This is a genomic window from Wolbachia endosymbiont of Kerria lacca (assembly GCF_051602725.1).
Classification (GTDB): Bacteria; Pseudomonadota; Alphaproteobacteria; order Rickettsiales; family Anaplasmataceae; genus Wolbachia.
Window position 1 is genome coordinate 346,029 of sequence record NZ_CP192272.1, and the last position, 57,671, is coordinate 403,699.

At 33.6% G+C, this 57,671-nt stretch carries 39 protein-coding genes and 14 pseudogenes (2 of these 53 cut by a window edge); 30 read left to right on the plus strand and 23 right to left on the minus strand.

Features of this window, described 5'->3' with window-relative positions; genetic code table 11:
* Nucleotides 1-339: pseudogene (locus ACQ4M0_RS01585) on the plus strand (phage terminase large subunit family protein); its annotated part reaches 201 nt to the left of the window's first position; the annotation flags it as partial.
* A gap of 58 nt (nucleotides 340-397) precedes the next feature.
* Here the strand turns inward: ACQ4M0_RS01585 and ACQ4M0_RS01590 are convergent.
* Nucleotides 398-1,098, minus strand: a pseudogene (locus ACQ4M0_RS01590) (IS6 family transposase).
* Between the two features lie 280 nt (nucleotides 1,099-1,378).
* On the opposite strand from ACQ4M0_RS01590, the gene ACQ4M0_RS01595 reads away from it, so the two are divergent.
* Nucleotides 1,379-1,645, plus strand: a complete 267-nt coding sequence (locus ACQ4M0_RS01595; RefSeq protein ID WP_007302779.1) for a hypothetical protein — start codon at nucleotides 1,379-1,381, stop codon at nucleotides 1,643-1,645.
* 29 nt (nucleotides 1,646-1,674) lie between these two features.
* Here the strand turns inward: ACQ4M0_RS01595 and ACQ4M0_RS01600 are convergent, their stop codons facing one another.
* Nucleotides 1,675-2,052 (minus strand): ferredoxin family protein, encoded by a 378-nt coding sequence (locus tag ACQ4M0_RS01600; protein WP_438456518.1) that lies wholly within the window; start codon nucleotides 2,050-2,052, stop codon nucleotides 1,675-1,677.
* Nucleotides 2,053-2,113: 61 nt separating this feature from the next.
* Here ACQ4M0_RS01600 and dprA point away from each other — a divergent pair, with 61 nt between their 5' ends.
* The 6 genes and pseudogenes from dprA (at nucleotide 2,114) to ACQ4M0_RS01630 (ending at nucleotide 6,405) form a co-directional block, all read left to right on the plus strand.
* A complete protein-coding gene (gene dprA, locus ACQ4M0_RS01605) occupies nucleotides 2,114-3,199 on the plus strand; it encodes a DNA-processing protein DprA (RefSeq protein ID WP_007302781.1) in 1,086 nt (361 codons plus the stop codon).
* 265 nt (nucleotides 3,200-3,464) lie between these two features.
* Entirely contained in the window at nucleotides 3,465-3,605 is a 141-nt protein-coding gene (locus tag ACQ4M0_RS01610; protein WP_341815321.1) for a hypothetical protein, read from the plus strand.
* 346 nt (nucleotides 3,606-3,951) lie between these two features.
* Nucleotides 3,952-4,161: a hypothetical protein gene (locus ACQ4M0_RS01615; protein WP_438456520.1), complete on the plus strand. Its 210-nt coding sequence runs from the start codon at nucleotides 3,952-3,954 to the stop codon at nucleotides 4,159-4,161.
* Between the two features lie 106 nt (nucleotides 4,162-4,267).
* Entirely contained in the window at nucleotides 4,268-4,489 is a 222-nt protein-coding gene (locus ACQ4M0_RS01620) for a transposase (RefSeq protein WP_341815322.1), read from the plus strand.
* A gap of 68 nt (nucleotides 4,490-4,557) precedes the next feature.
* Nucleotides 4,558-5,234, plus strand: a pseudogene (locus ACQ4M0_RS01625) (IS6 family transposase).
* A gap of 49 nt (nucleotides 5,235-5,283) precedes the next feature.
* Complete coding sequence (locus tag ACQ4M0_RS01630) at nucleotides 5,284-6,405, plus strand: IS481 family transposase (RefSeq protein ID WP_438456521.1); 1,122 nt, start codon at nucleotides 5,284-5,286, stop codon at nucleotides 6,403-6,405.
* On the opposite strand, the gene ACQ4M0_RS01635 is transcribed toward ACQ4M0_RS01630, so the two are convergent.
* The 6 genes and pseudogenes from ACQ4M0_RS01635 to ACQ4M0_RS01660 all read right to left on the minus strand — a co-directional run bounded on the left by ACQ4M0_RS01635 (nucleotide 6,380) and on the right by ACQ4M0_RS01660 (nucleotide 9,640).
* A complete protein-coding gene (locus ACQ4M0_RS01635) occupies nucleotides 6,380-7,066 on the minus strand; it encodes an IS5 family transposase (protein ID WP_438456522.1) in 687 nt (228 codons plus the stop codon). The genes ACQ4M0_RS01630 and ACQ4M0_RS01635 overlap by 26 nt on opposite strands.
* A 101-nt stretch (nucleotides 7,067-7,167) precedes the next feature.
* A pseudogene (locus ACQ4M0_RS01640) lies at nucleotides 7,168-7,527 on the minus strand (phage portal protein); the annotation flags it as partial.
* 128 nt (nucleotides 7,528-7,655) lie between these two features.
* Nucleotides 7,656-7,853 carry a type II toxin-antitoxin system RelE family toxin gene (locus tag ACQ4M0_RS01645; RefSeq protein ID WP_019078751.1) on the minus strand — a complete coding sequence of 66 codons (198 nt, stop codon included), beginning with the start codon at nucleotides 7,851-7,853 and terminating at the stop codon, nucleotides 7,656-7,658.
* A 93-nt stretch (nucleotides 7,854-7,946) separates the two neighbouring features.
* Nucleotides 7,947-8,234 (minus strand): hypothetical protein, encoded by a 288-nt coding sequence (locus ACQ4M0_RS01650; RefSeq protein ID WP_007302904.1) that lies wholly within the window; start codon nucleotides 8,232-8,234, stop codon nucleotides 7,947-7,949.
* Nucleotides 8,235-8,273: 39 nt separating this feature from the next.
* Nucleotides 8,274-8,507 carry a gpW family head-tail joining protein gene (locus tag ACQ4M0_RS01655; protein ID WP_213863749.1) on the minus strand — a complete coding sequence of 78 codons (234 nt, stop codon included), beginning with the start codon at nucleotides 8,505-8,507 and terminating at the stop codon, nucleotides 8,274-8,276.
* A gap of 8 nt (nucleotides 8,508-8,515) precedes the next feature.
* Nucleotides 8,516-9,640: an IS481 family transposase gene (locus ACQ4M0_RS01660; RefSeq protein WP_438456523.1), complete on the minus strand. Its 1,125-nt coding sequence runs from the start codon at nucleotides 9,638-9,640 to the stop codon at nucleotides 8,516-8,518.
* 75 nt (nucleotides 9,641-9,715) lie between these two features.
* On the opposite strand from ACQ4M0_RS01660, the pseudogene ACQ4M0_RS01665 reads away from it, so the two are divergent.
* Nucleotides 9,716-10,054: pseudogene (locus ACQ4M0_RS01665) on the plus strand (transposase); the annotation flags it as partial.
* A pseudogene (locus ACQ4M0_RS01670) lies at nucleotides 10,033-10,176 on the plus strand (IS256 family transposase); the annotation flags it as partial. The pseudogenes ACQ4M0_RS01665 and ACQ4M0_RS01670, both read left to right, overlap by 22 nt.
* Nucleotides 10,177-10,368: 192 nt before the next feature.
* Here the strand turns inward: ACQ4M0_RS01670 and ACQ4M0_RS01675 are convergent.
* Nucleotides 10,369-12,603, minus strand: coding sequence for a coiled-coil domain-containing protein (locus ACQ4M0_RS01675; protein ID WP_438456524.1), 2,235 nt, complete (start codon nucleotides 12,601-12,603; stop codon nucleotides 10,369-10,371).
* A 984-nt stretch (nucleotides 12,604-13,587) separates the two neighbouring features.
* On the opposite strand from ACQ4M0_RS01675, the gene ACQ4M0_RS01680 reads away from it, so the two are divergent.
* The 3 genes from ACQ4M0_RS01680 (at nucleotide 13,588) to ACQ4M0_RS01690 (ending at nucleotide 23,453) form a co-directional block, all read left to right on the plus strand.
* Nucleotides 13,588-14,016, plus strand: a complete 429-nt coding sequence (locus ACQ4M0_RS01680) for a reverse transcriptase N-terminal domain-containing protein (RefSeq protein ID WP_438456525.1) — start codon at nucleotides 13,588-13,590, stop codon at nucleotides 14,014-14,016.
* Nucleotides 14,007-15,365: a reverse transcriptase domain-containing protein gene (locus ACQ4M0_RS01685; protein WP_438456526.1), complete on the plus strand. Its 1,359-nt coding sequence runs from the start codon at nucleotides 14,007-14,009 to the stop codon at nucleotides 15,363-15,365. The genes ACQ4M0_RS01680 and ACQ4M0_RS01685 overlap by 10 nt, the downstream gene beginning before the upstream one ends.
* A gap of 528 nt (nucleotides 15,366-15,893) precedes the next feature.
* The gene (locus ACQ4M0_RS01690; RefSeq protein WP_438456527.1) at nucleotides 15,894-23,453 is read left to right on the plus strand and encodes a tetratricopeptide repeat protein; all 7,560 of its coding nucleotides are present in this window, start codon (nucleotides 15,894-15,896) and stop codon (nucleotides 23,451-23,453) included.
* Here ACQ4M0_RS01690 and ACQ4M0_RS01695 read toward each other — a convergent pair.
* Nucleotides 23,447-24,256 (minus strand): annotated as a pseudogene (locus tag ACQ4M0_RS01695) (IS982 family transposase). The gene ACQ4M0_RS01690 and the pseudogene ACQ4M0_RS01695 sit on opposite strands and share 7 nt — an antisense overlap.
* A 97-nt stretch (nucleotides 24,257-24,353) precedes the next feature.
* Here ACQ4M0_RS01695 and ACQ4M0_RS01700 point away from each other — a divergent pair.
* Nucleotides 24,354-24,527: pseudogene (locus ACQ4M0_RS01700) on the plus strand (transposase); the annotation flags it as partial.
* A 510-nt stretch (nucleotides 24,528-25,037) separates the two neighbouring features.
* Here ACQ4M0_RS01700 and ACQ4M0_RS01705 read toward each other — a convergent pair.
* Both ACQ4M0_RS01705 and ACQ4M0_RS01710 read right to left on the minus strand, forming a co-directional pair.
* The gene (locus tag ACQ4M0_RS01705) at nucleotides 25,038-25,307 is read right to left on the minus strand and encodes a hypothetical protein (protein WP_019236515.1); all 270 of its coding nucleotides are present in this window, start codon (nucleotides 25,305-25,307) and stop codon (nucleotides 25,038-25,040) included.
* Between the two features lie 241 nt (nucleotides 25,308-25,548).
* Nucleotides 25,549-26,457, minus strand: a pseudogene (locus tag ACQ4M0_RS01710) (IS5 family transposase).
* A 192-nt stretch (nucleotides 26,458-26,649) separates the two neighbouring features.
* Here ACQ4M0_RS01710 and ACQ4M0_RS01715 point away from each other — a divergent pair.
* From ACQ4M0_RS01715 to ACQ4M0_RS01735, 5 genes and pseudogenes are all read left to right on the plus strand, one after another.
* A pseudogene (locus ACQ4M0_RS01715) lies at nucleotides 26,650-27,144 on the plus strand (ankyrin repeat domain-containing protein).
* 90 nt (nucleotides 27,145-27,234) lie between these two features.
* Nucleotides 27,235-29,796, plus strand: coding sequence for an ATP-dependent chaperone ClpB (gene clpB / locus ACQ4M0_RS01720; protein WP_438456528.1), 2,562 nt, complete (start codon nucleotides 27,235-27,237; stop codon nucleotides 29,794-29,796).
* Nucleotides 29,797-29,823: 27 nt separating this feature from the next.
* Nucleotides 29,824-34,494 carry an NAD-glutamate dehydrogenase gene (locus ACQ4M0_RS01725; protein ID WP_438456529.1) on the plus strand — a complete coding sequence of 1,557 codons (4,671 nt, stop codon included), beginning with the start codon at nucleotides 29,824-29,826 and terminating at the stop codon, nucleotides 34,492-34,494.
* A gap of 5 nt (nucleotides 34,495-34,499) precedes the next feature.
* Nucleotides 34,500-34,790 (plus strand): Sec-independent protein translocase subunit TatB, encoded by a 291-nt coding sequence (gene tatB, locus ACQ4M0_RS01730; protein WP_007302915.1) that lies wholly within the window; start codon nucleotides 34,500-34,502, stop codon nucleotides 34,788-34,790.
* A complete protein-coding gene (locus ACQ4M0_RS01735) occupies nucleotides 34,762-36,138 on the plus strand; it encodes a PleD family two-component system response regulator (RefSeq protein ID WP_007302914.1) in 1,377 nt (458 codons plus the stop codon). Before tatB ends, ACQ4M0_RS01735 begins: the two co-directional genes overlap by 29 nt.
* 22 nt (nucleotides 36,139-36,160) lie before the next feature.
* Here the strand turns inward: ACQ4M0_RS01735 and recO are convergent, their stop codons facing one another.
* Nucleotides 36,161-36,889, minus strand: a complete 729-nt coding sequence (gene recO / locus ACQ4M0_RS01740; protein WP_438456530.1) for a DNA repair protein RecO — start codon at nucleotides 36,887-36,889, stop codon at nucleotides 36,161-36,163.
* A gap of 196 nt (nucleotides 36,890-37,085) precedes the next feature.
* On the opposite strand from recO, the gene ACQ4M0_RS01745 reads away from it, so the two are divergent.
* Together ACQ4M0_RS01745 and ACQ4M0_RS01750 are read left to right on the plus strand one after the other, a co-directional pair.
* Nucleotides 37,086-37,634 carry a hypothetical protein gene (locus tag ACQ4M0_RS01745; RefSeq protein ID WP_438456531.1) on the plus strand — a complete coding sequence of 183 codons (549 nt, stop codon included), beginning with the start codon at nucleotides 37,086-37,088 and terminating at the stop codon, nucleotides 37,632-37,634.
* Nucleotides 37,635-37,683: 49 nt separating this feature from the next.
* Nucleotides 37,684-37,777: pseudogene (locus ACQ4M0_RS01750) on the plus strand (IS200/IS605-like element ISW1 family transposase); the annotation flags it as partial.
* A gap of 103 nt (nucleotides 37,778-37,880) precedes the next feature.
* On the opposite strand, the pseudogene ACQ4M0_RS01755 reads toward ACQ4M0_RS01750, so the two are convergent.
* Nucleotides 37,881-38,940, minus strand: a pseudogene (locus ACQ4M0_RS01755) (IS256 family transposase); the annotation flags it as partial.
* A gap of 87 nt (nucleotides 38,941-39,027) precedes the next feature.
* On the opposite strand from ACQ4M0_RS01755, the pseudogene ACQ4M0_RS01760 reads away from it, so the two are divergent.
* The 3 genes and pseudogenes from ACQ4M0_RS01760 (at nucleotide 39,028) to ACQ4M0_RS01770 (ending at nucleotide 41,699) form a co-directional block, all read left to right on the plus strand.
* A pseudogene (locus ACQ4M0_RS01760) lies at nucleotides 39,028-39,728 on the plus strand (IS6 family transposase).
* A 278-nt stretch (nucleotides 39,729-40,006) separates the two neighbouring features.
* Nucleotides 40,007-40,960 carry a D-alanine--D-alanine ligase gene (locus ACQ4M0_RS01765; RefSeq protein WP_012481821.1) on the plus strand — a complete coding sequence of 318 codons (954 nt, stop codon included), beginning with the start codon at nucleotides 40,007-40,009 and terminating at the stop codon, nucleotides 40,958-40,960.
* A complete protein-coding gene (locus tag ACQ4M0_RS01770; RefSeq protein WP_438456532.1) occupies nucleotides 40,941-41,699 on the plus strand; it encodes a cell division protein FtsQ/DivIB in 759 nt (252 codons plus the stop codon). Before ACQ4M0_RS01765 ends, ACQ4M0_RS01770 begins: the two co-directional genes overlap by 20 nt.
* A gap of 118 nt (nucleotides 41,700-41,817) precedes the next feature.
* Here the strand turns inward: ACQ4M0_RS01770 and ACQ4M0_RS01775 are convergent, their stop codons facing one another.
* From ACQ4M0_RS01775 to ACQ4M0_RS01815, 9 genes and pseudogenes are all read right to left on the minus strand, one after another.
* Nucleotides 41,818-42,774, minus strand: a complete 957-nt coding sequence (locus ACQ4M0_RS01775) for an IS5 family transposase (RefSeq protein ID WP_213863789.1) — start codon at nucleotides 42,772-42,774, stop codon at nucleotides 41,818-41,820.
* Between the two features lie 16 nt (nucleotides 42,775-42,790).
* The gene (locus tag ACQ4M0_RS01780) at nucleotides 42,791-42,925 is read right to left on the minus strand and encodes a hypothetical protein (RefSeq protein ID WP_438456533.1); all 135 of its coding nucleotides are present in this window, start codon (nucleotides 42,923-42,925) and stop codon (nucleotides 42,791-42,793) included.
* The gene (locus tag ACQ4M0_RS01785) at nucleotides 42,926-44,050 is read right to left on the minus strand and encodes an IS481 family transposase (RefSeq protein ID WP_438456534.1); all 1,125 of its coding nucleotides are present in this window, start codon (nucleotides 44,048-44,050) and stop codon (nucleotides 42,926-42,928) included. It abuts the gene before it with no gap.
* 73 nt (nucleotides 44,051-44,123) lie between these two features.
* Nucleotides 44,124-44,677: pseudogene (locus tag ACQ4M0_RS01790) on the minus strand (IS6 family transposase); the annotation flags it as partial.
* A gap of 146 nt (nucleotides 44,678-44,823) precedes the next feature.
* Nucleotides 44,824-46,326, minus strand: coding sequence for a TomO hydrophobic C-terminal domain-containing protein (locus ACQ4M0_RS01795; RefSeq protein ID WP_438456535.1), 1,503 nt, complete (start codon nucleotides 46,324-46,326; stop codon nucleotides 44,824-44,826).
* Entirely contained in the window at nucleotides 46,314-47,063 is a 750-nt protein-coding gene (locus ACQ4M0_RS01800) for an IS5 family transposase (RefSeq protein WP_438456254.1), read from the minus strand. Before ACQ4M0_RS01800 ends, ACQ4M0_RS01795 begins: the two co-directional genes overlap by 13 nt.
* Nucleotides 47,064-47,092: 29 nt before the next feature.
* Nucleotides 47,093-48,304, minus strand: coding sequence for a hypothetical protein (locus ACQ4M0_RS01805; RefSeq protein WP_438456536.1), 1,212 nt, complete (start codon nucleotides 48,302-48,304; stop codon nucleotides 47,093-47,095).
* 549 nt (nucleotides 48,305-48,853) lie between these two features.
* Nucleotides 48,854-50,707, minus strand: coding sequence for an ankyrin repeat domain-containing protein (locus ACQ4M0_RS01810; RefSeq protein ID WP_438456537.1), 1,854 nt, complete (start codon nucleotides 50,705-50,707; stop codon nucleotides 48,854-48,856).
* 505 nt (nucleotides 50,708-51,212) lie between these two features.
* Nucleotides 51,213-52,085 (minus strand): Rpn family recombination-promoting nuclease/putative transposase, encoded by an 873-nt coding sequence (locus ACQ4M0_RS01815; RefSeq protein ID WP_438456538.1) that lies wholly within the window; start codon nucleotides 52,083-52,085, stop codon nucleotides 51,213-51,215.
* Between the two features lie 129 nt (nucleotides 52,086-52,214).
* On the opposite strand from ACQ4M0_RS01815, the gene wmk (ACQ4M0_RS01820) reads away from it, so the two are divergent.
* The 6 genes from wmk (ACQ4M0_RS01820) to ACQ4M0_RS01845 all read left to right on the plus strand — a co-directional run.
* The gene (gene wmk / locus ACQ4M0_RS01820; RefSeq protein WP_438456539.1) at nucleotides 52,215-53,126 is read left to right on the plus strand and encodes a WO male-killing family protein Wmk; all 912 of its coding nucleotides are present in this window, start codon (nucleotides 52,215-52,217) and stop codon (nucleotides 53,124-53,126) included.
* Nucleotides 53,127-53,296: 170 nt separating this feature from the next.
* The gene (locus ACQ4M0_RS01825; protein ID WP_438456540.1) at nucleotides 53,297-53,953 is read left to right on the plus strand and encodes a JAB domain-containing protein; all 657 of its coding nucleotides are present in this window, start codon (nucleotides 53,297-53,299) and stop codon (nucleotides 53,951-53,953) included.
* Between the two features lie 99 nt (nucleotides 53,954-54,052).
* On the plus strand, nucleotides 54,053-55,246 hold the full coding sequence (locus tag ACQ4M0_RS01830; RefSeq protein WP_438456541.1) for a hypothetical protein: 1,194 nt from the start codon (nucleotides 54,053-54,055) through the stop codon (nucleotides 55,244-55,246).
* A 96-nt stretch (nucleotides 55,247-55,342) separates the two neighbouring features.
* Nucleotides 55,343-56,245, plus strand: a complete 903-nt coding sequence (gene wmk / locus ACQ4M0_RS01835) for a WO male-killing family protein Wmk (protein WP_438456542.1) — start codon at nucleotides 55,343-55,345, stop codon at nucleotides 56,243-56,245.
* A gap of 25 nt (nucleotides 56,246-56,270) precedes the next feature.
* Entirely contained in the window at nucleotides 56,271-57,173 is a 903-nt protein-coding gene (gene wmk / locus ACQ4M0_RS01840; RefSeq protein WP_438456543.1) for a WO male-killing family protein Wmk, read from the plus strand.
* A gap of 154 nt (nucleotides 57,174-57,327) precedes the next feature.
* Nucleotides 57,328-57,671: the 5' portion of an IS481 family transposase gene (locus ACQ4M0_RS01845; RefSeq protein ID WP_438456544.1), read on the plus strand. The gene runs 787 nt beyond the window's last position; only the first 344 of its 1,131 coding nucleotides appear in the window; its start codon is at nucleotides 57,328-57,330; its stop codon lies beyond the right edge, outside the window.

The following is a 57,671-nucleotide window of genomic DNA, read 5'->3' on the forward strand; positions in this document are numbered from 1 at the left end:
AAAGGAGCGCAGATTGGAGGAACAGAAGCTGGTAACAATTGGATAGGCTATATCATAGATCAGACACCAGGTCCAATGCTGGTAGTACAGCCAACAGTTGAAATGGGAAAGCGTTGGTCAAAAGGAAGATTTGCGCCGTTAATAGAGAGTACACCATGTTTAAAAAGTAAAGTAAAAGACCCAAGGTCAAGAGATTCAGGCAATACTGTGCAAAGTAAGGAATTTCCAGGTGGAATAGTAGTAATAACTGGAGCAAACAGCAGTGTAGGCCTCCGATCTATGCCAGTAAAATACCTCTTTCTTGATGAGATAGATGCCTATCCAGGAGATTCGGGAGGGGTTCTGTCGCATCTATAAATTGTGGTACAAGAAGATCGTTAAACTGGGATTATGGGAGTTATAGAGCAATTAGCATAGCAAAATTCTCAAAAGTAGAAACATTATCATTAGCCCCGATAATTTGTCTTTTTTGAATCATACGAATATTTTCTATGCCGGTAATGGTAATCTTTGCGGAGTGGAAGCTCTTAAAACCAAGCATTGGCTTTATTCGTTTTTTGATAAATCTATGATCTTGTTCGACAATATTATTTAGATATTTTATTTGAAAAACCATGATTCTACAATCTTCAGAAATTTCTGTATTCAAATCATCAAGAGCAGCAGTATTACTGCCGCTTTTATCAATTACTACTTTCTCAGGAAGGTTATTCTCTCTAAAGGCTTTACGAAAGAACGCAAGTGCCGCAGACTTGTCTCTACGAGCACACAACAGAAAGTCTACAGTATTACCAATAGTGCTCTGTATAGATAAACCCATTTGCCGTTTAATTTAACGTAGATCTCGTCCATTCTCCAGCTACTGCCAAGCTGCTTCTTCCTTTTCCTTACCGCTTCATCTATCAGTGGCACAAATCTGATAACCCACCTTTGTAACGTAGCATGATCAATTTTTGCTCCCCTTATACTCAGCATTTCTTCCAAATCTCGATAGCTCAAAGAGAATCTACATTTCATATATACAGATAACATTATTATCTCTGCTGAAAAGCTAAATCCTTTGAAATATGGCAATAATTTTGAACTAATACGAAACATCTTTGCTTTTTTTTTAGATGATCATATCACTTCTTTTCTACTTTCCTACAAATGTTACATACCAGGATTTATAGATGCGACAGAACCGGTTTTTTTACTGAAAGATACATTAGCGTTTGCCGTAAGTTTTACCAAAGTTCATGAGTAATTGTACAATATTTTCCTGAAATTTTCAATAAAGTAAACTTATCTGGAAAGTAATTATGCTGATATAAATATTACAATTTTATTAACACATAAATGCTACCGTGGCGTTAGTTTTTTAATTTAGGAGTATATTATGGTTATACCTACACAAAACTCGAATTCATTAACGTTTCAGGCACGTAACCTATCTCATATTTGCCACAAAAACTGTGAAGAGGCGTTCAATGAAACAGACAAACCTCTATGCAAGGCTAGATGTGACGTTTTCTTTCCAGTGCCTGAACCTCGTTCACAAATTAGTGAGAAATTAATAGATATTGCAAACAATCTCCGTTTTGAGAGTGCACAATTATCGTCTATGGCAGATGAAATAGACGCTTACAATTCAATGTCTATTTAATCAAAAAAATGTAAGTCTATTTTTGTACTCTATGACCCTAAATTTTCATCAAAATAAGCTGTCTTATCCTTTTTTTCTTTATACTCTTCTGCTGTATCTAGGGATTGCTTTTTAGCTGTAATGTTTGGCCATTTTTGCGAATATTCTACGTTTATATTGTAAAATGATTTAAAGATTTTTTGTTCATTATTCAGTAAGCCTTCATCTAGCTCTAGAGTATCTTTTATGGAATCATCAGTTACAATTGCATCTACTGGACATTCAGGTATACACACTCCACAATCAATACACTCATCTGGGTTAATCACGAGCATATTTTTACCTTCATAAAAGCAGTCAACTGGACATACTTCCACACAGTCTGTATATTTACATTTTATGCATTTATCTGTAACAAAATGCGTCATAAAACACTGTATATTTACATTATCTTGGGTACACTAAATTGATAAGAAATTCAAGCCTTTTATGAAGATAAATAAATTAAATAACGAAGAATTAGAAATATGGCTAAGCTTGGCTAGAACTGTGGGACCAGTAAAGTTCTTTAGTATACTTAGAGCATGTGGGTCGCTATATGAAGTGCTTAAATATCTTAATAAGTTGACTAACAAGGATTATGGAATTCAAAATGCACGAGAAGAAATTAAGAATGCAGAAAAAATTGGAGCTAAAATAACACCAGCATGTGATCCAGATTACCCTGACATTTTAAGGAATATCTCTGGTTTTCCTCCTGTAATAACTACACTTGGTGATGTATCATTATTAAGTCGTGAGATAATTGCAATAATCGGTGGACGTAATTCTTCAATGAATGGAAGAAATTTTGCCAATAAGTTGGCACTCGATTTAAGCCAAGCTGGTTTCATCATAATTTCTGGGCTTGCAAGAGGGATTGATACTGCAGCAAACAGTGTAATATACAAAAATTACCCCACTATTGCTGTTACAGCAAGCGGAATTGACGTAGTATACCCAAGAGAAAATTTTGATCTATACAAAAAAATTACTGAAAATGGCGGATTAGTAATGACTGAGCTTCCATTTGCTACTAAACCAAAACCTCAGTATTTTCCTCAAAGGAATCGAATTATATCTGGTCTATCGCTGGGTGTTGTAGTGATTGAAGCATCGAAACGTTCTGGCTCTCTAATAACAGCAGATTTTGCTTTAAATCAAGGGAGAGAGGTATTTGCAGTTTCTGGTTTCCCTCTAGATTCACGCTGTAGTGGTAGTAATTATTTAATTAAAAACGGTGCTAAGCTTATCGAATCCGCTGATGACATAATAGAGAGTATTAGGTTTAGTTTACCTCCGCAGCAAAAAAACCTATTTAATGTTGAGCACTATGCTGTTAACCAAAAACAAGAAAAATTGCAACAGGCAAAATATGTTATAGTTGATCATATTAACTCTGTACCTGTTGATATAGATGAACTTATATTAGCAAGCGGACTTTCTGCCAACATAGCTCTAATGGCTCTTTTAGAACTAGAGTTGGAAAACAAAATAGAGCGTTCTCCGGGGAATAAAATATCATTAATTTTCTAGATTGCTTTAGTTATAAGTCCACAACCGTACAAACATTATGGTTTGAGTCCACCAAGAAAGATGTCATTCCAGCGTGTGACGCTGGCTTTCCGTAATCTCACTAAAAACGTTGTATTTTTACATAACTTTTATACTTACTAACTTAATATATAATCAGAATTCCTAGATTCCAGACTCATGCATCAATAGACCTGCTGCAAAAGGTAATGATAAAATGATGGGAGAGAGGTAGAAGAGGAATAAGCAGATAGAGTAAGGTAAAAAAATGAGCTTTAGTTACTACAATATAAAGAAACACCCAAGAAATTTTCGTAATATAACAGACTTAACTGTAGAAGAATTTGAAAAGTTGATAGAAAAAGTGGGGAACGTTCAAAAAAGTGTGTCAAGCCGAAAAGAAAAGTAATAAATTGATATAAAAAATGAAGGTTTGAAATGAGTCAAGCAAATAGAACTACCGGATTAGTAGACTATAAAGAACTAGAATCAAATATTTTATCATCTATAGCTAACCCAAGAAAGGTTTAGCTATATGGCAAAATTGGTTATAATGGTATAATAAGTAATGAGAAAGAAGAAGATGCCAAGTCCATATAGTGAGGATCTGAAAGAACGTGTTTTCAAAGTAGTCGATAAAAAAACAATGACGATAAAAAAATCAGTCAAATATTCAAAGTGAGCATAAAAACAATATATTTGTGGAGGAAAAGGAAAGAAGAAACAGAAACCATCTTCAGGCTATCACAAAGGATATGGCCATAAGATTAAAGATATGGATAGATTTATCAAATTTCTGGATGGATATTAGAATTGAAAAGATAATTGAAGAATTTTGTAATATGTGTAGAAGCACAGTATATAACTACCTTAGCAAAGTAAACTATACATATAAAAAAACTTTTCTTTATCGAGAAAGAGAAACGCAAAGAGTTCATAAAAAAAGTAGAAGAAAGAAAACTTGATATACATAGATGAGTCTGGAATAGAGGACAATGAATTTTATGAATATGGGTAGTCTCAAAGAGTCAAGAGGTTATTTGCCCAGGGTTTAAAAGAAAGAGGGTAAGCATGATTGGAGCACTGAATGAAGGAAAAGTTAAAGCACCATGGATAATTGATGGCTACTGCAACAGCGAGATTTTTGATGCTTATGTAGAAAATGTACTTGTTCCTGTATTTAAACCTGGACAGACTATTGTTCTCGACAATGCGAGCTTTTATAAATCTGCAAGGACGAAAAATTTGATAGAAAAAGGGAATGTTCAAAAAAGGGTTCTGTCGCATCTATAAATCCTGGTATGTAACATTTGTAGGAAAGTAGAAAAGAAGTGATATGATCATCTAAAAAAAAAGCAAAGATGTTTCGTATTAGTTCAAAATTATTGCCATATTTCAAAGGATTTAGCTTTTCAGCAGAGATAATAATGTTATCTGTATATATGAAATGTAGATTCTCTTTGAGCTATCGAGATTTGGAAGAAATGCTGAGTATAAGGGGAGCAAAAATTGATCATGCTACGTTACAAAGGTGGGTTATCAGATTTGTGCCACTGATAGATGAAGCGGTAAGGAAAAGGAAGAAGCAGCTTGGCAGTAGCTGGAGAATGGACGAGATCTACGTTAAATTAAACGGCAAATGGGTTTATCTATACAGAGCACTATTGGTAATACTGTAGACTTTCTGTTGTGTGCTCGTAGAGACAAGTCTGCGGCACTTGCGTTCTTTCGTAAAGCCTTTAGAGAGAATAACCTTCCTGAGAAAGTAGTAATTGATAAAAGCGGCAGTAATACTGCTGCTCTTGATGATTTGAATACAGAAATTTCTGAAGATTGTAGAATCATGGTTTTTCAAATAAAATATCTAAATAATATTGTCGAACAAGATCATAGATTTATCAAAAAACGAATAAAGCCAATGCTTGGTTTTAAGAGCTTCCACTCCGCAAAGATTACCATTACCGGCATAGAAAATATTCGTATGATTCAAAAAAGACAAATTATCGGGGCTATGTGTATTAAACAAGACTTGATCTGACACTTTAAAAAAGTAAGTTATAAAATAATAAAAGAAAGGAGTGTTAGATATGAGTACGATACAAACAAAAATACTAAAACCAAAGTTAGGGTTATTAGAACTAGCAAAGCAATTAGGTAACGTATCACAAGCGTGTAAGGTGATGGGTTATTCGCGTGATACATTTTATCGATTTAAGGAGTTATATGAAAGTGGGGGAGAAGGAGCATTACATGAAATAAGTAAGAAAAAACCCCTATTAGCAAACAGAGTTTCCGAAGATATAGAAAGGGCAATAATTGGCATAGCTACAGAATTTCCAGCATATGGACAACAAAGAGCTGCAAATGAGCTGAGAAAAAGGGGTGTAATAATTTCCGAAGGTGGCGTAAGATCTGTATGGCTAAGAAATGACATTGAAACGTTCAAAAAAAGACTTAAAGCCCTTGAAGCAAAGGTTGCACAAGACGGCATAATTTTAACTGAAGAGCAACTTGCAGCATTGGAAAAAGTTAAAGAGCAAAGAGAAGCTCACGGTGAAATTGAAACAGAACATTCAGGTTATTTAGGGTCTCAAGATACTTATTACGTAGGCAATATCAAGGGCGTTGGGCGCATTTACCAGCAGACTTTTATTGATACATATTCGAGAGTGGCTTTTGCTAAGCTTTATACAGATAAAACTGCTATTACCGCTGCCGACTTGCTGAATGATAGAGTAATACCATTTTTTGATGTACAAAACGTGCCATTATTGCGCATTTTGACTGATAGAGGTACAGAATATTGTGGTAAACCAGAAAATCACGCTTATCAGCTTTATTTGGGAATTGAAAATATTGATCATTCAAGAACTAAAGCCAATTCACCACAAACTAATGGCATATGCGAAAGGTTTCATAAAACTATGCAAGATGAGTGTTACAATATTATCTTTAGAAAGAAAATCTACAGTTCTTTAGAAGATTTGCAGATAGATGTTGATCATTGGTTACGCTCTTACAATGAGACCAGGCCTCACTCAGGTAAATATTGCTATGGTAAAACGCCTATGCAGACTTTTCTTGATAGCAAACACATTGCTTTTCAGAAAAATATTAGTAACGTTAAACAAGAGACTGATATTAGTTTTCAATTCTTCTGTCAGTTAATTCGTTGCTGTCAGATTAAGTTGTGTCTAGTACACTCCTAAAATGCTTTATTTTACCAAAGAAACACTCAATCAGATGGCGCTCTTTATAGACATGTTTGTCATACTCTCTCTGCATTTTTCGGTTTCGTTTTGGTGGAATCACAACTTTGCAACCTTTACTTTTAAGATTGGTAATAAAAGTATTACTGTCATAGCCTTTATCTGCCACTATAGTCGAGTTTGAGATATTTTCTGTTAAAGCTTCAGCTTGTGTAATGTCGTTTCTTTGTCCAGGAGTAAGCATAAATTTCAAAGGATTTCCCAGCGCATCGACAAGTGCATGAATTTTTGTAGAAAAGCCACCTCTACTGCGTCCTAAAGCCTCTTGACCTCCGGAGTTTTTCTTATATCCAGCCGAACAAGCGTGAGCACGAATAATCGTTCCATCTATCATGTGCACTTCTAAATCTGGATCTTGTGTATATTTGTACAGCCTTTTCCAAATTCCCTTTTCACACCACTTTTTAAACCTTCTATGTATGCTCCTGTAATTGCCGTAAATCTCTGCCAAAAGTCTCCACTGACAACCACTGCGAACTATGTACCAAACTGCTTCCACAAATATTCTCAACCTTTTTTCATTTTTGCTGTGTATTCCTTTGATTCCTTTTAAGAATTCAAAAATTTGTTTCCATTTTGTTTCTTGTATGTAATATACCATTGGTAGTTTCTCTGTTATTCACAGTTAAACTACCTCTTTTTCCTCTTCTCTCCTACTTCTTCTCTACTTTTTTCTCGCAGAAAAATTTTGTTCACAGAGCCTAGAGCTTGTAATCCATAAAAATCACTTATTCCACAGCTATCTGCTTCATCTGTCCATTTCAGCCACAATCCTTGTACTTTCTTTCGAAATTCTCCATCTCTTGCTTTTGATTGTGGTTTTATTCCTGTTCCAATAGAGTTACTTACTATCGTATCAATTATATTTGCAGCGTAAGGATTTTTTCTCACCATATCACGTGATCTACTACGTAAAGTTTCAAGGCTTTGAGACAGCAAATTGTTTATACTTCCTAACTCTGGTTGAAAGTGAAAAAATCTTCTTCCTGAGTCTGCTGCATCCCACGCTGAGCCTTTTATCTTTGGCTTACTAAATAGTTGTTTGAACGATTTTAATAGCATTTTGCCTCTTTGATTATGCAGCAGTTTGTTGCGCAATTTGACATTAAAAAATTACAGCAAGCTGCTGGAGAGTCTGGCTGTTAACACTTTATAAATTATGCATGAGGCTCTTGCACAAATACCAACGCTTATTCTGGGCTGCGTTCATAAATGTCCTTCCGATGTCCCATTGCAGTAATAGTTACTGTGTGTTTTAAGTAGTTTATCCTATAAATTACACGATAATCACTTACTCGTATCCTAAAATACCCTTTGAATTCATGCGATAATGCTTTACCTATTGCTTTAGGGTTGGTTGCAAGACGACTATCTACAGCTCTTCTCACTCTAGATCTTATCGTTTGTGGTAATGCAAGAAAGTCCTCCTCAAGAACTCTTTTTGAATAGATAATATCGTATCCCAGCTTGTATCTCCACCTTTAGACTGTTTTTGCAGATAATATTCTATTCCAATCTACATCCTCACTTCTAATTTCTTCATCACCTCTAGCATCACGCTCAAGAGAAAGCTTAGCCAACTTTATATCTACTTCATCTATTTCATCATCTTCTTCAGATAATTTGCTTGCTTCAATTTCTTCTTCCACTAGGTCCTTTACAACTTCTCCTATAGTTCTATTTTGAACTTTTGCCATTTCTATAAGGTAGTGAGCAAATTCCCCCTCAAAATTTACATTAACATTAAGCCTTTCTTGACTTTGATCCATATTTTAACTAGAAAATACCAATTTTAAACTATAACATTTTTACACAATTTTGTCAATCCCCTTACTTGTCGCAATCACAATTCTTCTCTTCGGTCTCACACCTGCAACTTTCAGTTCAGCTTTAATACGTTGTCTTAAGCTTAGCAGGTCATTTATCTGAACTTCAGCATATCTCACAACATGGTCACCATATGCAATTGATACTACTCGCTCTCCGTTTTGCAGCTTCTTTATCGCTTCTTCGACTTGACTTAAATATTCTTGATTGTACATTTTACTTCTCATTCAACCTGTACTAGACACAACTTAATCTGACAGCAACGAATTAACTGACAGAAGAATTGAAAACTAATATCAGTCTCTTGTTTAACGTTACTAATATTTTTCTGAAAAGCAATGTGTTTGCTATCAAGAAAAGTCTGCATAGGCGTTTTACCATAGCAATATTTACCTGAGTGAGGCCTGGTCTCATTGTAAGAGCGTAACCAATGATCAACATCTATCTGCAAATCTTCTAAAGAACTGTAGATTTTCTTTCTAAAGATAATATTGTAACACTCATCTTGCATAGTTTTATGAAACCTTTCGCATATGCCATTAGTTTGTGGTGAATTGGCTTTAGTTCTTGAATGATCAATATTTTCAATTCCCAAATAAAGCTGATAAGCGTGATTTTCTGGTTTACCACAATATTCTGTACCTCTATCAGTCAAAATGCGCAATAATGGCACGTTTTGTACATCAAAAAATGGTATTACTCTATCATTCAGCAAGTCGGCAGCGGTAATAGCAGTTTTATCTGTATAAAGCTTAGCAAAAGCCACTCTCGAATATGTATCAATAAAAGTCTGCTGGTAAATGCGCCCAACGCCCTTGATATTGCCTACGTAATAAGTATCTTGAGACCCTAAATAACCTGAATGTTCTGTTTCAATTTCACCGTGAGCTTCTCTTTGCTCTTTAACTTTTTCCAATGCTGCAAGTTGCTCTTCAGTTAAAATTATGCCGTCTTGTGCAACCTTTGCTTCAAGGGCTTTAAGTCTTTTTTTGAACGTTTCAATGTCATTTCTTAGCCATACAGATCTTACGCCACCTTCGGAAATTATTACACCCCTTTTTCTCAGCTCATTTGCAGCTCTTTGTTGTCCATATGCTGGAAATTCTGTAGCTATGCCAATTATTGCCCTTTCTATATCTTCGGAAACTCTGTTTGCTAATAGGGGTTTTTTCTTACTTATTTCATGTAATGCTCCTTCTCCCCCACTTTCATATAACTCCTTAAATCGATAAAATGTATCACGCGAATAACCCATCACCTTACACGCTTGTGATACGTTACCTAATTGCTTTGCTAGTTCTAATAACCCTAACTTTGGTTTTAGTATTTTTGTTTGTATCGTACTCATATCTAACACTCCTTTCTTTTATTATTTTATAACTTACTTTTTTAAAGTGTCAGATCAAGTCTTGTTTAATACACTTTAAATAAGGGAAAAATCGTTGCACCTATGACGTTTGAAGGCTATTGTGATACAGAGGTTTTTAATGGCTGGTTCGAGCAATTTCTGGCACCAACTTTATAGCCTGGACAAACAGTGATTTTAGATAATGCAACTTTTCATAAGTCTAAAAAGATTGTCGAATTTGCCAAAAGGGTTGGTGCAGACATTCTGTATCTGCCTCCATATTCTCCAGATTTCAATAAAATTTAGCATCATTGGTTTGCTATAAAAAACAGAGCCAGGAAAAACATTCCTCTTTTTAAATCTTTTCGTCAAGCTGTCGATTCTGCTTTTCTTCATTTGTTTCCACTATTATGAGAACAGCTATAATTTATGCCTTTCAGGTTAAGTATAAACTATTACATCTCCCTAATTGGGCTTTAACTATGTCTCAACTTGACATCTTCTTTCCCAGTAGATTGAAAATTGAGTTAAACTAAAAATGCGGCTTGACACACTTTTTTGAACGTTTCCGATTAAGTCTAAACTATTACAGATAAATTAATCTTTTCTTCATCATTTATTTTAACAGTTACAAGCTTATTTTTACCATCACAAAAAGCACCTCCCGGCTCTAAATTAAAACGCATCTTCATCCCCCTTATTTTTATATCTACAATGTACAGCAACTATCATAATCCCCGACCATAAGCTCTTGCATTTACTCTGAGTAATTGATTTTTATTCACCCCCTCTAGAAAGCTAGATGGATTTTCCATTGTACACTCTGACTGTTTAATAGTCTTACCTGACTCTTTAAAAACACTACTATTTCTTTCGAAATATCCATTTTCTATAGCTGTCAAAACACTTTTTCCCCCTAACAGACAACTCTGCCCTAAACTTGATTTATTCTCTAACTTGTTAAATCTTACTTCATCGACAAGCCTCACCTCTATTTTATTACTATCTTTCTCATTAGGACATAGATGAATACTGATCTCTCCTACTTCAGTGGTAAAAGACATTTCAATGATATCTCCTGAGATGTCTGTATAATTTCTCCTTCCTTCTATGTTTTCAACTCTAATTATACTTTTTCCAACTTGAACTATACCAATATTTAGATTGAAATCTTTAGCTTTTTGATTATTGAATATCTTTGCAACTTCAATAGTACTATTTTGTGGGTAATCTATACAAAAATATCCATTATCTATTTCTAGTTCAAAGTCATGTTTATCAATTTGCTCACTTTTACTTATAATACTTTCAAGTGCTAACTCCTTCAGCTTTGAAAGGTTTGCTTTTCGCTGACCTAAGGTATCTTTATCTGAACAAATTACGTTTACTACATCTCCATGCTCTTCATCGCTAAATCTGTTTAAAGATGCACCTTCTGATATTATCTGAAATATTTTTTTCTTGTGTAAAAACTCATAAATTCGAATAGTGTCAGCAGATAAATATAGCTTTGGGAATGTGTCAGCTATACGATCTATCAAGGACATATCAGATTTATATGGAAAAGTGAACATTATTCCTTGTTTCAGTGCTTCGTTTATAACTTTATCAAGTTCTTTTTCGCACTCCTCATAATCTTCTTCGCTACCAGAGTAACCTAAAATGTCCAGATAATCATGGATCTTATTTATTTTTTGCCAAATACTTTCATACTTTTCTTCTTCTCTTGTATTCAGTTTTACTTTCGCTAAAGAAAAAGAATCTTTTTGACGAATTAAAACAAAAGTATCTTTTTCTTTATGAATTATGGCTTCATCATAGAATAGTTGACTGTAACGCCTACCAAAACTTTCATCATAATCAGGGCAAGGGCTAACATTGTCACTTTCACTATCCGTTTCGTTCCATACTTCAATTGGGAAATCATTATTTTCAAGGTTTTCATCTTCACTTGTTCGACAATTTTCTGTTTTTCCATATAGCCAGGTTGATTTCTGGTCATCGCTACTTTCATCGTCAGCTTCATTCCATACTCCAATCTCGAAATCATTATTTTCAAGGTTTTCATCTTCACTTGTTCGACAATTTTCTGTTTTTCCATATAGCCAGGTTGATTTCTGGTCATTATTATCAATAATATGTTTAATTTTCACTTCAGGTACAAACTGAAGCTTTGCTATTTCTTCTCTTACGTTTTCTTTGTTTATTTCATCTGCAAGAGACACTTCATTACTAATATAGAAATTTTTCTGTTTTAAACTTTCGTTTTCCTTCTGCAGTCCATTGAATTCTGCAAATAGTTCTTTATACTCTGATAAATAAATACACAATTGATCTCTTATATCATTAAGTTCCTTCTTTTTTTCTAGTATCTGATTTTCATAATTACCTTTCAAATCCTCTATACTGTTTATCACCACTGTACTTTCTTTTCTTACTCTGTTTAACTCAGCTTCAGTCAAATCCAGTTTTTGCTGTAACTCTTCATTTATTTTGTCTGTTAACTGAATTTCATTCTTTGCCTCTTTTAATTGGTTATTTAAGTTCTTAATTACATCACTTTTGTTCTGAGTTTCTAATAATAATATTTCTACTTTCTGTTTTAGCTGTTCGATGTCTTGATCATTTTCAGTTAAACTTCTCGTCCTTTTTTGTAATTTAACTTCAAGCTTTTTAATTTTCCCTTCTAGGGTTTGCATTTCTCTGGTAAGTTCACTTACTTCTTCGTAATACTCTTCTACTCTTTTCTTATAGTGTTTTTGTAACTCTACATTTTTTTTAAGATCAAAATTTTCCTGTTGTAGATTTTCTATTTTGCTTTCTAGACTGTCTATTACTTGATTTTCTTTACTGCTAATCTCAAATACCTCTTCAGGAAAATGTGCAAATTCACAAGATGAAATGCCTTCAAGGCCGTTACTACCAAATAAATTATATTGTACTACCTGCTTTGAACTAAACATACCTATACCCCCTACTAAAATAAACAAGTAATATATTGTATGCGCTATATATCATAAATACAATCGGTTTGAATATAATCTATTTACTAATTCGTATTGTGAATTTTTATAGAATAGATTTAGGTGTAAAATATTATGATACCATTAAAGTAGATGGATAAAGCACAGTCTTTTTTGAGAGGATAAATTTTATGAACAGACCATACTAATTAGTGTTATAAGGAATTGAATTATTTACTTTCTCCAAAAAACATAAAAAGATCGTATATTTGTGAGAACAATTTAAGCAAAAGCTGCGTTATGAAAATAGAAGCTTGAAATTTTTGCAACAAAGCCAAGTAAATTGGTTCGCATGTAAATATGGCTGAAGTAGGCTAATATAGCTGCTTTTACTATATAATAAATTGATATAAAGAAAAGTTCGCACGGATCATTTGGTAGTCCAACGCATCCCAAAACAAACTCTTCTCGTGCGACCCGAAAGTCGTGAAATTGTGATGGTTAAATTCCATCCGCCCTAACATCGGGTTGAAAGCATAATCCACACTTTAGGAAAGTGGCAACTTCTTAGGGTGCAAGCATGGATTAAAAAGGGGTAATATTAAACTTTGTAATAAATCCCCCTAAGAAAGTTAGATATGGTTACGAAAGGAACTTATGTCAGAATTGTCGTTATTTGTGATATGCGAAATAAAGTTGATACGCATAAACCAAAAGGTACGGAGAGATGAATAATTGGAATGAGAACGTCCAATTAAGATGTTTTCAATCTCCCGGCAAATAGTAAGAACCTAAGTCTAACGTGAAACGATTTCATGGAACGGAGTAACCACATGGAAGCTCTTATTATTCTTTGTTTAAAAAGGATAACTAAGAAGGTGACCAACTGAATGCTTCTATGTGGAGGGATTGTTTAAGAAGCTAATGCCCAAAGCAATATTTGGGATATGCAGACGTAAACACTGTAGTTTGGAAGGTAAAGTTGTGAATAGTAGTAAATATGTTATGAGCCAACAAGATGTTAGGTATGAATGGAATGAAATTCCTTGGCGCAAGCTTGAGAAATCTTCATTTAAGCTACAAAAACGAATTTACCGAGCTTCACAATGTAATGATATCAGAAAGATGCATAATCTTCAGAGATTATTACTCAAGTCAACAAGTGCAAAAATGCTCGCAGTTAGGAGGATAACTCAGGACAACAGAGGGAAAAAGACAGCAGGTATTGATGGAAAGTCTAATCTTAATAAAAAGGAAAGATTGCTGTTAGCAAATTCTTTAAATATAAGAGAGAAGGCAAAGCCATCAAGACGGATGTGGATTCCAAAATCTGGTAGGTCATCGGAGCATCGCCCGTTGGGTATTCCTACTATATCTTGTAGAGCAAGACAAACACTTGTAAAATGGCACTAGAACCGGAATGGGAGGCAAAGTTTGAGCCTAACACTTATGGTTTTAGACCTGGTAGGTCGTGTCATGATGCAATAGCAGCTATATTTATCGCACTCGGTCAGAAAGCAGCATTTATACTAGATGCTGATATTTCCGGATGCTTTGATAATATTAAACATTCTGCACTGCTTAAAAAACTTAATACCACACCAACTCTAAAGAGAATTATAAAAGGATGGTTGAAAGCAGGCATTATCGAAGATAGAAAGTTTAGTCCCACCAAACGTGGCACAATTCAAGGTGGAACAATTTCTCCATTACTTGCATGTGTAGCACTATATGGACTAGAACAGAATATCAAAGAAGAACTTAAGGAAGAACTTTTCCAATATGCGAAAAAGAAATATGGTAGGGCATCTCGCAAGCAGGCGCAAAATTCAGTTAGTGTAATTACTTACGCCGATGATTTTGTGGTTTTACACGAGAGCGAGGAACTTGTGATGAAGGCAAAGGTTCTAATTGAAAAATGGCTAAAACCCGTTGGATTAGAATTAAAGTTATCGAAGACAAGAATTGTACATACACTGAAATCCCTAAATGGGAAAAAGCCAGGATTTGATTTTCTTGGATTTTCAATAAGGCATTATCAAACACGTCAAAATAAGAGTGGTTACAAGTTATTGATTAAACCAAGTCGTAAATCTATAAGTCAACACTTGTTATCTATTAAACATAAGCTTAAAGAGTTGCGGGCAGCACCACAAGAAGCTGTAATAAAAGAGCTTAATCCAATAATAAGGGGTTGGAGCCAATATTACACCTCAGTAGTCTCAAGTAAAGTCTTTAACTTATTAGACTACTCTATGCATAACAAACTTTGGAAATGGGCTGTCTATAGACACCATGACAAAAGAAGGTGTTGGGTTAAAAGAAAATACTTTAAAAAGTATGGTAACGACAATTGGAGGTATATGGTAAGTAACAAGCTATATCTTATTAGACATAGGGATCATGCTATTAAACGACATATCAAAGTAAATGGAAATAGATCTCCGTATGATGGAGATTGGCCATACTGGGGAAGTCGTTTAAGTAAACTACCAGGAAAATCGTCACGAGTAATAAAATTACTGAAGTTACAGCAAGGTAAATGTAATTATTGTTATCTTTGGTTTAGGTTTGATGATTTAGCACATGTACATCATCAAGATCGCAATAGACGCAATAACAATATGAAAAATCTATCCTTGCTTCATAAGCACTGCCACGATCAATTACATGGAAGTATGCATGAAAAGCACCAAATTAGAGAGAAGCCGGATGATGGGAAACTATCAAGTTCGGTTTTGAAGTCGAGTGGGGAGAGGTGACTTTCTCCACTTAGATAACACTGTCCTTAGTTTTAAGTGCTGGAAGTGGTCATATCATTTAAGTTTTTAGTGATGCGTAAGATTAAGAGGGTATTAATTTATTTGAAAATAGAGAAAGGAGTAGTTAGTACACTGCAGTAAAAAAATAGAAGTGTTTCTGCAAGCATTGGCTTTAGTTTTAAAAATATAAACTAAAATAAGATGCTAAAAATTCTTGCTTTGCTAGATCTTTTTAGTTACAACACAGTTTAACGTAATGAATACATGGAGTGTGAGTTAGATGCATTGTATTATGTACATCATTCAGAAAGCAATCCTGACTTTTTTAAGAACATATCTAGTTTAGTCAAAAATTAAAAGAAAAGCACACTGTAATCAAAGTTACTTAGAGTTACCGTAAGGTTTCACAGTAAATTGGTTTGGTACAGCTGCATAAGAAACAAATGAAGTAAATATTAAAACTAATCTTCAGAAAAGAGGTTTACAATAAACAATTCAAATATGAATATTAAAATATAGGGGGTGTGTATGCTGAGGACACAACATCGAGTAAGTAATCTAAAAAAAGAGATTAATTCAGAAATCATTGATCGGTTGAAAGAGCAGCTGAATAAGCAACAAAACAGTAAATCTTTTCAATTTAAAAATAGAATAAGACGTCAATATAACCCTAATGATATTAATATTGCCAAGTTGTTTCTTGCGATACGTGAGCATAGAACGGATAATCCTCAGCTAAATAAGATTAGTGAAATTGAAGGGTTAATTACTCAAGTAGAAAATATTAATGATATTGATCTCAATGATGGTGGTAATACACCACTACATGTTGCTGTAAGCAAAAATCATCAAGACATTGTTGAACTTCTTTTGAATGTGTCTGGTATAGACCCAAATATTAAAAATAATCAAGGTAAAACTCCACTAGATATTGCTAAGCAACAAAATAAGGGAGAGATTATTAGGACTCTAGAAGAACATTTAAAAAAATTTCCTGATCAAGTAAAAAGACTTTCTGAACAGGAGGAGGAAGTGCATGAAAAGCTAAGAAAGTTTGTTGAAGATTTTGTTTTTATTTATGAACGCTCTTTATCAGAGTACTATGAGAGACTAGAAAATCAAAGAGGAAAGCAAGGTAAATGGGCTGATTTTGTTAATATGATAATATATACAGGAAAAGGTGGAACAGAACAAGGAGAAGCGGAATCAAAAGTAATTCCTCTTATTGGAATTAACATTCTTCGAGCAACAATATCCAGCATTGGTAGTAGTTATAATAGAGCAGAGCTTAAAAAGCTGATAGATCAATTGTATATATTTAAAAAGGATCCAATCAAAGTCAGGGAAGAGTTAGTAAAATCTGGTGTTGAAATCTTTCAAAGTTTTGAGAGCCAATTTATACAAGTAACAGCAGAAGGAAGTTGGCAGAGAGCAATGACAAAATTAGCAGAAGATGCTGTGAGTAGAGTGGTTGATTACTATAGAAAAAATACCGAAGAAGAGTTTCATGCTAACTCAATTACTAAGGGTATTATTTTTGGAGAATCAAAAAGATATAAACAAACCTCCACTGGTGTTCCTCATATTAAGCTAGGACATACTTTAGAAAGTAAAAATTCATGGAATACTGCAGAATTATTTGACCAAGCGGGATTAGTAACGATAAAGCGTGATGGTAGTGCTGATAAATACTATAGGAGAATAGATGGAAAGAGTGATACTAGCAAATATGGCTATCGTCTTCTTTTTAAATGGGAATTGGAAAGTAAAATAAAAAAATTCGCTAGAGAATACATTGAAGAAAATCCTTCTAGGGAGGAGTATAGGTATATTTTAAAATTAGATGAGGGAAAATGGAAAGATGAATTATTGGATGAGCTTAATAAGCAAGATCCGAAGTTAGTCGAAGAGAGGTTACTAAGTAAATTCAAAGGAGAAATGGAACAGGAAGCTGAAAAAAACTTCAATGAATTAGAGGATTATATAGGTAAGAATTTTAATGAGTTATCAGGTTACATAGAAAGTAATCAAAATGAGATTAAGGGAGTCTTTGATGAATTAATGAGTCAATATCAGGAAGCCAGTAGGCAACGTCACAAGATAGCAGATTCTATTGTAGAAGGAAGGAAAGAAAGTGAAAAAAGTTTCGAGAAAATAGATAAAAAGCTTGATAAGATATATGATGCAGTTGTAGCAAGAGAGCAAGTAAGAAAGCCTATTTGGTTTAATGTGAAAAAGCCAGTAATTTTGTTTGCTGGAAGAAGGGAAGAGTTAATTGACCTACATAATAAGATACAACGTAGTTCAGAAAAAGTAACAGTAATATCACAAATAACCTCAATTAGCGGTTTAGGAGGAATAGGAAAAACTGAGTTAGCTAGACAATATGTTCAAGAATATAGTAAAGATTGTTATGACAACGTTATATGGATCAATGCTGAAAGTGAGATAGCTCTTATTGAATCATTTACTCGATTAGCGAAGAATAAACTAAGAATTGATATAAAAGATGAGAATGGAAAAGAAAAGGATATAAAAGCTCTCATAGAAGAGGTTTATGAATTTTTCAGTAATAGTAAAAGCTTGTTTATTTTTGATGATGCTGAGGAAAGTAATTATTTGAATAAGTTTTTACCAATTCATGATTCATTACCGGGTAGTAATAGACCTTATATTTTAATTACTTCTCATAATCGAGAGTGGGAAAGGGGGATAGAAGTTATTAATCTAAACGAATTAAAGTCAGAAGAAGCGATAGAATTTGTAAAAAAGGGCTTTAGTATAGAAGATGAATCTCAAAATGAAAAGATAAAAGCTTTGGTAGAGAAATTACAACACTTTCCTTTAGCTATACAGCAAGCAATATCATATATTGAAGATCAAAGAGTTACTAGAAAATTTGATATAGATGATTACCTAAAGGAATATGAGAAAAAAGCGAAAGATTTGCTTAATTATGAAGGATTTAGAGGAATTGATAATAACTATGCAAAAACAACTTTCACAACTTGGAAGATTATAACCGATAAGATAGCAAGCAATGAAAAGTATGGAAATTTAGCTTTAAGGATTCTTGATGTTATCTCTTATCTTGCATCTGACAATATTAGTAGAGAATTCTTTTTAGATTTGACAGGAAATAATGAAGAGGAATTAAGGTCTGCTGTTCGTTTACTTATAAAATATTCTATGGTTAATGGTGAACAAGAGCAAGGTGTGTTGAGTATTCATAAATTAGTTCAAGAAGTGACAAAAATAGCGTTAGAAGAAGAGGGTAAAAGCGAAGAAGTTATGAAAGAGACTTTCGAGCTACTCAGAGCAAGTTTCCCTTATGGTAGTGATAAACTAGAAGACTATTTAAAAAAACGAGAATTATTACCGCACTTAGAGGCATTTTTATCACGTATAGATAGTTGGTTAAAAAAGAACCCTCAAGATAAAGAAAAAATAGAAAAGGATTATCTTGAAAATTTGTTGACATGGATGAGTGATGGGTATTTTAATTTGGGTAATCCCAAAAGAGAAAAGGAGTTGCTAGAAAGGGTGCTACCTATTTTAGAGAAGCATTATGGAGAAGAGCATTTAAAAGTAGCTCGAACATTAGTAAATCTAAGTATCAATTATGTAGCTTTAGGTGATCATCAAAAAGCGAAAAGGTTGATAGAGAGGGGTTTAAAAATTGAAAGGAAACATCATGGAGAAAACCATTTTGGAGTAGCTAAAGTATTAGTAAACTTGAGTGTCACTTATCAAGCTTTAGGTGATTATGAAGAAGCAAAAGAGTTGTTAGAAAGGGCTTTACCTATTTTAAAGAAGCATTACGGAGAAGATCATTTTGAAGTAGCTAGAGCTCTAGTAAGCCTAAATATCACTTATACAGCTTTGGGTGATTATGAGAAAGCAAAAGAGTTGTTAGAAAGGGCTTTACCTATTTTAAAGAAGCATTATGGAGAAGATCATTTTGAAGTAGCTAGAGCTCTAGCAGATCTTAGTAATGCTTACGAAGCTTTAGGTGATTATGAGAAAGCAAAAGATTTGCTAGAAAAGGCTTTACCTGTTTTAGAGCATTACTATGGAGCAGAGCATTTTAAAGTAGGGATAATGCTAGAAGATTTAGGTATGTATTATCTAATGTTAGGTGATTATGAGAAAGCAAAAGAGTTACTAGAAAAGGCTTTGTCTGTTTTAGAGAAATGTTATGGATCAGAACATTTTGAAATAACTAAAACATTAGTAAACCTGAGTATCAGTTATGAAGTTTTAGGTTATTATCAGAAACAAAAGAGGTTGCTAGAAAGGGCTTTACCTATTTTAGAGAAGCATTATGGAGAAAATCATTTTGAAGTAGCTATAGCCTTAGAAGATTTAGCTATTGCCGATGGAGCTTTAGGTAATGTTCAGAGAGCAAAAGATTTACTAGAAAGGGCTTCTGCAATATATCAAAGGAGTAAAGTTGAAGAATGTTTGCCGAGTACGAGTTCATTAAGGAACAGAAGAGAAGCAAAAATTGGGAAATGTGAACTGTCTTGGGAAGACGTAGATGAATTCAATACAGAAAAAGATGAGAAAAGAGATTTTAGTAAAATTAAAATAGATAGTAAAAAGTTTATTGACTATATAAAAGATATACCAGAAGAAAAACGTTCTCAGCTAATTGAGCTAGCAGATAAAGTGCAAGTTAAGGGTAGGTTTAGCAATTTGGTCAATAGGCTTACCAGTAATCAGAAGGTCGTGAATCATTTAAATAGAGTAAAGAAAATCTCTAGCATAACTATGCATGGAATGATAGCTAAAAATATTTTAGCTGACTTTTTAAACAGAGATTATCAAGGTGTAGCGATTAATGTTGGCTTTATTGCCGGTGGTCAAGGGTTTGCTAAAGTTGCTGAAGTTGCATCTCGTAAAGGATTAAATTTGCTCTCAGAAGAAAAGGTATTACTTGGTAGGTCTTTAAGAGTTGCATCACCTTTTCTTGCTCGAGGTACTTCTGCCTTTATTATTTATGATTTAGTAAATCAGGTAAAAGCATTTAAAAATGGTACAGAAGGAGCATTGGTTGGCGTAGTAGGAGATAGCATTTACCTGGGAGTTGACGCTGCAGAGATTGGGATTGAAGTTGCTGAAGGTTTTGAAGTATTAGAAGGAGTTTCATCTATTACTGGACCTATTGGAGCAGGAGTCGGCACTGCAGTATTTATTTACACTGATATTTATATGGCAGTAAAGAGAGTTGATAAAACTGATGAAATTATTCACTTAACTAGAGGAGAAAAATTTATTGAAGGTTTACGTGTATTTATAGGTATGCAACCTGAACAATATATAGAAGAGTTAATGGAAGAAAAACAACTTTATAACCAATTAGTTAAGCAAGGATTTGAGTATTTAAAGGAGTATAGTGATATTCAAAGCTATGTATTCCCTACTGGTAAATCAGTTGTGAATTCTTGTCGTACAGTGCCACACCAAGTAAGGCAGTGTGGTGGTGCTGGATTTGGAGAATTATGCATGAGAAGAATTAATGTTACACTTTACACTGAAGAATGCAAAGTTAAGTTTAAGATAGACTTAGACAGTAAAGTACTGCTTGATGGAAAAGGAACCGATATAAAATGGAGTAGAGCAAGGCCGGATAATCCAAGTGGTGGAAAATTGTTTTGTTTCTCGCAGGGAAATGACGAACCTGCTCCAAATTATGGGTCATATTTATGCGAAAATACGATTGGTTTATCTAATAACAAGATAGAAGGATATAATCTAATTAATTTAGGAGAAGGTGAAGATTATGCCAGGGGATTTAAGGATAGTCCGAACGTATTTGTAGTGAATGATGGGTCTAAAGAATATTATGGGGGAAATAAGAATGATATCTTTGTTTTACAGGGAGATCTGATAGAAGGGTCCTTGTACGGAGAAGATGGAATTGATACCTTAGATCTGACTGGATTTGCTCAAGAAGCTGTGAGTGTGAATGTGTATTTAAATACAAATATTGGCACTATTGTGTACAACAGATATGGTTATTCTGGATTTCAAATTAATTCAGTAGAAAGAGTGCTTGGTAGAAAAGCTAAGGCAGATCATATATTTAGTGCATGTGAAACTAAATTCTTGGATGGTAATGGTGGTAAGGAAGATCAACTTGATTATTTGGAAATAAAAGATAATAACTGTGTCTATGATATACAAGTAATAGTTAGAAATTACACTGAAGTAAATAATCTAGCACTCAAAGGTAACTTTAACTATATTGTACCATTTCAAAAAGGTAGTGCATCTGTTAAATTACTTGCTAATTTCGAAAATAACCATAGGTTTATATTCGACTACTTGCTTGCTGATATTCAGAGTATTGATATTAAAGATCACAATAGTATAAAGTTCGATTTTTCCTCAAAAGTTGCAAATAGTAACTTTAGTATATCTATCTCATATAACATAATGAACAATATAATCTATCAATTAAAAGACAGTGCTGAAATAAAAGTAGGTAAGGAAAGAAACTTGTATGCAATACAGAATACTAATAAAACTATTGATGAAATTATAGAAAGTTACCCAGCTATAGCAAATAAACTCAATATGACTATCGCTGTTCAAGATGGTGATGAATCTATACTTGTTGGCTATGGGAAGTGTGAGGTAATTTACAATAATCCAATCTATAACAGTCACTTAATTGGAAATGGTGGTAAAAACATATACGTAATTACTATAGCCTCAGGTGAGCAAAGATATGAACATAATATTTTTTCTATGCCACAAATAAACATCTACAATCCTGATCAAGCAAGTTCTATAGATACGTTAGATTTACGTAACGTGATAAAAATAATACAAGATGATTTGAAAATACATATTAATCTGCCAAGAATTTTTCAAGATGGAAATGATTTGCTAGTTAGGTTAGAAGCAGAAATGGGACAAAGTTTTTTATTAGAAGTGCTAACAGTAAGATTAAAAGACGGTTTGGATTGGTATGAAAATCTTCATATTATCTCAGATAGTGCGCCTATGAAAATAAGTTCTGAATTAGAATTAAAGCCACTACCTTTGATCTTTGAAAAGGATAAAGAAATTATTGTGGTAACGGGTCAAGATGTGGAGAAAGATGCTGAGCTTATCACGCCTAGAAAAGGAGGAAACAATACGTTTGTTCGTAGTAATGGTCATGATCTAATAATAACTAATGCTTTTGATTCGACTATTACTAAAGATGATTTTTGCAGTATTACACTTAGTAAATTCTATAAAACACCTAAGATGAAAACGTTATCAATAAAATTTACTGATAAAGAGATAGTGTTAAAAGATTATGAGAAAGAAATAAGTACAGCAAGAGACGTTAATGTTGTGAAAAAAGAATATAAGGATCAAGTGTACGATGATGTGTTTACAGAAGTCATGTTATCTGATCAACCTCATAGACATAGGCAGCACATTAGAAACCGTAGAATGGTGAGTAGCAGTGCAAAACCATCTTCGTGGATAAATCATTTATTTGGTTGGGTAAAAAGCTCTGTGAGTGGGTTATTAGATTCGAGAGCTGCTCTACCTGAAACTTCAGCAAATTATTCTAATACGTCTGGTACTAGCCAATTTAGTAGTGAAGTTTGTATCAGTAACAATTTTGGTTTAGGATTCTTCTTATTACAAAGTTTCCTAGATAAAAAATATCCTCTTCCTAAGTTTTGTTCTGCTAGTCATGAAGAAGTGCTGGCTGATACACTTAATATAATGGAAGAATTTAAAAAGACACTTAAAAAAACAGCTAAACAATCTGGTGTATCAGTGAAAGGTTTTGACTTTTTTAAAGTGTATTCAGATATAGCAGGTCATGTAAGGAACGAAAGATATTCTAAAATACCAAGTACATTATATTCAGCCGCAGAAGAAGCCTATCCGGAAAATGAGAAGTTTTTGAGTATTTTAAAAGGCAATATTGAAAAGATGTTTGATAAGCAGCAGATAGTTAATGGTGGATATCAACCTAATGACATTGCTGATAATAAACCTAGAAGCTATTTTAATAACACAACAGTGGACAAAAAGCTACAAACCCCAGTTATGGATTATCCGAGTCAATAAAGCTTAGAAATAGAGGACTTTTTCGACTGCATGGAATACGAAACTAATGTTGAAAAAGTATGTACCAAAAAATTTATGGGGGATCTGTGCCGAAGCTCAAATTTATTTTTCAAACAACCAAAAACTGTCTCAATAATCAATTTTTCTCAATAGAATCTTCTCTTTTAAAGAAATCAGTGCGTTTTTCATGCCTTTTTTCACTTGAGTGACGAGTTTTAGACCTCTATCGAAGAGTTTCTCAAAGAGGTCCTTCTTCTTTATCTCTGAACAAAAGTCCTGTCAATTTTTTAGTCAAATTTGGTGTAGGTTTTCTGTCGTCAACGCTGCCTTTAGTTAGCGTAATAACTTGAACTTCGACTATTTCATTGATTACCAGATGCAATTTAAAACCGAACATAGGTAGTCTTTCCTATATTTGCCAACTCTTTGAAAACTTTATTTTTTGCGATCCTTTTTGTGTGGCAAACAGCGATTGCAGTTGTATCAATATAGAGTGATTTTTGCTTGCTCGCAGAACCACTGCAAAAGCATTGCCAAATACCATAAAACCCTGAGTTTTAGAGCAACAAATCTATGATACGAAGGGAGTTTTGAAAACTCAGAACTGTACAATAATTTAAGATAACTCAAGTAAAAAAACTTGAAATTTTTGCACAGCGATTGTGGTAAAGTAAGATTATAGTAAGTATTTCTGGCACGGTAATTTCAGGTATTCTTTTTGTTTTTTTGCCACTTGATAGAAGCTTTTCTGAAAGTTTTTCATCAGCAATGTGACAAAAATCTTCTATAAAACAGTAAAATATCTTTCTTCATGGATAACCTCTTAATTTTTGCTAAAATACCTGAGTTTACCCTATTCCTCTCTTTATTAATTCTACTTTCTAATCCATAACTGGGGTTAATAAGATTACTGAACTTGCTAAAGGAGTTGGTGCAGAAATTTTATATCTACCTCCTTATTCTCCAGATTTTAACAAAATTGAGCATAATTGGTTTGCTATAGAAAATAGAATTAGGAAAAACATTCCTCTATTCACATCTTTTCGTCATGCTGTCGATTCTTACTTCTTATGATTTTTTTGGACTATTATGGGAAGGGCTATATTTTAACAGTTTTAAAGCTGAAATAAAGAATATAGGTGTAACCACCGAAAAAGACTTTTTCTTATCAAAAAAACACCGTAAAACCCCATCCTTCAGGGCGGGGATATAAGGCGGAAGCGGGTGTTGACACCGAATATGCACAAAAGCATAATAGATTTAGCGGCAGGGCATGCCGTGTTGTGCCTGTGGAGGGGATAGTGCATTTAGCCTCCCGATGAAGCAGGAACCCACCGAGATGATTCAGACTTCGGTCTGAACGTGGTAGGAATCCTTGCCCTTTAGGGCGGGGAGGATGTCAACACACGAAGGCACCTCCCCTTCCTTTTTAATAAAAAATATCTATATACCTATTATAATATACGTAAATGTATATTATGCAAAATATAAGCAAGGTTATGCGCTGCTTAAACTTCTCTAATTAGTGACACTCAACTATAAGAGTAGCTTGCATAGCAAAGAAGATACTAAGTATCTTCTTTGCTATAGTTTCATTAGATTTAGATCTGATGACAACTCAGATAAATCGTTCAGCCCTTCCTGGAGCTGAGACGTAATAGAATTTAATTGATCACTAAATTTTACATCCTGTTCAAAGCTCCAATCACTTTCCCTACATTTACTAATGCATGCACTACGTAGTTCGTTATTATCCTGATGACTTTTAGGACATGCGCGTATGCAATGGTAATATTGTTCATACGCTTCTTCTCTAGTATTATACGCAGCAGCACTTTTTGTATTACTTTTCATAATATTCTCCTTAATTAAAAAACTAGTATAATATTAACATGTAACTATGAATTTTATACTAAATATAGTACATCTTCTTTTCAGAACAACATAAAAAATCAAACTACCCATACCCTCTCCTAGCATTTGGTTAACCAGCAATCATTTATCGCTCTGCCGTAAGAAGTGTAGCCACTGCCAAGTATAGCCCTTCCCAGGTTTTGTTGAATGGCAAGGAATAAGGAGGAGTAATGAAAGGAATTTACGAGGCAAATTTGAAAATAGGCATACCTATATCAGTAAAGTTATTAATAAAATAGCATTTTAAAAGCACCTCTTGAGAGCGATTTACCTCAGATTTATTCTTAAAACTAAATCCAAATGTTTTTTTGAGCCTCAGGAAAAAACTCTCGATACGTGAACGTATTTCATACCTTGTCTTCTTTTTCCAGTGGGTAAGTTTTCCTTATACTAATGTTGTTGTTTCTTTCTGATAGATAATCTATATTGCTGCAGATTTTTGCATTTTTTCTTGGCTTTATGATGGGTTTCAAATTGTATTGATTGCACAACTTATATAAATTATCTGTATCATAAGTTCCATCTGCACGCAGAGACTTAATCTTATAGATATCACTCATTTCCTTTAGTATTTTAGATGCTATCATGTGAAAGAAAATTAGTATATCGAACTGCTATTGCCTTTTTGCTGTTTACGTCCAAAGCAACATATAGCTTTCTTATTTGATCTGTACCATTATACTTCCTTATCTTGGCGTTATCTTTGTTATGTTGAGTACTGTTACTATAAATATGCATTACAGTACTATCTATAGCAATTTCAATATTCTCTATGTCATTTTTATCTGTTCTGTGGTCACATAGTTTCAAATTAAGTTTGACGAGAAGCTTGTGAATACTTGGAGATTCTTCACTATACTTTGTAAATATCCTTTTATAAATCCAACTGCTTGCCTTAAGCCTATTCCAAATAGATTAACGACTATACGTACTGCAATAACAACCTTATCGCTATAAATCTCCAGGAATTTTTTCTGAACTTTCGTACCAGTTTTCTATAGCTTCATCGATAAAATGAAAGACATTTCCTCTTTTTTCTAAAAATTGATTATACTCTTTAATGATTACTGACCTTCATCTTCTTTGGCATATACTCTACACAATGTTCATTTCTTAATAAAGTAACCACTTTCTTTAGATTTTCTCCCTTTTTTCTCCCATCTCTACTCGCTATGCAACAAAGCCAACTCAGGTTACCTTACTATGTTGTCATCATCTTTGAGTAAGTAATGTTAATAAAAAATGAGTAAATGATCTATTTAATATTAAAAAGATGTTGAATATGGATAAATTGAGTCAAGATACAAAAAAAAAGCTGCATTTTTGGTGGCTTATAACATTAATAGTATGTATTATTGCTACCTATTACTACATGAAGTCAAAAGCTGCAGATAATTATAAAACGATATTACGCATTGCTTCTCAAAATTGTAACTTAGAAACTGTAAAATTCTCAGTAAAAAATTTATTAGATACTGATACACACATGCCTAAGTTAACTGCGTTACATTATGCTGCAGAAGGGGATATTTAGAGATAGTTAGGTTTTTAATAGATGAGGGAGTTAACGTAAACATTATTAACAAGTATGTAAGCACAGCACTACATAATGTTGCATATTATGGTGATTTAAGGATTATCAAATTTTTGCTAGAAAAAGGCGCTAATCCTAACATTATAAACGATGATGGAAAAACCTAGAAATGTAGCTGTGTTAAGGTCAAGGCATAACAAAGATAAGCCCTACGATCAAATATTCAACCACTATGGATTTTAATCCATAGTGGTTGAATGCTGAATGACTTTAAGTTTAAAATTGAGAAAGTAGTTGTTATATATATCAGCAAGTATGAGTTAAATTTGTATTATGGACTTGAATAAATTTACCGAAAAAGCAAAAAGCCTAATCCAGAGCGCTCAAATGAAAGCATTGGGAGCTGGGCATCAGATTTTTATGCCTGAACATTTACTTAAAGTAATGCTTGAAGATGAGTCAGGTTTAGTTCAGGATTTGATAGGCACCTGTGATGGAAATGTTCAGAATATTTCTGATGCTGTGAGTAGTACAATTAAAAAGTTTCCAGTGGTTGGAGGACCAGGTAGTGTTGGACTTCAGCTTTCAAGAGAGGTAGAAAAAGTTTTTGATGATTCAATTGGTATTGCGAGGAGAAATAAAGACACATTTGTTACTGTTGAGCGGTTGTTGCAGGGCCTTGCTGCACAAAAAGATGAAATTGTAGGTAAAATTTTAGCAGAAGGTGGTGTAACACCGCAAAAATTAAATTCAGTTATTGCAGAAATGAGAAAAGGTGGCAGTGCAGACTCTCCAAATAGCGAGGAAAAATTAAATGCGGCAAAGAGGTATACAAAAGATATTACAGAGCTTGCTATGCAAGGTAAGCTTGATCCTGTAATTGGTCGTGATGAGGAAATCAGAAGAACTATGCAGGTATCGTTGAGGCGAACAAAAAATAATCCAGTACTGATAGGTGAACCTGGTGTTGGAAAAACTGCAATAGTTGAAGGTTTAGCAAACAGAATTGTTGCAAATGATGTACCACTTGGTTTGCGTGATGCAAAAGTTTTAGCTTTGGATCTTGGTGCATTAATTGCTGGAACAAAATTGAGAGGGGAGTTTGAAGAGAGACTAAAAGCAGTGATTAATGAGATTTTAAAAGCAGAGGGCAAAGTTATTTTGTTTATAGATGAGCTTCATACTTTAGTGGGAGCAGGAGCGACAAGTGGTGCGATGGATGCTTCAAATTTGCTCAAGCCTGCTCTTGCGCGTGGAGAAATTCGCTGTATAGGGGCTACAACTTTGGATGAGTATCGTCAACATATAGAGAAAGACCCTGCGCTTGCAAGGCGTTTTCAGCCTGTGTTTATTTCTCAACCGACTGAGACTGATACTATTTCAATACTGAGGGGTTTGAAGGAGAGGTATGAGGTGCACCATGGTATTAGAATCACAGATGGTGCAATAATCGCTGCTGCAACGCTTTCTAATAGATATATAACAGATAGGTTTTTACCTGATAAAGCGATCGATTTAATTGATGAAGCAGCAAGTAGGGTTAGAATTGAAATGGACAGCAAGCCTGAGGTTGTTGATGAGCTTGAAAGAAAGATTATACAGCTGAAAATTGAGTCAGAGGCTTTGAAAAAAGAAAGTGATGAAAACTCTAAGCAACGTTTAAAAAAGATAAATGAGGAAATTGAGAGTCTAAACAGTAAATTTGCTGACTTAAGCAGTAAATGGCAGATGGAAAAGAATAAAATAGCTAAAATACAAGAAACTGCTGAAAAATTGGATAATGCGAGGAAAGAGCTAGAATTGGCTCAGCGGAATGGAAATTTAGGAAGGGCAGGGGAATTGATGTATGGTGTGATTCCTCAACTTGAAAATGAGTTAAAAAATCAGGAAAAAGTTACTGATAGTTTCCTAAAGAAAGAAGTTACTGAGAGTGATATTGCAAATATTGTTTCAAAATGGACAGGCATTCCAGTTGATAACATGATGCATAGTGAAAAGGAAAAGCTCCTTAACATGGAAAATGAAATAGGAAAAAGAGTAATAGGGCAGAGAGATGCAATTGAAGCGATAAGTAATGCAGTAAGGCGCTCCCGTTCTGGTGTTCAGGATACTAATCGACCTTTTGGTTCATTTTTATTCTTAGGTCCAACCGGAGTTGGAAAAACAGAGTTAGCAAAATCTCTTGCCGAATTTTTGTTTGATGATCAATCAGCACTTCTACGCTTTGATATGTCAGAGTATATGGAAAAACACTCCGTTTCAAAGTTAATTGGTGCGCCTCCAGGATATGTTGGTTATGAACAAGGTGGCAGATTAACCGAAGCAGTAAGGAGAAGACCATATCAGGTAATTTTGTTTGATGAGATAGAAAAGGCAAATCCAGATATATTTAATATACTACTGCAGATTTTGGATGAAGGTAGACTAACCGATAGCCATGGCAAATTAATTGATTTTCGTAATACCATACTAATTTTAACTTCTAACCTTGGAGCTGAGATGATGCTAAGAGGAGCTACCGAATCTGTGAAAGATGAGGTGATGAAAATAGTTAAGTCAGCGTTTCGTCCAGAATTTTTAAATAGACTGGATGAAATTATTATATTCCACAGCTTAACCAAAGATGACATTGATAAAATTATAGATGTTCAATTCTCTTATTTACAAAAGATGCTTGCTAAGCGTAAACTGAGTATTAGTTTATCGCAAGAAGCTAAAGAACTAATAGCACAAACTGGATATGACCCTGAATATGGAGCGCGGCCTCTGAAAAGGGTAATACAAGAATGCATTCAAAATAATCTAGCTAAGTTAGTTTTATCTGGGGAAATAGTAGAAGGAGATGAGCTAATAGTGTATACTTCTGGTAACGAAATCTTAGTTAAAAAGATCTAGATTCGCTGTGTATTTTTGTTTTGAAAAATGTGTATAAATCATAATGTTAATGTTGAGTCTTTATTTAAGCTAGTTGATCAAGGGAATAAAAAAGAGAAAGAAAAAATTAAAGAGTTTATACAGTACTTTTATAATTTTGTTTATAATAGTGACCTAAAAGTCAACGATAAATTTCTTTTATACATTGCAGAAGATGCATACAACTTCATTCTTAAAAAAGAAAAAGAAGAAAGTAAATTGGCAGTAAGTAATGTAAATGATATTTCAGGAATAGAAGGCAATTTCACTATAATTAAAATCACAAATTATGACATGCCCTTTTTAGTGGATTCTGTCATTTCCACTATTAAGTCAAACGGTTTAACTATATGCTATTATAGTAACAGCATAATTAATGTTCAAAGAAAAAATAGCCTAATAGATAAAATTCATCTTTTAGAAGAAAGTAATGGAATCAAAGAGTCAGTAATATATGTAATTATTAAAGGCATAAGCGGTAGCTTTGTTGATACACTAGAAGAATCTCTACGAAAGACGCTAAAAGCAGTTAACTGCGTTGTAAAGGACTGGCAATTGATGCTCAAGAAGCTTCTTGAGCATCCGGCATTGGATGCTGGAGGCAGAGATTTTCTAGCTTGGTTGAAAAATAACAATTTTGTATTTTTAGGTTATCAAGAATACATTACTAATAAAGAAGGGAAGCTTGCTCTAAGTGGTAAGGAGAGCCTCGGGTTAATGAGAGCAAGTGAAGAGTACCAAAATTCATCAATTTTTTCTGAAAGCTTGAATTCTTTATACATACTAAGATCAGACCTAATCTCAATAGTTCATCGGCGTACCTATATGAATTGTATAGGAGTGAAAGAATTTAATGATCAGGGTGATGTAATAAGGGAAAAGCATTTTTTTGGGCTATTTACTTCTATAGCAGAAGTGCAAGATATTCGAACTATTCCGGTAATAAAGGATAAGGTTACAACAATAGAAAAAAAGGCAGGATTTGTTCCTGGTGGCCATAACAATAAAGCTTTAATTTCCATTTTACAGGCATTTTCTTGTGACGAATTATTCCAATCAAATGAAGACGAGTTATTTGAAATTTGCACCTCGATCATGTCTCTTGCGATTAGACCAAGAGTCAAATTATTTTTGAGAAAGGTAGGGAACTTTATTAGTTGCATAGTATTGATACCGATGCGTTATGCTAGTGCAAGACTAATGTTTAAGATACGCGATATATTGAAAGATGAAACGAATGCAGAAAGTTCAGATATTTATAACAATCACATTATCAATGAATATGATTTGATGAAATTACACGTGGTGCTAAGAACCAAAAGCGCTAGCATTTTTGATGATGAAGTTTTGCGTATCGAAAACAAGTTAAGAAACATTACAGAAAAGTGGGAAGATCGTTTTATAGACAATTTATATAATACTTTTAGCACTGTTGAGGATATATTTATCCGCTATTGCAAGGCATTTCCGATAAGTTATCAAGAGAATTTTGAACCTCATGATGCGTATTATGATATGAAAAAATTGGAGATAGTGAGAAAGAAAAAAGTCAGCGAAGTTGATTTGAGGCTTACTCGTGACAATCTCAACTATCAATTGAAGGTTTACACTCCAAGCAACGGAGGCCTTGAATTGTCAAAGATATTAAAGGTTACTAAGAATTTAGGGGCTAAGATTCTATCTCATAATGGTTATTATATAGAAATCAACGGTGGAATATGGATACATCATTTTGTGTTGTCAAGAGTTGATGAATTAATAGACAACATTACTTTAAAAGAGCAGTTTGAGGTAACACTTGTAAAAGTGTTCAGCAAGGAAATAAAAAATGACTATTTTAACAGCTTGATCATTATTGCTGGGCTCGAGTGGAAGGAAGTGCTTCTGATTAGAACGCTAAGCGCCTACCTAAAGCAGACATCATTTAGCTATAACCCAGAATATATCCAGAAAGTAGTATCAGAGTATCCAAAAGTAGTAAGGTATTTAGTAGAATTATTTCATTCAAGATTTGATACTAAAATAGATATTGATAGGGCAGAAACTACTAGCATTTTGATAGAAAAAATTGAAGAACTACTAAAAGAGATCAGCAACGTTTCACATGATTACGTTTTGCGTTCGATATTTAACTTGATAATGGCAATTTTGAGAACCAGTTATTATCAAGATGATAAGCCATACTTATCTATCAAATTTGATTCAAGTAAAATAAATGGTTTACCTGACCCGCGCCCATACCGTGAATTGTATGTTTATTCAAACCTTTTTGAGGGAATACATCTAAGAGGAGGGAAGTTGGCTCGTGGTGGTTTGAGATGGTCGGATAGAACGGAAGATTTTCGCACTGAAGTTTTGGGACTCATGAAAGCCCAGATGACAAAAAATGCGGTCATTGTACCTGTTGGCGCAAAGGGTGGGTTTGTAATAAAGCAAGTTTATAAAGACAAAAACATTTTAAGGGAGAAAGGTGTTGAATGCTATAAGAATTTCATCAGAGGAATGCTTGATATTACTGATAATGTAGTTGATGGCAAAATAACTCCACCAGAAAATGTGATTAGGTATGACGAAGATGATCCATATTTGGTAGTTGCAGCAGATAAAGGCACTGCTTCATTTTCTGATTATGCAAACGAAATATCCTCTGAATGTAACTTTTGGCTCGAAGATGCATTTGCATCTGGTGGATCAGCAGGTTATGACCACAAAAAGATGGGTATTACAGCAAGAGGTGCATGGATTGCAGCACAGCGCCATTTTTGGAGAATGAATAAGGATATTTACCAGGATACAACTGTTATTGGAATTGGAGATATGGCTGGCGATCTATTTGGGAACGGCATGCTGCTTTCAAGAAATATGAGTTTAATTGGAGCATTTAATCATATGCATATTTTTGTTGATCCAAATCCTGATGCGGAAAAGAGTTTCGTGGAGCGTAAACGGCTCTTTGAATTACCGTTTTCCACTTGGATGGATTACAATAGAGATTTGATTTCTCATGGTGGCGGGGTATTTGAACGTAGTAGCAAACAAGTAGAAATTTCTCAAGAAATGAAAAAGTGCTTTGATATAACGGAAGATACATTATCTCCAAATGATTTGATTCGATATTTGCTCAAGGCAAAAGTGGATTTCATATGGAATGGAGGAATTGGCACCTTTGTTAAGGCAAAAAGTGAAAGCCATGGCATGGTTGGCGATAAAGCAAATGATGAATTAAGAGTAAACGGTCATGATATTAGAGCTTCTATGTTTATAGAGGGTGGCAACCTTGGTTGCACGCAGCTTGGAAGGGTAGAATACGCTAAAATAGGTGGGTATATCAATGCAGATTTTATTGATAATTCAGCAGGAGTAATATGTTCTGATCTTGAAGTTAACATCAAGATTGCTTTTGTTGCAATTATGAAAGAAGGGGGAATTTCCTTGGAAAAAAGGAATGAAATACTGGCTAGCATGATAGATGAAGTTGCATCTAAGGTACTTGAAAACCATAACAGGATTGAAACAAAAGCATTGCTTCTTGAGTGCTTGCAAGCTAAAGAAAAGTTGGAGCAGCACCATAAATTATTACTCAGTTTAGAGAAATTTGGGCTGCTAAACCGAGATGTAGAATTTCTTCCAGCTGAAGAAGAGGTAGCAAGAATGTTAACTGATGGAGAAGGTTTCTGTTCTCCTCAGCTTTCTGTTCTGATGTCTTATGCAAGAACAGCAATAAAAAATGAAGTTATACACTCTGAGCTACCTGAAAAAGATTTTTTGTGCCGTGATTACTTACTAAATTACTTTCCACAAAGGATGGTAACAGAGTTCAAGGATTCCATATTGAAACACCAACTTTGTAGGGAAATTATTTCTACTTGCATTACAAACGATGTAGTAAATAGGATGGGCTGTATATTTATTAATAATTTGGTTGAGAGTACTGGAATTAAAGTACATGAAGCAGTTAACATATATATCGTTGTTAATCACCTATATAATTTAAGTAGCCTTTGGCAGAAAATTGATGAATTGGATGGAAAAATTGATGTTGATTCATATTTGCAAGTAGTGAGAAGTGTGCAAAAATTTATTGGTAGGGTATCATTTTGGTTAGTAAAAAATCTTGGTAAGCTTAATCTTGTAGAACTAGATGGTGTTACAAAATTTAGGGGTGCAATTGAAACTTTAGGCCATGATATTTTAGATGATCGCCTGTTAAAGATCTATGATCATGGATTAACCTCTTTGGTAGAGCTTAACATAAATAAAGATCTAGCAAAAAAGGTTGCTGATTTACGTATTCTTATTTATGCGCTGGACGTTATATCTATTGCTGAACAGACATCTTTATCAATCTTTGAAGCTGGTAGAATATACTTTAAATTAAAGTCGCTGCTAAGGTTTGATATGATTAGAACAATTGCTGTCAAGATTAAAAGCCATTCTTCTTATTGGGATCGCAGCTTAATTAATGATTTATTAGATGATTTAAGCAATTATCATCATAAGCTAGCTGTTAAAGTTATAAAAGCTACTGATAATCATATAGATAAGGTTCAAACTTGGGCTCTTAATGATAAGGATTATATAGAGCGTTACAATAGCTTTTTAGATGAGATGGTTGCTTCTAAACTTGATTTAAGTAAATTAATACTCATAATCAGGAGAATTAAAGTACTTGCTTCATAGGAAAAATGTTTAATATAGGTCTTTCAGAAATTTTAGTTGTAGCTTTAGTGAGTATAATTGTTTTTGATAAAAGTAAAGTACCTGTATTTCTTAATCTTATTAAAAATATATATAGGTATTTCTGGGTTGTAAAATCAAGAGTTAGGAAATTGTTGAAGGATACCGGAATTAAAGAATTATATGAAGGGCATAACGTTGAAAAAGTCAATTACATAATTGGTGAAGATGGCAAGCTTTATCCTACTTACAATGTAGATAGTACAAAAAATGACAGCAAAAATCCTAGTAGTAGATGATATACCATCTAATGTTAAGCTTTTGGAGGCTCAGCTAAAAGCAGAGTACTATACAGTTATTGTAGCTTATGATGGCGAGGAGGCGATAGATTTAGTAGCGGAACAGCAGCCAGATATTATCTTACTTGATGTCATGATGCCAAAAATGAGTGGTTTTGAGGTTTGTAAGAAGCTAAAGAATGATCCCTTAACGACTTATATTCCAATCATTATGGTAACTGCGCTGCATGACACTCATGATAGAGTGGAAGGAATTAATGCTGGTGCGGATGACTTTCTAACTAAGCCGATAGATGAAACTGCTTTATCTGCAAGAATTAAGTCTCTTGTGCGCTTAAAGATGATAATAGATGAGTTGTGCTTGAGAGGAGAAACTAATGCTGAGATTGGTGGAGTAGCAGAAAGCAGTATTATGGATTATTCTAATCAGATTTTTGATGCTAACATACTTGTTGTAGATGAGGACACCTTTCAAGCAGAGCAGATACACAATGTTCTAAAGCAACGCTTCAGATCAATTAAAATACTGCACGATCCAAAAGAAGCATTAAAGGTTGGTATTAAGGATAATTACGACCTGATTATTTCTGACATGCAGTTTTCAAAAACTGACGGCCTACGGTTGTGTTCTAAGTTTCGTAGTAAAGTAGAAACACGTTATACACCAATTCTGATCCTTTCTGAAGATTATGATAAAAGCAATTTAGTAAAGGCACTTGATGTAGGTGCTAATGATTATTTAACAGTACCTTTAGATGAGAGTGAATTAATAGCTAGGGTTAATTTGCAAGTGAAACGCAAAAGGTATCAAGATGCCTTGAGAATGAATTTATTTAATAATGTAGAAATGTCTATAAAGGATCCATTAACTAACTGTTATAATAGAAGATATTTTGATGCACACTTAAGAAATATTGTTAAGGATTCTGTGGAAAAAGATAGAAGTTTATCTCTTATGATACTTGATATAGATTATTTTAAGATGGTGAATGATAACTTTGGGCATAATGCTGGAGATGAACTTTTAAAGGAAATACAGAAAAGAATTTCTGAAAATATCAGAGTGACAGATTTATTAGCTAGGTTTGGTGGTGAGGAATTTGTTGTTGTAATGCCAGATACCAATGTATCAGATGCGTATACTATTGCAGAGAGAATAAGGAAAATTATTGCCAAAGAACCTTTTATACTTGTGGGTAAAAATACAACCCATAATGTAACTGTGAGCATTGGAATTTCAGCAATGCAAAGATCTGACCTTGATGATGTTAAAAAATTTATAGTACGTGCTGACAAATATTTATATAAAGCAAAAAACAGTGGTAGAAATAGAGTGGTTACTGGTTGAAGTTCTTTCAAATAAGTAGTAACTAAGATTCAAATGATAGCATAAAATTTCTCAACTCCGGAAATTTCGCATTTAACTGCAGAAATAGATATTTATTTAAAAAATACCCTGTAATTTTTAACCCTAGTCTGAATTCTTGATATGAGTAGCTATTTTGTAGGTTGTTATTGTATACATCATGCAACATCTGTGGAAAAGGTAGTAATTTATCTGCATAACAGTCACCTACTTTTTTTGACACTGCTCTACCAGTTTTTGGAGAAATAAATTGTAGATTTTTTTTCACACCTGTTACAGCACATTTTGATAGGTCTAACTTAAATCCAAGTTGCGTAAGAAGCAGAAGCTCTAAGTTAAGGTAATGACTTTGCCAAAACTGGCTATTATGTTTTATTACATCGATGAAGTGTCTAAAATTATCATATAACTTGATGCAGGATTCACTTTCTGGAAGCACTTTTTCTAATATAGACGAGAAAGAAACAATAGCAATGCTTTTTAACCTATCTTGAAAGAAATGATGAAATGGAGATTCAATCAATTCGCACTTTAAAAAACCTAGATTTTCAGGTAGCTTAGCACTCCATTCTGCATGTAATAGATTACTTATTTGAAACTTATAATTGCTATTGTTTGTTAACCTAGTTAATCCTCTGCACTTTCCATGATTTTTTGTAAATAGAGAAAGAATTAAATTTTTATCACCGTATTTTTTAACAGCTATAATAACACCTTCATCTTTCCATCTCATTCAGAGTATATTGACCATATGATATTATAGAGATAATAAAATTAGTGTAGCAAATTTGAGTTTAAGTCAACTGAAATATATTGACTTTATGTGCAATATTAGCTTTAAACCAGTAAAACAAGCTGCTTAACATATGCGCCCTCTCTATTTTAATTATACTCTTCTTTTGTTTCTATGTTGTTTTTTGCTTTTTTCAATGAAAGCCCAAACGGATGCTTCGTCAGTTATTCCTATACCACAAAGAAAAAAAGAATTAGTTGAGTTAGTACAACCGAGGCAAATTATTGAAATACAGGAAATTGATGAGGGTATTCCAATTCCCAAAAGAAAAAAGGGTGTAGAAAGAAAACTAAGAGAAGACATCAAAGAGGTGAAAAATGAAATAAGAGATAAGAAAAATATTGAGAACAAAGATGATGAATTGGCTGTAACAGAAATTATTAATTCTATAAGGGATAAACTGACAGAGTGTTGGAGAATTCCTGAGAGCATAGTTTATAAAGAAAATTTTAGTATAAAAATTAACTTATTATTATCCAGTAAAGGCGAGATCGTTGTAGCCAACGTAGCAGATAGTAGTTCTTATCAAAATAATCCTTTTTTTAGATCAGCAGCAGATAATGCAATGCGTGCAGTATATAAATGTAGCCCGTTAATTGGCTTACCTGCTGAGCAGCATCACATTTGGCGCGAAGTCACGTTAGATTTTATTGTCCCAAATTTAGGAGAAAAACACTGGACTTAAAGTCCATCCTTTTAAGAATATAATTTTAAGGTGAAAAATCTCAAAGAATGTGGAATATTATAGAAAAAGCAGTCACTCTGTATATATATCACATAGTGTGGATAACAAAATATCGATATCCAGTATTAGTTGGAGATATTGGATGGCTTTGTTGCATGGCTACCAATGAGAAGGTGTGATATAAGGGATTTACGAGGCAAATTCGAATAGGCGGGAATGTTCAAAAAAGTGTGTCAAGCCGCATTTTTAGTTCAACTCAATTTTCAATCTGTTGGGAAAGAAGATGTCAAGTTGAGACATAGTTAAAGCCCAATTAGGGAGAGCCATAATCCACTTTTGCTCCACTTTTTTTATAGCACAATATACCAACTTATACAAGGCATTTGTACTGGTAAATGAGCCCTTGGTTTTAATGAATTTCCTGATTCGTCTATGCAACCCCTCAATTGGATTGGTGGTATAAATTAGCCTTCTAACAGGGCCAGAATACTTAAAATAACCAGACAAATTTTCCCAATTGTTTTGCCACGATTTTATGACCAAAGGATATTTTTCACCCCATTTTTCTTCCAGCTCAAGCAAATAATTTTCAGCGATTTCTTTACTTGAAGCACGATATATTTTTTTCAAATCATTCATGAAAATTTTCACATCTTTGCTGGATACATATTTCAATGAATTTCTTATCTGATGCACTATACATATTTGTACTTCTGCTTTGGGAAATACACTATTTATAGCCGCAGGAAAACTTTTTAGACCATCAACACATGCAATCAGAATATCCTCTACCCCTCTCTCTTTTAGGTCATTTAACACTCCTAACCAGAACTTCACTTTCGGCTAAATAAAAGCCTAGTACTTCTTTTCTGCCATTTTGATCTATGCCTAATATATTATACATGCATTTACTTACGCAATGCCCGTCCTCCTTGACTTTGAAAAACATGCCATCCATGAATACTATTGGATATACAGATTGCAGTGGACGACTGCGCCATTCATTGATTAACGGCAGTAATTTGTCGGTAATACTTGATATCTCTGCTGCAGATATTTTGTGATCATAAATTTCCTCAACGTGTGACGCTATATCTCTATAGCTCATACCACTGGCAAATGTGCTCAAAATCTTCGTTTCAAGCTCTGGATGTAAGCTTGTTTGCCTTTTTTTCACTATTTGTGGTTCAAAACTTCCTTCTCTGTCTCTTGGTGTCAATAGTTCAAATGAACCTGCGCTTGTCTTCAAAGTCTTGCCATTCCTCCCGTTTCTACGATTGTTTTCTTCACTTCCAGCAGATAAATGGGTTCTGTCGCATCTATAAATCCTGGTATGTAACATTTGTAGGAAAGTAGAAAAGAAGTGATATGATCATCTAAAAAAAAAGCAAAGATGTTTCGTATTAGTTCAAAATTATTGCCATATTTCAAAGGATTTAGCTTTTCAGCAGAGATAATAATGTTATCTGTATATATGAAATGTAGATTCTCTTTGAGCTATCGAGATTTGGAAGAAATGCTGAGTATAAGGGGAGCAAAAATTGATCATGCTACGTTACAAAGGTGGGTTATCAGATTTGTGCCACTGATAGATGAAGCGGTAAGGAAAAGGAAGAAGCAGCTTGGCAGTAGCTGGAGAATGGACGAGATCTACGTTAAATTAAACGGCAAATGGGTTTATCTATACAGAGCACTATTGGTAATACTGTAGACTTTCTGTTGTGTGCTCGTAGAGACAAGTCTGCGGCACTTGCGTTCTTTCGTAAAGCCTTTAGAGAGAATAACCTTCCTGAGAAAGTAGTAATTGATAAAAGCGGCAGTAATACTGCTGCTCTTGATGATTTGAATACAGAAATTTCTGAAGATTGTAGAATCATGGTTTTTCAAATAAAATATCTAAATAATATTGTCGAACAAGATCATAGATTTATCAAAAAACGAATAAAGCCAATGCTTGGTTTTAAGAGCTTCCACTCCGCAAAGATTACCATTACCGGCATAGAAAATATTCGTATGATTCAAAAAAGACAAATTATCGGGGCTAATGATAATGTTTCTACTTTTGAGAATTTTGCTATGCTAATTGCTCTATAACTCCCATAATCCCAGTTTAACGATCTTCTTGTACCACAATTTATAGATGCGACAGAACCAGTGGAAATCAAGTGGATTACAAAATTAAATTTTTAAAGAATATTACTGAAAAAGATCTTCCAGTTTTACTTGCAATCTGGTGTCTGATCATAAAGGAACCAGTTTGCATGACACCATCTGCAAGTTTCAATATCTGTACAGCTGTGGAATTTTTCAAAGCGTTTTTTCTATTGAAGATAAAAGTATCTTTTATATATGATATATAGCAAAATATTAGGGTGCTTATGGTTCCAAATATAGCAATTTTAAGTGGTGGATTTTCTTGCGAAAGAGAAATATCGCTTATGAGCGGAAAAGCAGTAAAGAAGGCGCTTGATAGCCTTTCATATAATGCAATAGAAATAGATGTTGATAGCAACATTGCTCAAAAGCTTAAAAAAACTAATCCCGCTCTTGCTTTTATTGCCCTACATGGACCTTATGGTGAAGATGGCTGTATTCAAGGTTTACTGGAGATTTTAGGTATAAAATATACACACTCAGAAGTTATGGCTTCGGCTGTTGCTATGAATAAAGTGATGTCAAAGCATATATTCCATTCTCTTAATATCGACACTCCAAGAGGCTATGTAATTAGTCGAGAAGATGTGCTAAAAAATAATATTAAAGTTGATTATCCGTACGTCTTAAAACCGATTAACGAAGGCTCAAGCATTGGAGTACACATGATTTTCTCACATGAGGATTACTTAGAGCTGAAAAATAATAGTTCTACTATAATGGAAAAGATGATCATAGAAGAATACATACCGGGTATAGAGTTACATACTGCTGTATTACTGAATGAAGCAATTGGCACTATGGAAATACGACCGAAAAATAAATTCTATGATTATGAAGCAAAGTATACAGATGGATTTGCAGAACATATATTTCCTGCTGAAATTCCTAACAACATATATAGAATAACCTTGGAACACGCGTTAAAAGTTCATCAATTTTTAGGATGTAAAACTGTTTCCCGCTCAGACTTCCGTTATAATCCCCAAAATAACACTTTAAAAATGCTTGAGGTTAATACACATCCTGGCTTTACTGAATTGTCGTTAGTACCAGAAATTGCAAAATTGACAAGAGGAATTGATTTTAATGAATTAGTCAAAATTATTGTCGAAGACAGTTTACACCACAGGAATATTAGAGATCAAGCCGATGTTGAACAATGTTACTAGAAGCCAAAGAAGTTTTTTGCGCAAGTGCGCTCTTGTTATTATCACTGCACTTTTTCTCACATTAGTACTTTATAGTTCACTTGATAAAATAACAAGTCGATTCAATTACTACTTTACTTGGTGTAACAATCGCTTATCGAGCTTATTACTTAGCAATGGATTTTTAATCGACAAAGTAACCGTTACTGGAAACAAATTTACAAATGAAAAGGACATTCTAAGTTTAGTAGATAGAACGCAACCTATCATGTATGTATCACTCTCAAAACTAACAGATAATATACAATCTGTAAGCAAATGGATAAAATATGTAAAAATTTATAGAATTTTACCTAATACCTTACACATTGATGTAGATGAACATACACCTTTCGCTCTTTGGAAAGATGATAACAGAACTTCAGTAATTGATTCTGAAGGTAAAGTGATCGTAAATGATTACCCGATAGATAACCTCGTTGTAATTAAAGGACAAAATTCGTTATCAAATCTAAAATTCATTAAAGATATACTAGAGAGAAAAACTCAATTAAGTGATCATATTTCTTCTTGTATTTATGTAGGAAATAGAAGATGGAATATCATACTCGATGACAGTTCCACAGTAAAATTGCCTGAAGATAATCCTTATAGCGCATGGGATTATTTAAGCCACTTGCAAAATACAACCGACTTTACTTTTAGCAATTGGAGCATAATTGATATGCGTGTTGCTGATAAGATCTTTGTGAAGAAGTGATCTGCTCGGTGCTCCTTTTCATTTCATGCAAGTAGCCCTTTCTCTGTCATCCGAGTAGCTTAAAACTGGAATGGCTTTGTTGCACAGCTCTTCGGATAGTGGGTAATGTATAATAAATTCATGAAGCTATATCAAACTTAGCCATGCCTATTTCAGTAAATTTGTTAAGCAAATAACACTTGAGTAGCAGTTCCTTCTCACGATTAATCTCAGATTTATTCCTAAAACTAAATCCAAATATTTGCTTCAGTCGCGAGAAAAAACTTTCTATATAAGATCTCTTCCAATAATTTATCTCTTTTTTCCACCTCTTCATACCATCTTCATCATATGACTTTATGAGCTTGATTGTAGAATTTCTCTCATTCATATAATCCAACTTTGGATGCTCTACTGCATTATTTTGCGGAGGAATCCTTGTCTTTATGTCAAGCTCATCGCACAGTTTGTATAACTTCTTTCGATTATATGCCCTATCTGCATATATCGTGCTTATGTTATACTTGGTATCCACTCTTTCAATAAGATCACAGGCTCCATAGTGGTCGGAATAAACTCCACTACTGTATTTTGCAGCTATAACTTTTTTACTACCTATCTCTAGCATTACATGTAGCTTTCTTGTTTGCTCATAGCGGCGATACTTTCTATCTGTACCATTTGCCTTACTATGGCCTGGAATATTATTGTAGATGCTGATACCTGTACTATCTATAGCAATTTCAATATCTTCCATATCGTTCTTATCAACTCTGCAGTCGTTGATTTTGATATTAAGCTTTTTAAACCTTCTTGAAGCCTGCGAATAGCTGATAATTTGCAAAATTTTCCCTATTTGCTCAAGATATTTCTCTATAAATCCCACTGTTTGCCTAAGACCAATCCTGAATAGATAGGTTATTATGTGAATTAGAATCACTACTTTGTCGCTGTAGACATTGTTGCCACCTGCTACTTTTGGACTATTTTCGTACCAATTTTCAATGGCATCGTTGATATAATGAAAAACATTTCCCCTTTCTTGAAGAAATTTGTTATATTCATTGCAGTTACTGACTTTCATTCTTATTGGCATATTTTTCCTTTGTCGGCTAAATATCTATTTTATAACAAATTCCATCAGTAACTGCCTGTTCTTTCCTTGAGTGGTGCAACAAAGCCAACTGGAATCCAGATTGCAAGTAATTGATTAGGTTGGGTGAGTATGGGTTTTGGTTCTGTCGCATCTATAAATTGTGTACTAGACACAACTTAATCTGACAGCAACGAATTAACTGACAGAAGAATTGAAAACTAATATCAGTCTCTTGTTTAACGTTACTAATATTTTTCTGAAAAGCAATGTGTTTGCTATCAAGAAAAGTCTGCATAGGCGTTTTACCATAGCAATATTTACCTGAGTGAGGCCTGGTCTCATTGTAAGAGCGTAACCAATGATCAACATCTATCTGCAAATCTTCTAAAGAACTGTAGATTTTCTTTCTAAAGATAATATTGTAACACTCATCTTGCATAGTTTTATGAAACCTTTCGCATATGCCATTAGTTTGTGGTGAATTGGCTTTAGTTCTTGAATGATCAATATTTTCAATTCCCAAATAAAGCTGATAAGCGTGATTTTCTGGTTTACCACAATATTCTGTACCTCTATCAGTCAAAATGCGCAATAATGGCACGTTTTGTACATCAAAAAATGGTATTACTCTATCATTCAGCAAGTCGGCAGCGGTAATAGCAGTTTTATCTGTATAAAGCTTAGCAAAAGCCACTCTCGAATATGTATCAATAAAAGTCTGCTGGTAAATGCGCCCAACGCCCTTGATATTGCCTACGTAATAAGTATCTTGAGACCCTAAATAACCTGAATGTTCTGTTTCAATTTCACCGTGAGCTTCTCTTTGCTCTTTAACTTTTTCCAATGCTGCAAGTTGCTCTTCAGTTAAAATTATGCCGTCTTGTGCAACCTTTGCTTCAAGGGCTTTAAGTCTTTTTTTGAACGTTTCAATGTCATTTCTTAGCCATACAGATCTTACGCCACCTTCGGAAATTATTACACCCCTTTTTCTCAGCTCATTTGCAGCTCTTTGTTGTCCATATGCTGGAAATTCTGTAGCTATGCCAATTATTGCCCTTTCTATATCTTCGGAAACTCTGTTTGCTAATAGGGGTTTTTTCTTACTTATTTCATGTAATGCTCCTTCTCCCCCACTTTCATATAACTCCTTAAATCGATAAAATGTATCACGCGAATAACCCATCACCTTACACGCTTGTGATACGTTACCTAATTGCTTTGCTAGTTCTAATAACCCTAACTTTGGTTTTAGTATTTTTGTTTGTATCGTACTCATATCTAACACTCCTTTCTTTTATTATTTTATAACTTACTTTTTTAAAGTGTCAGATCAAGTCTTGTTTAATACACTTTATTCGTTTTTTGATAAATCTATGATCTTGTTCGACAATATTATTTAGATATTTTATTTGAAAAACCATGATTCTACAATCTTCAGAAATTTCTGTATTCAAATCATCAAGAGCAGCAGTATTACTGCCGCTTTTATCAATTACTACTTTCTCAGGAAGGTTATTCTCTCTAAAGGCTTTACGAAAGAACGCAAGTGCCGCAGACTTGTCTCTACGAGCACACAACAGAAAGTCTACAGTATTACCAATAGTGCTCTGTATAGATAAACCCATTTGCCGTTTAATTTAACGTAGATCTCGTCCATTCTCCAGCTACTGCCAAGCTGCTTCTTCCTTTTCCTTACCGCTTCATCTATCAGTGGCACAAATCTGATAACCCACCTTTGTAACGTAGCATGATCAATTTTTGCTCCCCTTATACTCAGCATTTCTTCCAAATCTCGATAGCTCAAAGAGAATCTACATTTCATATATACAGATAACATTATTATCTCTGCTGAAAAGCTAAATCCTTTGAAATATGGCAATAATTTTGAACTAATACGAAACATCTTTGCTTTTTTTTTAGATGATCATATCACTTCTTTTCTACTTTCCTACAAATGTTACATACCAGGATTTATAGATGCGACAGAACCTAACGATCTTCTTGTACCACAATTTATAGATGCGACAGAACCATATTTCTTACCTTAAGTTATATATTTTTCACTGTTATTTGATTCACTACAGCTTCATCATTGCTATTCTCAAGTGACTTTAAAGGCTTATTACAATAGTGTATGATTGCGGCAACAACTAAGCAACAAGCTCCAACTGCTACGCCCACTGCTAGCATTTCTAAGTAAACTGCAATAGCTATTCCTGAAATAATTCCAGCTATTGCTAATGTGAAAGCACATACAGTAGGCCGTTTATTTTTTTCTTTACTTCGTGAAGCATCATTATTTAAATTACCTGGCTGTTGATTATTATTTTGAATACCATTTGTTTGATCTGTTGCTACAACTGAAGTTTCTGAGTGTAATCTTTCTGGAACTAATTGTGTATTATTTTCCTCTAGAAAAATTGACTCATTAACATCTTTAAATTCTTCATCTGTGTCGCTTTCTCTAATAGTTGCACGACTTTTATTATAATTTTCTGCATCAAAAAACTTATCCTCACTATTCTCATCAATTTGAGCTTCCGTTTCTCTTATGGTATTCTCCTGCTGATTAGATGGCTCTTGTGCAAAATCTTGCATTTCTTTTACCTCTGACAGTTTCTCGATGATAAGTTTGTATTCATCATTATTTCGTATATTTCTATTGTAATTCGGTAAAGCATTTTTAATATATTCACTAAAATATTTATTTATCTCTGCTAAAATTTTTTGCTGTTCAAAGGTAATTTCTTCAGGATCATCAATATTTACATTGCACACAGCAAAATCTTTAAGAGCTTCTTTCAATTCTGGATGAGATTCCGCATGTTGAACTAGATTCTTAGCCAAACCTTCCAGAAATGGTTTAATGTTCTCTTCTGTAATAGCATTTTTCTGTTCTTCTAGCTTTAGTTCTTCTTCTAAATAATGATCATATTGTTCCAAGATCTCAGAGCTAATTTCGTCTATACTATTAATAATTTGACTCCATGTACCTTGAATGCAGGCACTGCTACCTTCACCATATGTTGTTGACGCTATATATATTTGTTTTAGAAGAATGAACTCTTTTTGCTCTCTCCAGATCTTTTCTATATCTAGATCACTGATTTCTTTAAATAACACATCTACTTTTTTATTGTCGTCTATATCATTTAACAATGTATGTAGTTTCGTTTTATCAAGTTGTTCTGTATCGAAATCTCCAAGTTCTCTTTTTACTGAAGAGAGTTTGCTCATTACTAAATCTTGGTTTTGTGCAATGAGAGTAACTAGCAATTCTTTTTTTTCTTTCAATGGAATGGAAAAATTATCAATAAGTAGTTTTATACGGCCTATAGATTCAGGTATAGTAATTTTTGCATCATCTTTTGTATAATCATATTGTAATCCTTGTGTAGGATATCCTTGGTCATATTCATCGTGGGAGTTCTTTTTTAAATACTTCTTTTTTAGTGCTTCCTTAACTTTATCAATAATATCCCCAATAAAATCTTTATCATTCGGCACAGGATTATCACCTAGGCTCTGTGAACAAAATTTTAGACCAGCCATATAAGTGCTCCAACAAAATTTAAAAATCCCATAAATACTACAGCAGTCTTGTCAAAGCGAGAGAAGATGCGCCTAAAATGCTTTATTTTACCAAAGAAACACTCAATCAGATGGCGCTCTTTATAGACATGTTTGTCATACTCTCTCTGCATTTTTCGGTTTCGTTTTGGTGGAATCACAACTTTGCAACCTTTACTTTTAAGATTGGTAATAAAAGTATTACTGTCATAGCCTTTATCTGCCACTATAGTCGAGTTTGAGATATTTTCTGTTAAAGCTTCAGCTTGTGTAATGTCGTTTCTTTGTCCAGGAGTAAGCATAAATTTCAAAGGATTTCCCAGCGCATCGACAAGTGCATGAATTTTTGTAGAAAAGCCACCTCTACTGCGTCCTAAAGCCTCTTGACCTCCGGAGTTTTTCTTATATCCAGCCGAACAAGCGTGAGCACGAATAATCGTTCCATCTATCATGTGCACTTCTAAATCTGGATCTTGTGTATATTTGTACAGCCTTTTCCAAATTCCCTTTTCACACCACTTTTTAAACCTTCTATGTATGCTCCTGTAATTGCCGTAAATCTCTGCCAAAAGTCTCCACTGACAACCACTGCGAACTATGTACCAAACTGCTTCCACAAATATTCTCAACCTTTTTTCATTTTTGCTGTGTATTCCTTTGATTCCTTTTAAGAATTCAAAAATTTGTTTCCATTTTGTTTCTTGTATGTAATATACCATTGGTAGTTTCTCTGTTATTCACAGTTAAACTACCTCTTTTTCCTCTTCTCTCCTACTTCTTCTCTACTTTTTTCTCGCAGAAAAATTTTGTTCACAGAGCCTAATGTTTTCTCCATCACACTTCTTTTTTCTTTGTCATTTACACTAAGAAGATTTAGTCTTATTGGATCATTCTGATATTGTTTAAGTAGTTCTATACTTTCTACGTAAGAAGTAGCTGCTTGCTTTAACTGTTCTTCATCTGCTTTCGTCGATTCAACCAGTTTTTTAGCAAGAAAGTTTGTTTTTTTAACTGCTGGACTTGCATGGACAGATTGACGGTCTTGTACAATGCGCAAGTCATCTCTTTTTTGTTCAGGTCTTTGTTTAGGTATCATACCACGTTCAAAGAAAAACCTTTGCATTCCAGGGTCGTGATTATAGAAATGAGATAGTGTGTGTCCTTGCTCATTTCTTGAATTAATTAGAAAAGGATATTTATCATAGTCATCCAGCAAAACCTCTATTCCCCCTGTATAACCGTGTTGTGCAAGATCAAAAAACAAACTCCTTATAGTGCTTTCATCTAGCTTGCGAACATTACTCTTAGATTTTGCTCTTGCTTGAGACCATAATTTTTTCAGACGTTTACAAAAACCCATAGGTTCGTTATTACCTTCTATCTGAGTAATTTTATCTATGAATTCGCAGTATTTCTCAGATTCGGCTAAAGCTTTTGCTCCTTTTGCATCAATATTATTGTCATTTAAATAAAGTCGAGTAAGCTTTGTAAGATTACCATTAGCTAAAGCTTCTACTCCTTCTGCACCAATATTATTGTAACTTAAATCAAGTCGAGTAAGCTTTGTAAGATTAGCTGAAGCTTTTGCTCCTTCGTTACCAATATTATTGTAACTTAAATTAAGTTGAGTAAGCTTTGTAAGATTAGCTAAAGCTTTTGCTCCTTCTTTACCAATATCATTAAACCACAAATCAAGTTTAGTAAGGTTTGTAAGATTACTATTAGCTAAAGCTTTTGCTCCTTCGTTACCAATATTATTGCGATGTAAATCAAGTTCAGTAAGGTTTGTAAGATTACTATTAGCTAAAGCTTTTGCTCCTTCGTTACCAATCTTACAAGAACTGAGAGAAAGTTCTATAATATTTTTGTTCTCTTGCAAAAAGCTTATCAATTTATTGATATCTACTTCTTGATCATGCAAACGTAATCTGTTTCCTCTAGTATACTGAATGAAATTCATTTTTACCTTGTTAATATTCTAATTAATATTTTAACAATTGTCAACTTTACTAATATATTAACTGAACTATATTATAGTTTGCAGAAAATACTGGATTCTATAGCGTTACAACAAATTTGATCATTTACTCTTTTAAAAGACGCAAGAAAAGTGCCTACCTTTGTGAGAGCAGCTCAAATAAAAGCAGGATTGTGAAAATAGAAGCTTGAAATCTTTACAACAAATTTAGACAAATTGGTTCATATGTAAATTTAGCTGAAATAGCCTAATATGGATAGTTTTAGCGTATAGTAAACCTAATATATTAAAAAGTTCGAACGGTACACATGGTAGTCCAACACATTCCAAGAAAAACACTTCTCACCGCCCTTGGTTTTGAGTGCTGGAAATGACTATACTATTTAATTTATTAATAATACATAATATTAAGTTAATGTAATTTATTTAGAGATGGCAGGAAACTTTATTATAACTTTATATTCTAAGTAGAATAAGATTCTTTTCCAATATCATCCTTTTTGTAAAAATATCGCTTTTTTCTGGGTAAGATCATCCAAGTAAATGGCCGTCACTATCACTTTGCCCAATTGATTGATCGGGTACAATCAAAGAATGATCACTAGGTTGTGCATCGGTCTTTTTTTCGCTTGATGAATCCAGTGGAAGTAAAGAAATACTAGCGTTTGGTTGTGATATAGATTCATCGATTTTTTCTTCATTAGATCCAAACAACCATGAGAAAAACCCACTAAAAAATGATACAATTAGTGAAAAAGGCTTAGTAATAATACTAAAAAAATTATCAAAAAAAGTGCTTGTTTGTTCTTCTGCTTGTATAGTGCTACTATGGTCTACAGTTTTGATCTCAATATCATTATCTTTCTCTGCATTGGTGATATTGTCTTTGTTATTATTAGTATTTTTTCTACTTTCTATCAGGGCTTTTATTTCCTTATGAGTGGTTAAATCTAGAGGATTATTTCCTCTTTTATCGACCAGATCAACATTTGCTCCTTTCTCTAATAGAGCCTCTACTACCCCTTGTTTTTCACTTATAACAGCTAAATGTAAAGGAGTCTGTTTTTCTCCATTTTCTTCATTAACGTTTGCTTTTGCTTTTAATAGAGCATCTACTATATCTTTATTTCCAATTTTTGCAGCGAAATGTAAAGCAGTGTAACCATTGTTGTCTTTTTCATTAATATTAATCCCTTGTACCTTTATGAGTTGTTCAACTATCTTTATGTAGCCTTTTTCAGCAGCTAAACGTAAAACAATATTACTATCGCTATTTTCAACGCTAACATTTTTGTTCAATAAAGCTGTTACTAAAGCTTCAGCTATATCTAAATGCTCATTTTCAACAGCCAAACGTAAGGAAGTATATTTATTATTATCTTGTATATTAATATTAATTCCTTCTATCTTCAATAGAGTCTCTACTACCTCTTTTTTGCCACTTATGACAGCTAAATGTAAAGGAGTCTGTTTTTCTCCATTTTCTTCATTAACGTTTGCTTTTGCTTTTAATAGAGCATCTACTATATCTTTATTTCCAATTTTTGCAGCGAAATGTAAAGCAGTGTAACCATTGTTGTCTTTTTCATTAATATTAATCCCTTGTACCTTTATGAGTTGTTCAACTATCTTTATGTAGCCTTTTTCAGCAGCTAAATGTAAAGCAGTAAGTTGATTACTACAATCTACAGCTGTATAATAAGCTAGTTTTTTATTCTTGAAAAATCTTATAATTCCTATGTTTGTAGGATCGACGCATGTTAGATTGCCTTTCGTATTAACATTTACACCTCCCTCTAATAAAGCTTCAACTATCTTTTCATGTCCATTGTGAACAGCGTAATGCAGAATAGTAGAGGAATCTTTTTTTTCTTGATCAACATTTGCTTTTAATAGAGCATCCACTATCTCTTTATGGCCATTGTAAGCAGCCAAATGTAAAGGAGTCTGTTTTTCTTCATTTTCTGCATTAACATTTGCTTTTGCTTTTAATAGAGCATCCACTGTCTCTTTATGGCCATTGTAAGCAGCCAAATGTAAAGGAGTCTGTTTATATTCATTTTCTGCATTAACATTTGCTCCTTTTCCTATTAGAGTATCTACTATCTCTTTATGACCGCTTTGAGAAGCAAGATGTAGAGAAGTATTCTGATCATAGTTTATTAGGTTAACATTTGCTTTCGCTTCCAATAGAGCATTTACTATCTCTTTATGACCGTTTTGAGAAGCAAAATGTAGAGGAGCATTACCCGTAATTCTAATATCATTTGCGTTAACATCTGCTCCTTTTTCGATTAGACGTCTTACTTCATTAATATTACCATCCTTAGCTGAGATAAGTAATAAAGTGTCGATGTTTGTAACCTTTGTACTGAAATCACTCATCTTATTTTCTCAAAAAACCTTACTATATAACAACTTTATGAATAGTTTCTGACTACCAGAATCAAATATGTTTTTATAAATTTTTTACTTGTAATTTTGTCCAACTAAATCGGCAATTGTGTGATTCATAGAGGTTATTGCAACTAATTTATCAGATCAAGTCTTGTCTTTTACATCTGGAAGAGATAAATATAGATCAACCGAGAAGATCCCAGGCCACAATAACTAGTTCCCAGAGATAAAAATAAGGAGAAAATGCTATAACTCTGATATATTGTAGTAGTTGATAGCTTGATAATAGGCTGTTGCTTTTTTTTTACATGCCTTACAATTATTTAATGTTGAACCTCATTAGAATGAGGAGCTTTTGAGTATTTTAAAAAGGGAATATTGAAAAGATGTTTGATGAGCAGCAGATAGTTAATAGTGGATATTAACTAATGACTTGCTGATAATAAACCTAGAAGCTATTTAAATAATACAACAGTGAACAAACAGGTACAAATCATGCTATTTCTTGCTGAAGTTGTTTAATTTCGTCTACCGAAAGACCAGTGATTTCAGCGATAACATCAATAGAGACACCGGCCTTGAGTGAGTTTTTTGCAACTTCGATTTTACCTTCAATTTTACCTTTGTGAGTAGCATCATCGAGTTTTTGAGCGAGGACAGCCTGTTCATCACGAATACGTTTGATCTCTTGTTCATAGGCAATAAATTCTTTTTCTGACCAGTTGAACCTATTGAGTTCTTCATATGCTCTTTTAATTATTAGATCACTTCCTATTATTCTTTCTAGCTCTTCTTCACTAGTTTCATCTGCATATCTAAAGAAGTAGACCCATTTTTCAACTATACTTGAAAGCTGATCTTCTTTGGTTTTTGGAAATTTAGGCAACTCAATAAATATAAAGTAAAAATCTTTTAGATCATGTTCATTAGTACCTTCATCGCGAATGGTATGCTTTGATTTATACTCAGACTTATCAGGAAACAGTATACAATCTGCTATAGCAATAAAGATAATTTCCTTAAGGTCATGGTATTGATCACCTTTATCAGCCTGCCTTGAATAAGCTTTAGCGGCATAGTATTGGGCACGTTTTTCAAAGCCTTTAGTTTTAGCGACCTGCATTTCGACTATCACTTGCAGCCCATTTTCATCTCTACAAAGAACATCGACAATGCTTTGTTTTTTAGAGGCAATATCAGGGTCTTGAATAGTACTTAAAAACTCTATATCCTTTATTGCACTTTTGCCGGTGAAGCCAAGAATGTCATTAAGAAAGTGAATAAGGATATCTTTATTTTTTTCAGTGCCAAAGATGCGCTTGAACGATATATCATTCTTTGGATCGAGGAACTTCGAAAGAGCCATGAGAAAGTAAGATAAAAAGCATTAATAATTATACACAATTGTGAAGAAATATTCAACTAAAATTCAAACATAGAAAGAAGCATCCCTTTTGTATATCTTTATTTGATAGTATTAACCTGTATAATATATATGGCAAATATCTCGATAAGGTATCAAATAGCACAAAAAGTAAGGAGCTGGAGGTTAAAGCGAGGTTATACTCAAAAAGATTTAGCGGGAAAAATTGGTGTAACATATCAAATAGTACTACAATATGAAAAAGGAACACGTAGAATTTCGATTGAAAAGTTGTATGCTATAGCAGAGATATTATCAATTAATATTAAGGATCTTATTCCTGTATCAAATGAAAAAATCTGTCTTGAAGATGAGGGGGAAGAAATATTAAATTTAGTAAGAGAATATAAAAAGATTAGCGGTCAGGAGTTACGTAAGGTATTTTGCTTATTAACCAAATTTGCCCGAGTTGGTGAAGAAAATAGTAAAAAAACAGAGAGAATAAAAATTGCAAAGGGTCTAGTTAAAGAAGGAATTTCTATCGATATTGTCTCGAAAACAATAGGTCTCTCTGCTGATGAGTGTGTTGAAGAAAAGGTTGGTTCTATATACTGTCAAATAGGAAAGAAGATAAAAGAGTGGAGGATAGTGAAAGAGTATACTCAAAAGGATTTGGCTGAGAAAATGGATACAACACGTGATGAAATAAGCAACTATGAGCAAGGACGTGTGGCCATTCCACTGGAAAAATTATATGCAATAGCAGAAACATTATCGATTAATATTACAGATCTGCTAATAGAGGAAGGTAGTAAAGTAGAAAATGAACTACCGAATTTAATTGAAGAATACAAAAAGATTGAAAATCAAGAACTACGTAATGCACTAATAAAATCTATGTTTGAAAGCATACAAATTTGTGAAGAGAAAATTAGAGAAGTAGAAAAAATCAAGATTGCGAAAGACTTAGTAAAAGCAGGAATTTCTACCGATATTATTTTGCAAACAACAGGCCTCTCTTTAGGCAAAATTCAACAAATTTAAAATAAAAAATCAGTATATATTAATATCTTTACTACTTGATGAAAAAATAAGTAAAAAAGATTGAGAAATTGATTTGACTTCACTCGGAAGCTATGGCTCTATGCCAATGCTGATAAAAAAACAGCAGTAAATATTTAAAAAAAGTTTGTTGTTAGTGAAGGGTAAATTATATGAATAAAAGTAAAGAAGAAATCGAATTCAGAATATTAGAAAGCAAAGGCAAAGCACTACTTGATCGTGAAATAATGGAAACGTTTCTAAGTGCAGTGCATGAAAGGCCGCAAGCTCAAGAAATTGCTAAAAATCTGGTGAACACTTATACGGGAGTAGGAAGGATTTTAGGTAGAGAAATGGATGACCTGAAAGTTATAGAAGGAGTGACTGATTCTGCAGTAGCAATGATTATGTGTGTTAAGGAAACACTAGAAAGGGTACTGAAAGAAAAGCTTAAGAGTGAGCCAATAATGGACTTACAAGGGCTAGTAGAATATTTGAACGTAAGTATAGGTCATGCAGAGAGGGAATGTGTAAAAATACTGTACTTGAATAAAAGGCGCCAATTAATCGGAGAAGAATCCTATATTGGTGAAATGGAAAAAGCACCAGTATACATAAAGGAAATTACAAGAAAAGCATTAATAAAAAATGCAGCATTAATAATAATGTCACATAACCATCCTGGAGGAAGCTTAGAACCTTCAGAAGAAGATCAAGCAGTAACAAAGAGCTTAGCAGCAGCATGTAGTACTGTAAGCGTTAGATTGTTTGATCATATTATTATCACAAGTGCAGGCTATTTTAGCTTTAGAGAAAACGGATTGTTATAGCAGAAAGTATTTGCAAATCTACTCACTATAATTTATAATGAGTAGTAGAGTGTATAACAACTATACACTTAGAAAGTATATTTGATAGCGGAGGCTAATATGGGTAATAAAACAATTGTACCTTTTAATGATAAAAAGGGAGGTACTTACGAATTAAACATTGATCTTGATAGATTATCGAAGGGTGAAATATCAAATGCTATTGTAGGTACTAAGGAGCAATCCACCTTTGTAAGCAAAATTAATAATGCTAAAAAGCTTGGAGATAAAGAAGTAGTACCTTTCCCTTGTAGAGAAGTTCGCGAAAACCAAATCAACTATGGGAAAGGACTTGACTATATTTATGGTACAAAACCTTTGAGTAATCAAGCAGATTATCCAGAAGGGTTGAATCCATTTGCTTCAGCTTTGCAAAAAATAAAGCCAAGTGCAAGCGAAAGCAAAGAATTGAGCTGGTTTAAAAGTGCTGTAGTAGAGGCAAAAAACGTAAATGAATTGCACAAAGTTATAGACAAAGTAATAACTTCTGGAGTAAGGCTAAATGCATGTAATGATGGGGAATGGAGTTTTGCAGAATATCTAGTATTAGGTACACATTTTCATAAATTTGATAAGGCTGATCGTAAAAAGCTAATACGTAAATTAATGTTAAGCGGTGCAGAGTTTCATGATACTTTATTGCAGAATAAACTGATAGGTGAAATCTATAATGAGCTACAGCCAGAAGTTCAGCCACAGATAGATAAGCAACTAGAAGAACTAGAAAAAGCTGGCGAAAGTGCTGTTCAAGAAGGAGAATTAATAGATATCGAGATAGACAATACAACATCGTATATAGAATTTTCCGAAGATAGCAAGATAGAAGTAGCCAAAATAGTGAGAGAGTTAGGAAGTAATATTTTAAAAATTGGCAATAATGCAGTTGAGGTTAAAAGCGAGAAAGGAGATATAAGAAACTATACTGATATGTCAAATGGCAGCTCTGTCATGTTAGAGTTTCCTACGAGCATTGGTAAGCTAAATATTGTATTGTACCAAGAGGCAGATCAGGTGCAAGTGAGAGTAGAAAATAAGGAAATGTGGTCTAAATTACAAGAAAGAGGAGAAGAAATAGGAAAAAATTGTCTTTTTGGAGGAGTGAAACTTCAAGAAGCAGTAGAGAAAGGTAATTTCACTAGATGTGGCATATGGAGTGAAAAGTATGCTATAAAAGAGATTAGCAATGATGAAGTATTGTCTTCATGGGTAAATAGGGTATGTGGAGGTAGTAAAGAAACCTTTAGAGAACTTTAATGTGTCTACAGTCAACTTTAAGGTTCCAGAGTTTTTTTCTTACCGTTATATCTGGAGCCTTAACAAAATTAAGCTATAGTAGAAAATATTATATGTATGGTTCTTTTAGTGGAAAAAAGTCTAGACTGTGAAGTAGGGGAAAAAGTAAAAAATTGGAGGTTAGAGCGAGGTTATACTCAGAAGGATTTAGCAGAGAAACTTGGTGTAAAGTACTGGGTAATACTGCAATATGAAAAAGGGAACCGTAGAATTTCAATTGAAAGGTTATATGCTATAGCTGAGGCACTATCAATCAGTATTACGGATCTTATTCCTGTATCAAAAAGCTGTCTTGAAGATGAAGAAGAAATATTAAATCTAGTAAGAGAATATAAAAAGATTAACGATCAGGAGTTACGTAAGATGTTTTGTTTGCTAACCAAATTTGTCCAAGTTAGTGAGAAAAGTAGTAGAAAATCGGAAAAAATAAAAATTGCAAAGGATCTGGTTAAAGCAGGAATTTCTGTTGACGTTGTTTTGAAAACAATTGGCCTCTCTGCTGATGAATGTGTTGAAGAAAAAACAGGTTCTATCTACTGCCAAATAGGAAAAAAGATAAAAGAATGGAGACTAGTGAGAGAGTATACTCAAAAGGATTTAGCAGAGAAAATGAGTACAACACGTGACGAAATAAGCAACTATGAACAAGGACGCGTAGCTACTCCACTGGGAAAATTATATGAGATAGCAGAAACATTATCGATTAGTATTACAGATCTACTAACAGAGGAAGATAAAGGTAGTAAAGTGGAAAATGAGCTACCGAATTTGATAAAAGAATACAAAGAAATTGAGAGCCAAGAACTACGTAACGCATTAATAAAATCTTTGTTTGAAGGTTGTGAAGAAAAAGTGAGGAAAGCGGAAAGAATCAAAGTTGCAAGAGATCTAGTAAAAGAGGGAATTTCTGTTGATATTATTTTGCAAATAATTGGTTTATCCGCTGATCAAATTGCATGAAAATTTATTTCTAAATAAGGTATATATGTTTGTTTCTGTAAGAGATATTAGTTCTATAAGCTATGAAATAGGACAAAAAGTAGAAAATTGTAGATTAATGCAAAGATGTACTCAAATAGAGTTGGCAAGTAAAATCGGATTAGCGTATCAAGAAATAAAGGATTATGAAAATGGGTATATTCCTATTCCAGTTGAAGTGCTATATGTAATAGCAAGAGTATTATCAGTTAATGCTGTAGATCTATTACCTAAACCAATAACAGTAAGAGAGTATGAAGATGAAGACGAGGAAATACTCTATCTAACGAAAATATACGAGAATCAAAAGTTAGGCAAAATAGTACCTTCATTAGTCAGGTTTGTTCATATTAGCGAAAAAATTAATCAAGAAGAGGCAAGGTTGGAAATAGCAAAAAATCTAGTTAAAGAAGGAGTTTCTACTGATATTATTTCCCAAGCAACCGGCTTATCTATTTACGAGTATGATAATACAGAGAAAGAAGTCTGCACTGATTCTATATATTACAGAATAGGACAAAGAATAAGAGAATGGAGGTTGATAAGGAGATATACTCAAAAAGATTTGGCAGATAAAGTTAGTTTAACATTCAAGGAAATACACGAGTATGAAAGAGGCTATACTGCTATAACATTTGATAAATTATATGAAATATCAAATGCATTATCAGTGAATATTAAAGTTCTGCTACCTAAAACAAGAGAAAGCAAAAAGCTATTGAGTTTAATGGATGAGTACGGAGAACAAGAATCATTAGTCAAATCTCTATCTGAAAATATGAAAAGAGGCAAGGAAAAAGTTAAAAAAACAGAAAGGATCAAGGTTGCAAAAAATCTAGCAAAGGCAGGTGTTGCTATTGATATTATTGTGCGAGCAAGTGGCCTAACTGTTGATGAGTGTGAAAATTGAATTGTGTTTAAGATATAAGTAAAGGTAGTTAATGATTTAACTAGCAGAATTTGCTAACCAACTTTTTTGGCTCAGTTGAATTGTATTAAACAAGACTTGATCTGACACTTTAAAAAAGTAAGTTATAAAATAATAAAAGAAAGGAGTGTTAGATATGAGTACGATACAAACAAAAATACTAAAACCAAAGTTAGGGTTATTAGAACTAGCAAAGCAATTAGGTAACGTATCACAAGCGTGTAAGGTGATGGGTTATTCGCGTGATACATTTTATCGATTTAAGGAGTTATATGAAAGTGGGGGAGAAGGAGCATTACATGAAATAAGTAAGAAAAAACCCCTATTAGCAAACAGAGTTTCCGAAGATATAGAAAGGGCAATAATTGGCATAGCTACAGAATTTCCAGCATATGGACAACAAAGAGCTGCAAATGAGCTGAGAAAAAGGGGTGTAATAATTTCCGAAGGTGGCGTAAGATCTGTATGGCTAAGAAATGA

Excerpts from the sequence above, each read along its gene's own strand:
- ACQ4M0_RS01635 (WP_438456522.1), bottom strand. The coding sequence starts at position 7,066 with ATGGTATATTACATACAAGAAACAAAATGGAAACAAATTTTTGAATTC.
- ACQ4M0_RS01725 (WP_438456529.1), top strand. The coding sequence starts at position 29,824 with ATGTGTATAAATCATAATGTTAATGTTGAGTCTTTATTTAAGCTAGTT.
- ACQ4M0_RS01795 (WP_438456535.1), bottom strand. The coding sequence starts at position 46,326 with ATGGCTGGTCTAAAATTTTGTTCACAGAGCCTAGGTGATAATCCTGTG.
- ACQ4M0_RS01780 (WP_438456533.1), bottom strand. The coding sequence starts at position 42,925 with ATGCGACAGAACCAAAACCCATACTCACCCAACCTAATCAATTACTTG.
- ACQ4M0_RS01785 (WP_438456534.1), bottom strand. The coding sequence starts at position 44,050 with ATGAGTACGATACAAACAAAAATACTAAAACCAAAGTTAGGGTTATTA.
- ACQ4M0_RS01770 (WP_438456532.1), top strand. The coding sequence starts at position 40,941 with ATGTTGAACAATGTTACTAGAAGCCAAAGAAGTTTTTTGCGCAAGTGC.
- wmk (WP_438456539.1), top strand. The coding sequence starts at position 52,215 with ATGGCAAATATCTCGATAAGGTATCAAATAGCACAAAAAGTAAGGAGC.
- ACQ4M0_RS01745 (WP_438456531.1), top strand. The coding sequence starts at position 37,086 with ATGAAAGCCCAAACGGATGCTTCGTCAGTTATTCCTATACCACAAAGA.
- ACQ4M0_RS01600 (WP_438456518.1), bottom strand. The coding sequence starts at position 2,052 with ATGACGCATTTTGTTACAGATAAATGCATAAAATGTAAATATACAGAC.
- ACQ4M0_RS01815 (WP_438456538.1), bottom strand. The coding sequence starts at position 52,085 with ATGGCTCTTTCGAAGTTCCTCGATCCAAAGAATGATATATCGTTCAAG.
- clpB (WP_438456528.1), top strand. The coding sequence starts at position 27,235 with ATGGACTTGAATAAATTTACCGAAAAAGCAAAAAGCCTAATCCAGAGC.
- ACQ4M0_RS01805 (WP_438456536.1), bottom strand. The coding sequence starts at position 48,304 with ATGAATTTCATTCAGTATACTAGAGGAAACAGATTACGTTTGCATGAT.
- wmk (WP_438456542.1), top strand. The coding sequence starts at position 55,343 with ATGGTTCTTTTAGTGGAAAAAAGTCTAGACTGTGAAGTAGGGGAAAAA.
- ACQ4M0_RS01810 (WP_438456537.1), bottom strand. The coding sequence starts at position 50,707 with ATGAGTGATTTCAGTACAAAGGTTACAAACATCGACACTTTATTACTT.
- ACQ4M0_RS01830 (WP_438456541.1), top strand. The coding sequence starts at position 54,053 with ATGGGTAATAAAACAATTGTACCTTTTAATGATAAAAAGGGAGGTACT.
- ACQ4M0_RS01620 (WP_341815322.1), top strand. The coding sequence starts at position 4,268 with ATGATTGGAGCACTGAATGAAGGAAAAGTTAAAGCACCATGGATAATT.
- ACQ4M0_RS01675 (WP_438456524.1), bottom strand. The coding sequence starts at position 12,603 with ATGTTTAGTTCAAAGCAGGTAGTACAATATAATTTATTTGGTAGTAAC.
- ACQ4M0_RS01735 (WP_007302914.1), top strand. The coding sequence starts at position 34,762 with ATGACAGCAAAAATCCTAGTAGTAGATGATATACCATCTAATGTTAAG.
- ACQ4M0_RS01615 (WP_438456520.1), top strand. The coding sequence starts at position 3,952 with ATGGCCATAAGATTAAAGATATGGATAGATTTATCAAATTTCTGGATG.
- ACQ4M0_RS01825 (WP_438456540.1), top strand. The coding sequence starts at position 53,297 with ATGAATAAAAGTAAAGAAGAAATCGAATTCAGAATATTAGAAAGCAAA.
- ACQ4M0_RS01630 (WP_438456521.1), top strand. The coding sequence starts at position 5,284 with ATGAGTACGATACAAACAAAAATACTAAAACCAAAGTTAGGGTTATTA.
- ACQ4M0_RS01595 (WP_007302779.1), top strand. The coding sequence starts at position 1,379 with ATGGTTATACCTACACAAAACTCGAATTCATTAACGTTTCAGGCACGT.
- ACQ4M0_RS01690 (WP_438456527.1), top strand. The coding sequence starts at position 15,894 with ATGCTGAGGACACAACATCGAGTAAGTAATCTAAAAAAAGAGATTAAT.
- recO (WP_438456530.1), bottom strand. The coding sequence starts at position 36,889 with ATGAGATGGAAAGATGAAGGTGTTATTATAGCTGTTAAAAAATACGGT.
- ACQ4M0_RS01705 (WP_019236515.1), bottom strand. The coding sequence starts at position 25,307 with ATGAAAAGTAATACAAAAAGTGCTGCTGCGTATAATACTAGAGAAGAA.
- wmk (WP_438456543.1), top strand. The coding sequence starts at position 56,271 with ATGTTTGTTTCTGTAAGAGATATTAGTTCTATAAGCTATGAAATAGGA.
- dprA (WP_007302781.1), top strand. The coding sequence starts at position 2,114 with ATGAAGATAAATAAATTAAATAACGAAGAATTAGAAATATGGCTAAGC.
- tatB (WP_007302915.1), top strand. The coding sequence starts at position 34,500 with ATGTTTAATATAGGTCTTTCAGAAATTTTAGTTGTAGCTTTAGTGAGT.
- ACQ4M0_RS01685 (WP_438456526.1), top strand. The coding sequence starts at position 14,007 with ATGGCACTAGAACCGGAATGGGAGGCAAAGTTTGAGCCTAACACTTAT.
- ACQ4M0_RS01610 (WP_341815321.1), top strand. The coding sequence starts at position 3,465 with ATGAGCTTTAGTTACTACAATATAAAGAAACACCCAAGAAATTTTCGT.
- ACQ4M0_RS01660 (WP_438456523.1), bottom strand. The coding sequence starts at position 9,640 with ATGAGTACGATACAAACAAAAATACTAAAACCAAAGTTAGGGTTATTA.
- ACQ4M0_RS01775 (WP_213863789.1), bottom strand. The coding sequence starts at position 42,774 with ATGCCAATAAGAATGAAAGTCAGTAACTGCAATGAATATAACAAATTT.
- ACQ4M0_RS01800 (WP_438456254.1), bottom strand. The coding sequence starts at position 47,063 with ATGGTATATTACATACAAGAAACAAAATGGAAACAAATTTTTGAATTC.
- ACQ4M0_RS01650 (WP_007302904.1), bottom strand. The coding sequence starts at position 8,234 with ATGGATCAAAGTCAAGAAAGGCTTAATGTTAATGTAAATTTTGAGGGG.
- ACQ4M0_RS01655 (WP_213863749.1), bottom strand. The coding sequence starts at position 8,507 with ATGTACAATCAAGAATATTTAAGTCAAGTCGAAGAAGCGATAAAGAAG.